We start from the raw sequence: 57671 nt of genomic DNA on the forward strand, positions 1-57671 counted from the left end.
CCCTTTTCGTCAGTCACCCAAATGTTACGCCCCGGCGCGACACGCTGGGATATCGGCGTCGGCGAGCTGAACGATGATTCTTTACATGATAAACCGCAAGTGGGTTACGCGCAGTTTTACTATGGCCTGAACAACACCTTTACCGGCTATATCGGCGCGCAGTATACCGATATGAATTTCTATGCTGGGCTATTAGGTCTGGCAATGAACACCGGTATTGGCGCATTCGCCTTTGATGTGACGCAATCTCACGCCAGTATTGATGATTTAGGCACGCTCAGCGGGCAAAGCTACCGGCTGACCTATAGCAAAATGATCGAGGCGACCAATACCTCATTTAACGTCGCCGCTTATCGTTTTTCTACTGAAGACTACCTCAGCCTGAATGACGCCGCGTCTTTGCAAGACAGCGTTAAACATCAGCAATATGCGCAGCAAAGTTATCGCTCAGGTGATGAGTTATATGACGATTACCAGCGTACCAAAAATCAGGTGCAAATCAGCATCAACCAGCCCTTAAACCAGGGAGAAACAACCTGGGGCTCTGTGTATGTCAGCGGAACATGGCAGGACTACTGGAATGATGCGGGCTCCACGGCCAACTATAGCGTGGGTTACAACAACAGTTTTGCCTATGGCAGCTATAGCGTGTCATTACAACGCGCCTATGACCAGAACGGCAGTAAAGACGACAGCGTCTATTTAAGTTTCAGTATTCCGTTGAGTATGTTCTCCCACAACGGGGAACGCTCTGGCGGTTTCTCCAATATCAACATGGGCCTGCGTTCTGACATGAAGGGCGGTACTAACGTCAACTCCACCGCCAGCGGTAATACCAAAGATAGCGACATCAGCTACTCCGTGAGCGCCACCTCCAGCAGCGGTAATTACGGCAACCTGAATCAGGTAAGTGGCTTTGGCTCCCTTAACAGCAGCTATGGCCCATTAGGGCTTTCCGCCTCGTTTGGCGACGACAATAGCCAGCAATATTCCGCCAGTTACAGCGGTGGCATGGTGCTGCATTCTGGCGGCGTAGCGTTCGCGCCGGGCAGCATTGGCGAAACCGACGCCGTCGCACTGGTGAAAGCCAGCGGCGCACAAGGCGCAGGACTGGGCTACAGCAGCAGCGAAATCGGCAGCTCAGGCTATGGCATTTTACCGTATATGTCAGCCTACCGCGAAAACCGGGTGTCACTGGATATCAGTACACTGGAGAACGATGTTGAAATCAAAAGCACCAGCACGGTTACCGTACCGCGCAGCGGCGCCGTTGTGCTGGTGAATTTTGAAACCGATGAAGGTCGCTCACTGATTCTGGAATTACTGCGTAGCGATAAAGGCTTTATTCCTTTAGGCGCAGATGTCCTTAACGAGAAAAATGAAACTGTCGGTACCGTAGGCCAGGCCGGACAGGCGTACGTGCGCGGCGTAGAACCGCAAGGCGAACTTCGCGTGGTGTGGGGCAGTGGTAAAGAAAGTACCTGTACGGTGCGTTACCAATTAGCTGAAACCACGGCAAAAGCGGGACTCACCCCCGTACTGAGCAATCAACTTTGTCACCTGTAATGACCTGTTTAGGGAAAAACTAATGAGAGTTTATATGAAAAGAAACCGCCTCAGTCTTCCCATCGCGGCACTTGCCGTAATGGCAGCTTCTGGAAGCGCGCTTGCCGCTAACTCCACTAACCTAGATGTTAATTTCACGGCCACAATTTTAGAGACGACGTGTAACATGAAACTGGTCGGTGGTACAGGCTCCGACACGGTACAGGAATTAATCATTGGTAATAGTAGTGGTGAAGTTCGTATTGATGATGTAAGAGCGGGAACAGCAACGGCAGATTTTAAATTAGTGATTGTTGAATGCCCGGCATCGCTTCAATCATTAAAGACATCAATCAACGGAACGCCATCCGGGTATTCAACAAAAATATTAACGAGTGGAACAAAAGGCTCAGCCGACTATATAGGGGTGTCAGTTGCGCGCGCATCCAAACCAGATGAACCTTTTGTTATTAACTCCACCGCCGATTCAGAACGTCTGGTCTGGAGTGAGGTAGAAATTAACAGTAAAGAGGTTCCGCTGATCGCCATCATGAAAGAGACCAAGGCAAATTCGGCTACCACAGGGGCTTTCTCAGCCGTTGCGACTTTCGTATTTAGCTACGAGTAATTAACGCAGATCTACGGAGCATCACTATGAAATTTACATCCGCTTTAATCACATTATCCGTTTCTGCCGTCTTATTCTCTGGAGTGGTCAGAGCCGCTATTACCGGTACCGACAGTGTACAAATGACCTTTAAGACCACAGTGACAACCGGTACCTGTAAAGCTATCGTCGTTAATGGTGACGGAAAAAATGTTAGCACCATTGGCTATGGTGAGACATATAAATCGGATCTTAACAAGAAAGCGATGCCACTGAGCATTGTCTTCAGCAATTGTTCCGGCGTAACCATCGCAGAAGTAGAAGCAAAAGCGGGCACCGGCGGCACCTGCTCCGGTGATAATTTAGACGGCGATTCTTACGCGGCGGGCCTGAATACCGCCTTCGAAATTTGGGGCGGCGATGCAGACACGGGGGTGAAACTGTCTTGTAAAACGCCACCAGCCGCACAGGAGGTGACCATTACCAACGGTGCGGGTACCTACCCAATGACGTCACGCATTGTGGTGGCAAACGGTAAAAGCCTGAGCGACGTCACCGCCGGCGATGTCACGGCTCCGGTCACCTTTGTTGTGACATACCCTTAATTTTCAGGTGTTTTGTTTATGCAACAATTACTGTTTCTTTTACGCCAGCCCGGTCTTGTGTTGCTTATGGGTCTGACGGGCGGGTTTTGGTCTGGCATCAGCCAGGCGGGTTCCAATTTGGATATCAATCTGACCGCCAGTATTGTTAACAGCACCTGCAAACTCAGTCTGGAAAATGGGGGGGAAGTCTACCTTCCCAACGTCACGCGGGCATGGTTTTACAATAACGACGGCAGCAGTAAATATGCGCCTACCGACGAGGCGGGCGGCACGCCTTTTAACGTGCGTCTCGAAGACTGTGCAGATAACAGTAGCATCAAGCAGTTGATGTTCAGCTTTACGCCGCAATCCGGTTTTTGGAGCAACCAAAACCAGGTTTTCAAAAATGATGCCACAACAGGCGCGGCGCAAAACGTGGGGATCGTCATTTTCTCGGCAGACTATAAAACTAACGTCTTAAACAGCGATGGCAGTTCTAACGTAGTTTACGACGTCAGCGGAAAAAGCAGTTCGCTGTATTTAACGGATTATCAGTTTTACGCGCGCTATCAGAATACGGGCGCAGTTGTCAGCGGCGTTGTCACCAGCAACGTGTTGGTTGACGTCAGCTACGAATAAAAGGATTTATGATGAAGCTATTCCCTTATCTGGCCGCACTGTTATTGTTGAGCGCATCCGGCGTAGCCTATGGTGCCCTGGAATGTAAATTTTACAATGGCGATACACGACAGATAATGTCGCCAGGCGTTCAACCAATCATTACCTTTCACCCCTCGGTGCAAACCGCCACGCTGCTGGCTAGCGGTATTACGATGGAATTAACGCCGGAAATGCATAGCCACTGTGCAGTGGGGGATGATGGAGAGAACATTTACCAGATGACGGACAACACCTTACTTGAAGGGTATGTCGACGGTAAGGCGTTGTTTCGCACCAATATACCCGGCATTACGTATGCCATTGGGTTATACCCCGCAGGGAAAGGCATTACCGGATGGTTTCCCGTCAATCCTGGTCAATATTATATGACCGCTTATGCTGACGACAACGAAGGCTATTTCGAACATGAAAAAAAATGGTACGCCGTGATGGAAATCTACCAGATGCCCGGCTTTAATGGCGTGCCTTCGGGAGTCGGTTTTATTAGCTCAATCGGCGGCCCATTGGGGCACATTGTTCTCGGAGACCCCATAGGTTCTGAATCTGACCATCCTCGCCCGCTAATCACCATTTCTGATATGATGTTTAACATTCCATTCTCCGAACCGACCTGTATTCTTACCGCGCCCACCACCGTGAATTTAGGTGATTGGTACCGAAGCGACGTGGAGAAAGATCAGACCACCGAGGTGCCTTTTCAGATTACCGGAACCTGTACCGGGACGATTGCAGTCTCGTTCGTGGCGAAATCCTCATATACCAATGCGGATAAGAACCTGTTTACCAACTCGATTACCAGCAACTCAAGCGTTACCGCGGCTGGCGGCGTCGGCGTAAAAATAAGCTCACCGGCCTATTCGCAAATTCATGCCGACAGTTCGCCAGAAGCCATTGCCGTGGGCGAGATAATCGGGATGCCTGTGACCTCAGTAAACGCCAACTTTAAAGCAAAGCTGGTCAAAACAGGGACGGAGGCCGTGACACCCGGTATTTTCGGATCGTCTGTCACCTTCCAGGTAACCTACGAGTAAACTACCCCTGCGGCTGATTGACTATCAGCCGCGACATCGTTTCCAGCGAATCTGTGCGTAAAATATACAACCTTTTGAGCAGCATCGGATTATCTCCCGGCTTCACCTTCCCTCTCACCGTGGTGACCGCCAGATGGAAACCGGCGTCTTTTGCTGCTTTGATCGCGGTCGCGTTATAGCCGCCAAAGGGATAAGAAAGATAAAATACGTGCGGAGTAAACTGTGTGAGCGCCCGCCGCGAGCGTTCAAAATCAAACAGAATATTATGGTAGCTGCGGCTATATAAAATCGGGCGGCGATGCCCGTCTACCCGGTGTAAAAAATGGGTATGCGACTGAAAATCAAAAACATCGCTTATCTTGCGCAATTCGGACACGCTCATAAATTGCAGCGACCTGGGATTCCATTTTTGCGGATGGCGCTTAATACGCGATGAGATAATAAATGCCGTCGCTTTCATATCGTACTGCTTTAATACCGGATACGCATAGCGACTCACCGATTTAAGGCCATCATCAAAGGTGATAGCCACCGCGCGCGCCGGAAAATTAGCGCGGTTATAGATGTAATCCTCCAGTTGGTACATCGTCAACGTGGCATAGCCGCGATCGCGAAGCCAGGTCATTTGGTTGCTGAATGCCCGAACCGAAGTCGTGGTGGAGGTATGGCGAAAACGGGTATTCTCTTCATCACGTAAAATGTGATGATAGGTCAAAATCGGAATGCCGTTGTCTTCCTGCGCATCCATGGCGTTGACATAAGCCAGCCTGTCGCCAATACGGATCTGATACCAGGTTTGATGTAGCCGGCCTTTCAGCTTGCTAATAATGGGGTAACGCAAATTATCCACCAATACGCCAAACGGGGCGCTACTGATGTCCGGCGCGTTATACACCGGCGTGTCCTTCCAGGTCACCAGATTCTGATTGCTGAGCGGCTTGTTAAGATCGCCCAGCCCATCTTCCACTTTTTGTTTTCCCTGCACGGGTTCCAGATGGCCTTTATCGATAAACCCCACACCGAAGCCAAATTTAAAGGCATAATAATCAACCGCAACAGGCGTTACGGAAAGAATTTGTCCGGCGCGGATATTCCCTACGGTCACCATTTTGTCGCCAATCTGCGACCAGATGGCGGCATCTTTCGTCGTTTGCATATAACGAGCGGGCAAGGCAGCCAACACATTACCGGCGAAAAAGAACAGCAAGATAAGAACAACGCGCATAACCATATATCATAACCGAGGCGAAAAAACGCCGTTATTGTAGCAAAAGCGTCGTCAATGGTATTGATCAAAACTCATACAAATCATGCAGCAATACAAAAGGCGGATTTTTCTGCTGCTGATGCCAGAGACTGGTGACATCCGGCGCGCCAAGCGCGACAATCTGGTCGCGAAATGCTGAACTGCTCATCGACTCTCGCAAAGGAATCATTTCCTCTATCAATGAATAGCTAATGCCTGAAATAACTTCACATTGAGGATGTTTATGGCTCATCAGCGACGCTACACGATAAGGCGCCGCGCCGGAAATGTCGGTTAAAAATATCACGCCTTCACCGGAATCGGTGGCATGGAGGGCATCACACATCATGCGGCTCAGCATGTTTGAGCTCAGACCGCGCCAAAAATTGACCGCCCGGCATTGCGCCAGCGGACCATTTTTTCTCTCCAGGCGATCAAGCATATCCTGTGCACGATCGTCATGGCAGGTAATCACCCAACCTAACATAGCCTACCTCCTTAGCAGGCAAGTAGTTTATCAGGGTTACCAATCAGGAATGATGACAGCCGTCAAAAGTCTCCTCTTCCCTCCAGGAGAAGAGGAGAATCGTATCAGCTACGCAAACCGCGTCCGCGCTGGATCAGCGACCAACACAGCAGATAGAAAGCAGCGATAAAGATCACCAGTACGCCAAACGTCGTCACCAGCGGCACATCATGGATACCCAGAAAACCATAACGGAAACCGCTGATCATGTAGACGATCGGGTTCAGGTGCGACAACCCTTGCCAGAACGGCGGCAGCAGCGTCAGCGAGTAAAATACCCCGCCGAGGTAGGTCAGCGGCGTCAGCACAAAGGTCGGGATCAGACTGATATCGTCAAAGGTTTTCGCAAACACGGCGTTCAGCAGTCCGGCCAGCGAGAACAGAATCGCGGTCAGAATCAGCGTTAGCGCGACAAATACCCAGGAATGCACCTGGAAAGGCACGAAAAAGAGCGAAATCGCCGTCACCAGAATCCCTACGCACAGCCCACGCGCCACGCCGCCGCCGACAAATCCGGCGATGATCACGTGCGTTGGCACCGGCGCGACCAGCAGTTCCTCAATATTGCGCTGAAACTTGGCGCTAAAGAACGAGGAGGCCACATTGGCGTAGGAGTTAGTAATGACCGCCATCATAATCAGGCCCGGCACAATAAATTGCATATAGCTAAAGCCATGCATTTCGCCGATGCGCGAACCAATCAGGTTACCGAAAATAATAAAATAGAGCGTCATGGTGATGACAGGCGGCACCAGCGTTTGCACCCAGATCCGCATAAAGCGGTGGATCTCTTTCGCCCAGATGCTTTTAAGGGCAACCCAGTAAAGCTGCATCATGCGCGATCTCCTTGTTTTTCATGCACCAGCGACACAAACAGTTCTTCCAGACGGTTGGCTTTATTACGCATACTTAATACCTGAACCCCCTGCTCGCTCAGTTGGCTAAAGACACTGTTAACCCCCTGCTCGCGTAACACTTCCACCTCCAGAGTCGAGGTATCCACCAGACGATATTGATAACCCGTAAGCTTAGGTAGCGGGCTTTTTGGCGCTAAATCCAGAATAAACGTCTCCGATTTCAGCTTTGAAAGCAGATTTTTCATGGAGGTATTTTCCACCAGCTCGCCGTGCTGAATAATACCGATATTGCGGCACAGCATTTCTGCCTCTTCCAGATAGTGGGTGGTAAGAATAATCGTGGTGCCTTTGGCGTTTAAATCTTTCAGGAACCCCCACATTGAGCGACGCAATTCGATATCGACGCCCGCCGTCGGCTCATCGAGAATCAATAGCTTAGGCTCATGCATCAGCGCGCGGGCGATCATCAGGCGGCGTTTCATCCCACCGGACAGCATCCGCGCGCGTTCATTACGTTTTTCCCACAGATCGAGCTGTTTTAAATACTTTTCGCTACGTAAAACTGCCTCTTTATGTTCCACGCCGTAATAACCAGCCTGATTCACTACGATCTGTTGCACCGTTTCAAACGGGTTAAAGTTAAACTCCTGTGGCACCAGTCCAAGCTGTCGCTTGGCGTTAACCACGTCTTTTTCCAGGTCGTAACCAAAAACGTTAACGCGCCCGGACGTTTTATTAACCAATGAGCTGATAATACCGATGGTGGTCGATTTCCCTGCTCCATTTGGCCCCAGAAGCGCGTAAAAATCCCCCGCTTCGACCTGCAAATCTATGCCGCGCAACGCCTGAACGCCGCCGGGATAGGTTTTTTTAAGTTGTTGAAGTTCCAGCGCAATGGTCATAAATTCTCACTTACTTTACGTTCTTACACTTTATATATGGTTTAAATAATTACGGAGTTGCCCTATATTAGCCCAACGCACTTATTTGGTTACAGGTCGTTAACTTCCATGAAAGACATAGATACACTCATCAGCAACAATGCACTATGGTCAAAAATGCTGGTGGAAGAGGACCCCGGATTTTTTGAGAAACTGGCGCAAGCGCAAAAACCGCGCTTTCTATGGATTGGATGTTCCGACAGCCGCGTTCCCGCAGAGCGTTTAACCGGGCTTGAACCGGGCGAATTGTTTGTTCACCGTAATGTGGCTAACCTGGTTATTCACACCGATCTGAACTGTCTCTCCGTGGTTCAGTATGCGGTAGATGTTCTGGAAGTTGAGCATATTATCATTTGCGGCCACTCCGGTTGCGGCGGTATCAAGGCTGCGGTAGAAAACCCTGAGCTGGGCTTGATTAATAACTGGCTGCTGCATATCCGCGACATCTGGCTTAAACATAGCTCGCTGTTGGGAAAAATGCCCGAAGAGCAACGTCTGGATGCGCTCTATGAATTGAACGTCATGGAGCAGGTCTATAACCTGGGGCATTCCACCATTATGCAGTCAGCGTGGAAACGCGGTCAGAATGTGACCATTCACGGCTGGGCATACAGTATCAATGATGGCCTGCTGCGCGATCTTGACGTCACCGCCACCAACAGAGAAACGCTGGAGAACGGCTATCATAAGGGTATCTCCGCCCTAAGTCTGAAATACATTCCCCACCAATAAGCCATTAGCTATAGGCCGGATAAGTCGCTTTAGCGACGCCATCCGGCATTTCTGCGCTTACTCGTCCAGCAGCACCACTTTACCAACATACGGTAGATGGCGATAACGCTGGGCGTAGTCGATACCGTAACCGACTACAAATTCGTCCGGAATCGAAAAGCCAACGAACTCAACCGGCACGTCCACTTCGCGGCGAGACGGTTTATCCAGCAGCGTACAAATCGCCAGCGATTTCGGCTCGCGCAGGCCCAGGATTTCACGGACCTTCGACAGCGTATTACCGGAATCAATAATGTCTTCGACAATCAGCACGTCTTTACCACGAATATCCTCATCCAGATCTTTGAGGATTTTCACGTCGCGGGTGGTGGACATACCGCTACCATAACTGGAGGCGGTCATAAAATCGACTTCATGAGGAACCTGAACTTCACGGCACAGGTCCGCCATAAACATAAATGAGCCACGCAACAGACCTACCAGCACCATTTCACTGCCGCTGTCTTTATAACGTTCGGTAATCTGACGACCCAGCTCGGCAATACGTGCTTTGATCTCCGCTTCGGGGATCATGACTTCAACAGTATGTTTCATATTTATAACCATATGATTTAAAAACAAATCACTCAATGCCGGTGACTAATAACGCCGCATTGACGCGCAAGGCACGCAGTATAACAGCAAACGTATTCATTCGCGGCATTTGATAAGAAAGCTCATTTTGTGATGACGATCACACATGTTAATTCCTATACTTAATTGCTACTAAAAAATTAACAATTTGGGATGGTGTCTTTTTATGGCAGAAAATAACGCACGATCGCCACGATTACTCGTGACGCTGACGGCCCTCTTTGCAGCACTTTGTGGGCTGTATCTTCTTATCGGAGGTGTCTGGCTGGTTGCTATTGGCGGTTCCTGGTACTACCCCATCGCGGGCCTCGTGATGCTGGTTGTGGCCGGATTGCTATGGCGCAGTAAACGTGCCGCGCTGTGGCTGTATGCCGCCCTGCTGCTGGCGACAATGATTTGGGGCGTGTGGGAAGTCGGGTTCGACTTCTGGGCGCTCACGCCGCGTAGCGATATCCTGGTGTTTTTCGGCATCTGGCTAATATTGCCGTTTGTCTGGCATCGGCTGGTGGTTCCTTCCAGCGGCGCAGTGGCGGCACTGGTCGTGGCGCTGCTGATTAGCGGCGGCATTCTGACCTGGGCTGGCTTCAACGACCCGCAGGAGATCAACGGTACGCTTCGCGCCGACGCCACGCCCGCCGCAACAAGCTCGTCGATCGCCGACGAAGACTGGCCGGCCTATGGACGTAATCAGGAAGGCCAACGCTATTCGCCGCTGAAACAGATCACTGCGGATAACGTTCACCAACTGAAAGAAGCGTGGGTCTTCCGCACCGGCGATCTGAAACAACCCAACGATCCGGGCGAAATCACCAACGAAGTGACCCCGATTAAAGTCGGCGATACGCTTTATCTGTGTACAGCTCACCAGCGTCTGTTCGCGCTGGACGCCGCCAGCGGTAAAGAGAAGTGGCATTTTGATCCTCAGTTGAAGACCGATTCGTCTTTCCAGCATGTGACCTGCCGCGGCGTCTCTTATCATGAGGCCAAAGCGGATACCGCCTCGCCGGAGGTCATCGCCGACTGTCCGCGCCGCATTATCCTCCCGGTCAACGACGGTCGCCTTTTCGCGGTGAATGCCGAAACCGGCAAGCTGTGTGAAACCTTCGCCAACAAAGGCGTCCTGAATCTGCAAACCAATATGCCGGATACCACGCCGGGACTGTATGAACCGACGTCGCCGCCGATTATCACCGATAAAACGATTGTCATTGCCGGTTCGGTCACGGATAACTTCTCTACTCGCGAAACGTCCGGCGTTATCCGTGGTTTTGATGTTAATAGCGGTAAACTACTGTGGGCCTTCGATCCTGGGGCGAAAGATCCGAACGCGATTCCAGCCGATGAGCACGCTTTTACCTTTAACTCGCCGAACTCCTGGGCGCCTGCCGCCTATGATGCGAAACTGGATCTGGTCTATCTGCCGATGGGCGTGACCACGCCGGATATCTGGGGCGGTAACCGCACGCCGGAGCAGGAACGTTATGCCAGCTCCATCCTGGCGCTGAATGCCACCACCGGGAAACTGGCCTGGAGTTATCAGACCGTCCATCACGATCTGTGGGATATGGACCTGCCGGCACAGCCGACGCTGGCGGATATTACCGTTGACGGTACTACCGTTCCGGTTATCTATGCGCCAGCGAAAACCGGTAATATCTTTGTGCTGGACAGACGTAATGGCGAGCTGGTCGTGCCCGCTCCGGAAAAACCGGTCCCGCAGGGCGCGGCAAAAGGCGATTATGTCGCCAAAACTCAGCCGTTCTCTGATTTAACCTTCCGCCCGAAAAAAGATCTCTCCGGCGCGGATATGTGGGGCGCGACCATGTTCGACCAACTGGTGTGCCGCGTTATGTTCCACCAGTTGCGCTATGAAGGTATCTTCACCCCGCCATCCGAGCAGGGGACATTGGTCTTCCCTGGCAACCTGGGGATGTTTGAATGGGGCGGTATTTCCGTCGATCCAGACCGTCAGGTCGCTATCGCTAACCCGATGGCGCTGCCGTTTGTCTCGAAGCTGATCCCACGCGGCCCGGGTAATCCAATGGAACCGCCGAAAGACGCGAAAGGTACCGGTACAGAAGCGGGTATTCAGCCGCAGTACGGCGTACCGTTCGGCGTCACGCTGAATCCGTTCCTTTCACCGTTTGGCCTGCCGTGTAAACAACCGGCCTGGGGCTATATTTCCGCGTTGGATCTGAAGACCAATGAAATCGTGTGGAAGAAACGTATAGGGACGCCGCGCGACAGTATGCCGTTTCCGATGCCGGTTCCGGTGCCGTTCAACATGGGAATGCCCATGCTGGGCGGGCCAATCTCAACCGCCGGTAACGTGCTGTTTATCGCCGCGACCGCCGACAACTACCTGCGCGCTTATAACATGAGCAACGGGGAAAAACTGTGGCAGGGACGTTTACCCGCCGGAGGCCAGGCAACGCCGATGACCTATGAGGTAAACGGTAAGCAGTACGTGGTCGTTTCTGCCGGAGGCCACGGTTCGTTTGGTACGAAGATGGGCGACTATATCGTGGCCTATGCTTTGCCTGACGACGCGAAATAACCATTAATGCCCGGCGTACGCCGGGCATTGTGCCGGGTAGCGGTTTCGCCTTACCCGGCCTGCGTCGGAGACATCGGTCAGACCGTAAATCCTAACATCATTCCCGTATCTTCATGTTCTAACAGATGACAGTGCGCCATATAGGCATGTTCCTTCGGCGCGTCGTGATCGAACTTGACCAGCACTTCGCTGATACCGCCCTCAACGCGTACTGTATCCTTCCAGCCCGTTCTGTGCGCCGCTGGCGCTTTGCCGTTCTCTGACAAAATACGGAACTGGGTGCCGTGAATATGGAAAGGATGCAGCATCATGTCACCCACGCCGGAAATCACCCAACGTTCATGTCGGCCTTTTTGCGCCGCGAACATCGGTTTATTCATATCGAAGACCTGGCCGTTGATAAAGTTAGCGTTATGGAAGTCGAATTTTCCGCCGTGATTCATATTGCCCATTGCGCCATGATTCATCCCGCTGTGATCCATGTTGCCATGATCCATCTCGCCATGCCCCATATTGCCGCCCTGCATATGCGCGTTCATGCTGTCATGATCCATGCCGCTCATCGCCTGAGCGCCATATTTCTTCATCAGCATTTGCATCCCCATCATATCAAGGCGCGGGTCCATCGACAGTTTCAGGTTGCGCACCGTCAGCCCTTCCAGCGACGGCAGCGCCGGCATCGTCGTCAACGTATCCGGCAGCGTACCGGAGGCGGTAATCCGCAGCGGCTGGATACGCATCACCGGATGCGGTTTATCAAACGGAGCGATCGCCATTCCCATCTGGCTGACCGGCAGGGTCACCAGATCAAAGGCTTTCCCGTCGCTGATATCCACCAGCACTTCAAAACGCTCGCCCATTAATAACGGCAGTTCGGTGACTTTCACCGGCTCCGCCAGCAGGCCGCCGTCGCTGGCGATCACATAAAGCGGACGATTATCGCTGGCGGCGATTTTCAGCGAACGCGCATTACAGCCATTTAGCAAGCGCAGACGTAGCCAGCCTTTCGGTGCGGAATGCTGCGGATAGATAGCGCCATTGGTCAGCAGCGTATCGCCAAACCAGCCGACGGCGGCGGTCATAATATCCAGTTGATAATCAATCTGGCCATCGGCGGAGAAGCGTTTGTCCTGAATGATCACCGGCACATCGTCGATGCCCCACTGTTTCGGCAGGCGCAATTTGCGAATCTCGTCATCTTCAATCAGCACCAGTCCGGCAAGGCCCATCGCCACCTGGCGCCCGGTTTTGCCGTGTTTATGTGGATGAATCCAGCAGGTCGCGGCGCGTTGCTGCGGCGTAAACGTCACCGTGCGGGTTCCGCCTGCGGGAATAATCCCCTGCGGACCGCCGTCGACGATGCCTGGAATCTCCAGACCATGCCAGTGAAGCGTCGTGTCTTCGGCCAGTTGGTTATGGATATCAACGGTCACGCTTTTTCCTTTGTGAAGCTGTACCGCTGGCCCCAGCAAATTACCGTTGTAGCCCCAGGTTGTCGCGTTCTTACCGGCGAATGTCGACTGTCCGGCTTTAACAATTAACTGCATACGGTTGCTCGCATCTGCCGTTAACAGGTCAGGAATAGGCAACGCGGGACGTTCGGCGGCAAAAGCGGCGCGGCTCCACAGCGGCAGCGCTGATGCAACCCCCAGCGCCACTGAATATTTTAAGAAATCACGGCGTAACATAATCATTTCCTTATAATGAACAGGCGGGTGTCTAAGCTTAGACCCTGCCCTAACGGGAAGGTCAAGCCAGCAACACGTCTTTACCGTTCCTGACAGCAATACAACAAGAATGAAAACGCCGCGACCAATCCTGATAATAAAAGTCGTCGCTACGTTCTCAGTATGCTAACGTTGACTTTCCCTGATGCCGTGGTAGAAGCAATGAAGACGTTTTTCAGACCCGTGTTGTTTGGCAGCCTGATGGCCTTATGCGCAAATAGCTATGCGCTTACTGAATCCGAAGCTGAAGATATGGCCGATTTAACGGCGGTTTTCGTTTTTCTGAAAAATGACTGTGGTTACCAAAATTTACCCAACAGTCAGATTCGCCGTGCGCTGGTCTTTTTTGCCCAGCAAAATCAGTGGGACCTGAGTAACTACGACACCTTCGATATGAAATCGTTGGGCGAAGACAGCTACCGCGATCTTAGCGGCATCGGTATTCCGGTCGCTAAAAAATGCAAAGCTCTGGCCCGCGATTCTCTGAGCCTGTTAGCCTACGTTAAATAATCCTCCGCGATCCTATTGCTGAAATAATGACCGTGCATCCACGGTCATTGTTAGCTATGATGTTGCGCCCTTTTTTTACGGGTGTTAACAATGGAGGTATCAGCCAATGGCCGAAAATACGATGTGGCATGAAACGCTACACGACCAGTTTGGTCAGTACTTTGCCGTAGACAACGTTCTGTATCATGAAAAAACCGATCACCAGGATTTAATCATCTTTGAAAACGCCGCTTTTGGCCGCGTGATGGCGCTGGACGGCGTGGTACAGACCACCGAACGCGACGAGTTTATTTATCATGAAATGATGACCCACGTCCCGCTGCTGGCGCACGGTCATGCGAAACACGTTCTGATTATCGGCGGCGGCGACGGCGCAATGCTACGTGAAGTTACCCGGCATAAAAACGTCGAAACCATCACCATGATAGAGATAGACGCTGGCGTAGTCTCGTTTTGCCGCCAGTATTTACCCAACCACAATGCCGGCAGCTACGACGATCCGCGCTTTACGCTAGTGATCGACGACGGCGTGAATTTCGTCAATCAGACCCATCAGACCTTTGATGTGATCATTTCCGACTGTACCGATCCGATAGGCCCCGGCGAAAGCCTGTTTACCTCCGCCTTTTATGAAGGCTGTAAGCGTTGCCTGAATCCGGGCGGCATTTTTGTCGCCCAGAACGGCGTGTGCTTCCTGCAACAGGATGAAGCGCTCGACAGCCACCGCAAGCTGAGTCATTACTTCAGCGATGTCGGCTTCTACCAGGCGGCGATTCCGACCTATTACGGCGGCATCATGACCTTCGCCTGGGCGACGGACAACGACGCTCTTCGTCACCTGTCGAGTGAAATTATTCAGGCGCGTTTTCATGCCGCCGGCCTCAAATGTCGCTATTACAACCCGGCTATTCATGCCGCTGCATTTGCGCTACCGCAATATCTACATGACGCACTGTCCGCACAGTGATGTTAAGGAGGTGATAAAAATTGAAAAAGCTGAAACTGCATGGCTTTAACAATCTGACGAAAAGCCTGAGTTTTTGTATTTACGATATCTGCTACGCCAAAACCGCAGAAGAGCGCGATGGCTATATCGCCTATATCGATGAACTCTATAACGCCAACCGACTGACCGAGATCCTGTCGGAGACCTGCTCCATTATCGGCGCGAACATCCTGAACATCGCCCGTCAGGATTATGAACCCCAGGGCGCCAGCGTCACGATTCTGGTGAGCGAAGAGCCAGTCGACCCGAAACTTATCGATCAAACCGAACATCCCGGCCCGCTGCCGGAAACCGTGGTGGCGCACCTCGATAAGAGCCATATCTGTGTGCATACCTATCCGGAAAGCCATCCGGAAGGCGGGCTATGCACCTTTCGCGCCGACATCGAAGTGTCAACCTGCGGGGTGATTTCACCGCTAAAAGCGCTCAATTACCTGATCCACCAGCTAGAGTCCGATATTGTCACCATCGATTACCGCGTGCGCGGCTTTACGCGCGACGTCAACGGTATGAAGCACTTTATCGATCATGAGATTAATTCTATTCAGAATTTTATGTCGGAAGATATGAAGTCGCTGTATGACATGGTGGATGTAAACGTGTATCAGGAAAATATTTTCCATACCAAGATGCTGCTTAAAGAGTTCGATCTTAAGCACTACATGTTTCACACCAAACCGGAAGATCTCACTGAAACCGAACGCCAGCAGATCACCGCCGCGCTGTGGAAAGAGATGCGCGAGATTTACTACGGCCGCAATATTTCTGCGGTCTGATTCACCACTGGCAGCGCCTGACGGCGCTGTCACTCCGGCTGCACCAGCGTTAGCGCAAAAGCGCGCCCTTTCAGTTCAACCTGCGCAGACGGCGGCAGATTGACGTCGGTAATCACATCATTAAAGCGCTCAAGCGGCACCACATTAAAGAGCGAATGCGCGCCATACTTACTGCTGTCCGCCAGCAACACTTTGCGCTGCGCATTAGCAATAATCTCCTGTTTAAGCCCGGCCTTATCTTCCGTTGGGGTCGTCACGCCCGTTTTTACCCCCCATGAATTACAGCTCATAAACGCGATGTTCGGATAAACGCTGCGCAACAGCTTGCGCCCATGCTCACCGATACAGGACTGACTGCTGTCATCGATACGACCGCCGACAATCGTCACTTCAATTTGCCGGAACTCAGCTAAAAACAGCGCAATATGCAGATCGACGGTGATGACCCGCAGCGGAAGATGGGTTAAACATTTCGCCAGTTCCATCATTGTCGTACCGGCATCCAGCACGACGGCATCGCCAGCATTGACCAGCGATGCGGCAACGCGTGCAATCGCCCGTTTTTCAGCGGGCGATCGCAGTTGTTTTTCATTGGTGGTGGGCTGGGCGGGTTCAAAACGCCGCAGCGCCACGCCGCCATGACTACGGCTGATCACGCCCTGCTCATCCAGCTTGATCAAATCGCGACGGATAGTGGCTGGCGATGCGTCAACCGCCTCAACCAGCTGTTCTACCGTAACCAGCGTATGATTTTTCAGATACGCCACAATGAGATCCAGACGGTGTTGTCCTTTCATAACAGGGAATTATGCCAGTTGCATTGCCAGTTTGATCGATACGGCCATGCTCTCAGATTTTGCTTTTCCCGTCCAGGCGATATCAAATGCGGTGCCATGATCGGCAGAAGTCCGGATAAACGGCAGCCCTGCGGTGATATTCACGCCATCATAAAAGCCAAGCAATTTCAACGGAATATGCCCCTGGTCATGATACATCGCCACCACCATATCATACTGCCCCTCATAAGCCTGGAGAAATACAGTATCCGGCGGGCACGGCCCATAAACGTCCATACCTTTTGCGCGGGCATCGGTAATGGCTGGCGTCAGGATACGCGTCTCTTCATCGCCAAACAGGCCATTCTCGCCCGCATGAGGATTCACGCCTGCCACGGCGATACGCGGTTTAACGTAACCCACACGCTTGAGGAAAGTATCAGCAATACCAATCACCGTTTCGACACGCGCGGTACTTAACGTATCAAGGAATTTACGCAGCGCGATATGCGTTGAAACGTGAATCACTTTTAGTTTATCGGTGTAAAGTACCATCGCGTAATCGCGGCTATGGGTCAGGGTCGCGAGCAGCTCGGTATGGCCCGGATAGTTGTGCCCCGCCAGGTGCAGCGCCTCTTTATTCAGCGGCGCGGTAGCGATAGCCTGTACGTCGCCCCGTAACGCTAACTCGGTGGCGCGCTTCACGCAGCGATACGCTAAATCCCCCGCCTGCGCCTGAACTTTCCCGGCCTCCAGCGCCTCCGGCTGCGCCAGCGGCTCATCAATCACATGAATGATGCCGGGCGCAAAACGCGCTTCGGCGACCCGTTCAATGGCCCGTAACTCGACGTTCGGCGTGATGCCCTTCGCCTGTAAACGTTTCAACGTTGCGAGGCATCCAATAACCACCAGCGGCGCGCCGTTGAGACCGTCTTCACTTAGCGCTTTAACAATAATTTCCGGCCCAATGCCCGCTGGATCGCCCATGGTAATGGCAACGGTTTTAGTCTCCACAATACATCTCCTCAATATAATAAAGCGCGTCACACAACGTACTGTCTGAACCGAATCCGCCCGCTTTGGTAATGACCGGCAGATCGTCAATTTCGCTGTTTACAAACGTTCCACAGGGAATACAGGGCGCCACCTCGCTCTGAATGCGATAACCTTCAGCGCCAAGCGCGCCGGCGACGGCGGTAGCGATATCGCCGCCGGTCAGAAACAGCCCGCCAATCCGCGCCTGCTCGATAATGTTTAACGTGACGACGCCAAGCCGCTGGCTCAGTCGCTCGCCCAATTGCTGACGGCTCATCGCGGATTTTTCGCACAGCGCGTCGATTAGCTGTCGATCTTCTGCGCGACGGCTGGTGCGTAAAATCGTATGTCGATGCTGACTTAACAGCGCGCAGGCCTGCTCTACGACAGACGCGATTTCCTGCTCCGCGCTATCCGACACCATGCGCGCGGCATCAATATCCACGACCTCCGCACGTCCCCGGCACAGCGCATTATCCACCTGACGTCGCGTGGCTTCGCTCATCGAACCGGCCACCACCAGTACCGGCAGCCGCTGCCGGTCTTGCATAAAAAGTTCAACCGGCAACGCATTCGCCAGACCCGCTGCGCCGACGAGCAGCGGCATCGACGGTTGTTCACACGCCGCTTGCGCAATCAACGTCAGGTCCCGCTCTTCCACCGCATCCACGACGATAATCCCTTCGCCCTCAGCCGCATAAGCCGTAAGTAAGGCGCTTAACCCGCCGCGTCGGACATCCTGCAAAAAGACTTCATACACAGGGATCTCACTTTGCAACGCCACTATCTCGGCAATACGGGAAGAGACAATGGGCGTTTTCGGATCGCTGGCAAATTCGGTTTCCAGTAGCGGGACGCCATTAACCAGACATTTTCCTTCAAGCGTCGTGCGTCCGGCCGCAGGGATCGCGGCGGCGATAACGGCCAGTTTTCGCTGACTGGCGCGCATGGCCGCCGTCACTTCGGCGCCGATATTACCGCGAAATGTGGAGTCGATTTTTTTGTACACCAGCGGCGCTGGCGATGTCTCACACCACGGGGAAAGCGCGGCATAAACGGCAGATGCCGCCTGATCTGCGGGCATCGCCCGGCTTTCGGTGTTAATGACTAACACATCGGCGCGGCGGGACGGTTTTTGCGACGCGCTCAACATGACTTCCGTTCTCGCCCCCTTCTTCGCCAGCTGGACGCCGGTATCATTCGATCCGGTAAAATCATCGGCGATAACTATCATTTTCATGCGTTTTTCTCCAAAGAAGCCTGACGCGCCTGTTTTTTCGCAACCCAGGAGGTCAACACTGGCGTCAGGATTGCCGTGGTGATCACCGAGGCGGCAATCAGCGGAGCGGCAGCAGCGGCCACCTCGGCGAGCGAAGGGTCGGCCTGCGCAATAGCCAGCGGCGTCGCAACGGCATTACCCGCGGTGCTGGAGGCCGCCGCCCCGGCAATGCCAGTTCCGCCAACCAGACGATCTGCGCGAATATTAAAGAAACCGCCAACGAACGTTGTCAGCACGCCGAGCAGAATTCCGGCAAGTCCGCCTTGCAGTAACATTTCCAGGTTGATGCCCGCCCCCAGCGCAAAAGCAAAGAAAGGAATGAGCAGCGGGCCGCCTTTGGTCAAAAAATCGCGCATATGAGGATCAAGATTGCCGAGGATCATGCCGACAACCAGCGGAACCAGCACCGCCACCAGCGCCATAATGGGAATGTTCGCCATCCCTGCCGCGCCCAGCGCAATCATCGTAAAGAAAGGGCCATCATTAAGAGACAAAATAGAGATAGCGCCGACGTCGCGCTCATTGCCGAATTCGCCTACCAGCGCAGCATAAAGTCCGCCATTTGAATTGCTCATCGCCGCGATAATCGCCACGCCGCTCAGGCCAAAAATACCCTCCGCGCCGAAAAGATGCTCCACGCCCAGGCCAATCCCGATGGCGACAAGCAACTTAGTGAGCGTAATCGTCCCGCCCTGCAATAACGCCTGGGGCGCGGCTTTCACACTGATACCGGCTCCCATACACAGCAGAAAAGCGCCAATTAGCGGCGCCGCGCCGTTTTTAAATAAGGCGGTGGTAAAACCGCCGATCTCAAGCGCCTGCGGGGCGAAGGTGTTAATGACTGCGCCAATAACGAGCGGTACGACCATCATGCCGCCGGGTACGCGCTCTATTTCTTTTTTGATGTTCATGGTCTTACCGCCTGTTGCTTGTTGTGATTGAATAAAATCATAACGATTATATTCAATCAAATTAAGATCACAAACGCGCCAGATCACAGTTTTAAAATGATTAATAAAAATCAAAAAATCATTCTGCTATAAAAAAGCCGGGATACTCCCGGCTGGAATGTTTGGCGACTTCGTTTCCGCTACCGCCCCCAACTGTCCGTCGACTGGCGTTGTGGGACAATAACGAAGAGAGGGTCAGGCTTTACTGACGAATTCCCGATACGCGGCGACGACCCGCAGAAAATCCTCCATGCCGCACAGGGATAAACTCTCTTCATCGTAATAACTCATCCCCTCTTCCATCTCATCGCCGGAAAAATCCAGCTGATTGGCGCGAATCATCACTTCTTCGCCGTCCATCCAGATCGTGTATTCATGCCCTGCTCGTTGCCAGGAGCGTTCGCTGCCTTTGACCGTACGCGCGGCTTGTTCTACTTCATCCAGTAGCGAGAGGTTGTCTTTAACCTCTTCATTAAACCAGTGACCGACCACCTCGTGGCCCATCGACATTCGTACTTTTACCCCTCCGGTAACGTCGCGCAGAAATTCGTAATCCATAATTGTTTTCCTCTGCAAAGCCCTTACAGTCATTATCGCAGCAGCGGAGAAGAAAAAAAGCGGGAACAGCAGGCGGAATGAAAATAAAAACCCACCGCAGTTGCGATGGGTTTTGTAGGCCCGGTAAGCGTAGCCGCCACCGGGCAATAAGAGGCGTAGGCATGGTAAGCCTGACGCCGTCAGGCAAATTAAACCGCAGTCTGGAAAATCACGCCGTCCGCTTTCTCGGTGTACTGAGAAAGCTGGTCGAAGTTCAGATAACGGTAGGTATCCACCGCCGTCTTATCCACCTGCGCCACAAAGGTCTGGTACTCTTCCGGCGTCGGCAGTTTGCCAATAAGCGCTGCAACCGCCGCCAGCTCCGCAGAAGCCAGGAAGACGTTCGCACCGGTACCTAAACGGTTCGGGAAGTTACGGGTTGAAGTCGAGACGACCGTCGCACCGTCGGCTACACGCGCCTGGTTACCCATACACAGGGAACAGCCTGGGATCTCAATACGCGCACCGCTCTTACCAAACACGCTGTAGTAGCCTTCTTCGGTGAGCTGCGCGGCGTCCATACGGGTTGGCGGCGCCACCCACAGGCGGGTTGGCAACTGGCCTTTGTGGCTATCCAGCAGCTTACCAGCCGCGCGGAAGTGGCCGATGTTGGTCATGCAGGAACCGATGAACACTTCGTCGATCTTCTCGCCCTGCACGTCAGACAGCAGACGCGCGTCGTCCGGATCGTTCGGCGCACACAGGATTGGCTCTTTGATATCCGCCAGATCGATGTCGATCACCGCTGCGTATTCCGCGTCAGCATCGGCTTCCAGCAGCTGCGGGTCCGCCAGCCATTTTTCCATGCCCTGGATACGGCGTTCCAGCGTACGACGGTCGCCGTAGCCTTCGGCGATCATCCACTTCAGCAGGACGATGTTGGAGGTCAGGTATTCAATGATAGGCTCTTTGTTCAGCTTGATGGTACAACCGGCAGCGGAACGCTCGGCAGAAGCATCGGTCAGCTCAAACGCCTGCTCCACTTTCAGATCCGGCAGACCTTCGATTTCCAGGATGCGGCCAGAGAAGATGTTTTTCTTGCCTTTCTTCTCAACGGTCAGCAGGCCCTGTTTGATGGCGTACAGCGGGATGGCGTGTACCAGATCGCGCAGGGTGATGCCCGGCTGCATTTTGCCTTTGAAGCGCACCAGCACCGATTCCGGCATATCCAGCGGCATCACGCCGGTCGCGGCGGCAAACGCCACCAGGCCTGAGCCCGCCGGGAAGGAGATACCGATCGGGAAACGGGTATGGGAGTCACCGCCGGTACCGACGGTATCCGGCAGCAGCATACGGTTCAGCCAGGAGTGGATCACGCCGTCGCCCGGACGCAGAGAGACACCGCCGCGGTTCATAATGAAGTCTGGCAGCGTGTGGTGCGTGGTGACGTCAACCGGCTTCGGATAGGCTGCGGTGTGACAGAACGACTGCATGACCAGATCGGCGGAGAATCCCAGACAGGCCAGGTCTTTCAGCTCGTCGCGGGTCATCGGGCCGGTAGTATCCTGAGAACCGACGGAGGTCATTTTCGGTTCGCAGTACGCGCCCGGACGGATACCTTTCACACCACAGGCGCGACCGACCATTTTCTGTGCCAGCGAGAAGCCACGGCTGCTTTCCGCCACGTCTTTTGCCTGACGGAAAACGTCTGAGTGCGGCAGCCCCAGCGCTTCACGCGCTTTGGTGGTCAGGCCACGGCCGATAATCAGCGGAATACGACCACCGGCACGCACTTCGTCGATCAGCACGTCGGTTTTCAGTTCGAAGGTTGCCAGCAGTTCGCCGGTTTCATGATTGCGCACTTCGCCTTTGTACGGGTAGACGTCAATCACATCGCCCATGTTCAGGTTAGAAACGTCAACTTCAATCGGCAGCGCGCCCGCATCTTCCATGGTGTTAAAGAAGATAGGCGCAATTTTGCCGCCAAGGCACAAACCGCCGCCGCGCTTATTCGGCACGTTCGGGATGTCATCGCCCATAAACCATAGCACGGAGTTGGTCGCGGATTTACGGGAAGAACCGGTGCCCACCACGTCACCCACGTAAGCCAGCGGGTAGCCTTTTTTCTGCAATGCTTCGATTTGTTTGATCGGGCCGACAACGCCTGGCTGATCCGGCTCAATGCCTTCACGGGCGTTTTTCAGCATCGCCTGCGCATGTAACGGGATATCCGGTCTCGACCACGCATCCGGCGCCGGAGAGAGATCGTCGGTATTCGTTTCGCCGGTCACTTTGAAAACGGTGACGGTGATTTTTTCCGCCAGCGGCGGACGGCTCAGGAACCATTCGGCGTCGGCCCAGGATTGCATCACCTGTTTGGCGTATTCATTGCCCGCTTTGGCTTTCTCTTCTACGTCGTAGAAGTTATCGAACATCAGCAGGGTATGGGACAGCGCTTTGGCCGCAATCGGCGCCAGTTTCACATCGTCCAGCGCATCAATCAGCGGATGAATGTTGTAACCACCCTGCATGGTGCCCAGCAGTTCAATGGCTTTTTCTGGGGAGACCAGCGGGGAGGTGGTGTCGCCTTTCGCGACAGCAGCGAGAAAACCGGCTTTAACATAAGCGGCTTCATCTACGCCAGGAGGAACGCGGTTGATCAACAGGTCTAACAGGAATTCTTCTTCGCCCACAGGCGGGGTCTTCAGCAGCTCGACAAGCGCAGCCATTTGGGTTGCGTCTAAAGGTTTCGGCACAATCCCCTGGGCAGCACGCTCAGCTACGTGCTTACGGTATTCTTCTAGCACGACGATATCTCCTCGCTCTCATTGTCATAATGCGGCGCTTTTGTTGATGGGCGATTCTCTTCACGCTCCTGTGAGACAGTAGTTAGTAGGGTAAATGCCCGGTACCGCATAGGGCACAATAACAGGATTTTCTTTAAGTGTTAATCTGTTTACAAAAAAGCAACATAAAAAAGTGGCTGAATCGTTAAGGATGGTCTAATGCTCTACTGAGACGGGAGCTGCAGCCATAAATGCTTACCTCATTTCGTGCTTTGATCGTCACGTAACGTTATCGATCCCAACATTAGCTAAAAATTAAACTATCGTCCCTTTATACTCACGCGAAACTGCACCCCGTCGGCGGCAGGCATAATGACCATAGCGATTCTCTGGAATCGGGAGAGATAAAATGACGTTGCCCTTTAAACCCCATCTCATTGCCCTTGTGTGCAGTGCCGGGTTATTTGCCGCTTCGGGCGTACTGTATGTTAAAAGCCGCGCTCCCGAAGCGCCCGCGCAGGCGGCGGCTCCCGCCCCTGAGACAACGCAGACCGCTGTGCCCGCGCCTGTCGCGAAAACGACCTTTACCACTGCGCAAATCGATCAATGGGTCGCGCCTGTCGCGCTTTATCCCGATGCCCTGCTTTCGCAGGTGCTCATGGCCTCCACCTACCCGGCGAACGTGGTTCAGGCCGTCCAGTGGTCGCGGGATAACCCCACGCTGCAGGGCGATGCCGCTATTCAGGCGGTGGCCAGCCAACCGTGGGACCCCAGCGTCAAATCGCTGGTCGCCTTTCCCCAGTTGATGGCGCTTATGGGCGAGAATCCGCAATGGGTGCAAAACCTGGGCGATGCGTTCTTAGCCCAGCCACAGGATGTGATGGATGCGGTGCAAAGGTTGCGTCTGCTCGCTCAACAAACCGGTTCGCTAAAATCAACGCCGCAGCAAACCGTCACCAGCGTGCCGAAGTCCAGCGCTTCTACCGCCGTCACGACAACAACCACCACCACATCCGCCAGTACGCCAGCAACACCGTCGACCGTCATCAAAATTGAACCCGCGAATCCGCAGGTGGTGTACGTGCCGAACTATAACCCCGCGACGGTGTATGGCGCCTGGCCCAATACCGCTTATCCGCCGGTGTATTTACCGCCCCCTCCGGGGCAGCAGTTTACCGACAGTTTTGTTAAAGGTTTTGGTTATAGTCTGGGCGTCGCCACCACCTATGCGTTGTTCAGCAGCATAGACTGGGATGACGACGATCATCACCACCATGACGACGACCATCATGATGATGATTACCATCATGGTGGTAACGGTTATCAACATAATGGCGATAATATCAACATCAATGTCAATAATTTCAACCGGATATCCGGGCAAAACCTGCCGGGCCAAACGATGGGCTGGCAGCATAATCCCGCCTGGCGCAATGGCGTCCCCTATCCGAATAATACCGTTGCGCAACGGTTCCATCCCACCAATGTTAGCGGCGGGTTAAGCGCAACGCAGCAAGCGCCAGTGTCTCGCGACAGTCAGCGCCAGGCGGCCATGGCGCAATTCCAACAGCGCAGCCATACATCACCCGCTAACCTGTCAGGCGAGACATCCCGCGACAGACAGCGCAAAGCGGCATCGCAGCAGTTAAATCAAATTGCCCAGCGTAATAATTACCGTGGCTATGACGGAACACAAAACAGCAGTCGTCGCGAGGCGGCGCAGCAGACACTGAATAAATCCACCACGCAGCAGCATCGTTCCGAGCTAAAGGCTAAAGCCCAGCAGCACCCTGTTTCACAACAGCAGAGAGACACCGCCCGCCAGCGTATTGAATCCTCTACGCCACAGCAGCGTCAGGCATTTCGCCAGAATATGCACGCCAATGTGTTTAGCGGGAACGACAGTCGATCGCCGTCATGGCAATCGCAACAGCTACGCGGCCTGGAAAGCCGTCGCGGCAGTCACTTGAACACCGAGCAACGCGCCGCCGCGCGGGAACATTTTTCTGAACATCATGAATTTCATCGCCGTTAACCGGAGCAGATAATGAAAAAGGTTATGTTAAGCGCTCTGTTACTGTCGTTACCCTTGCTGGGCTACGCGCAGGAACGGTTCCCCTCCCCGGAAGCGGCCGCCAGCGCCTTCGCCGCGGCGGTAGCCGGAAAAAACGAAACGCAGCTTACCGCGCTACTGGGCGATGACTGGCGGCAATTTCTGCCGCCGGAAGGTGCCGATCCCGAGGCCGTGGCCCGCTTCAATCGTGACTGGCGCGAAGGCCATCGCATTGTACAAAAAGACAATACGGCGCACCTGAATGTCGGACGAGAAGACTGGCAGCTCCCGGTGCCCATGGTGAAAGAGACTGGCGGCTGGCGCTTTGATATGGCGGCAGCCGGGAATGAGATCCTCACCCGTACTATTGGGCGAAATGAACTTTCTACCTTACAGGCCATGCATGCTTACGTTGATGCGCAGCAGGACTATTACTTACAAAACCATCGCTGGGCGCACAGGATAATCAGTAGCGAAGGCCAAAAAGATGGCCTGTACTGGCCAACCAAAGCAGGCGACGTCCCCAGTCCCTTAGGCCCAAACTTTAGCCCCGCAGCGCCAGACGAGGGTTACCACGGCTACCATTTCCGTATTATCAGCGATAACGACGGTCACGGCGCGGCGCTTCTGGCCTGGCCGATGCATTACGGCGAAACCGGGGTGATGAGTTTTATGGTCAACCAGGACGATCGTATTTATCAGGCGGATTTAGGCAAGGAGACGGAGAGTAAAGTTCAGGCTATCACGCGTTTTGCGCCAGACGCGCAGTGGCAGGTCGCCGAATAACCCGTAAGCGCCTGGCGTTATCGCCAGGCCATGATCATTAGCCCTGATGCGGCATTAATTCCGGGTGGCCTTGTACCGGCGGCTTGTTGCTGGTCAGCGCGGCTTCATCAGCCTGAATGCTGCCGGAATTAGCCGCCCATACGCCTTCATGCGTGTGGGTGATCTGCTGATGCTGCGCATTCAAATCCTCGCCCATTGCCGCAATATGCGTGCTTTCCGTACCGCCGCTGTTAGTCGCCCAGGGGATGACGGGATCGCTGGCAAATGCCATGCCGGAAATCAAGGTCGCAGTTAGCGCTGCTGTTGTCAGAAAAAGTTTCATATATCAAACCTCATAATTAGCTCACTATTATTTTATAGCGTTACTAATTTCAGGGGGATGACAAAGTAAGGAGAGGTATTTCTTATGAAACAATTAGTTGGTCGAAAATGACAGACAAAGGCACTACCGACGGCATAAGGTTTGAAAAACGTACTGCTGCGGAAAAGATAAATTTTGCGGTTTCGTTATCCTTCGCCATCATTTGACACATCTGATTTGCCATGCATAAAAAAAGCGGCTGTAAAGCCGCTTTTTTGTATCGGGTGGCGCATTGCCACCTACAGAAGATTATTTCTTCTTCGCTTTCGGGTTCGGCAGGTCGGTAATACTACCTTCGAACACTTCAGCAGCCAGACCGACGGACTCGTGCAGCGTCGGGTGCGCATGAATGGTCAGCGCGATATCTTCCGCATCACAGCCCATTTCGATCGCCAGACCGATTTCACCCAGCAGCTCGCCGCCGTTGGTACCGACAATCGCCCCGCCGATCACGCGGTGAGATTCTTTGTCGAAAATCAGTTTGGTCATACCGTCTGCACAGTCAGAAGCGATAGCACGGCCAGAAGCTGCCCACGGGAAGGTGGCGGTTTCATAGCTGATGCCTTTTTCTTTCGCTTCTTTCTCGGTCAGGCCAACCCATGCCACTTCTGGCTCGGTGTACGCGATAGACGGGATAACTTTCGGATCGAAGTAGTGTTTCTTCCCGGCGATAACTTCAGCGGCAACGTGGCCTTCGTGAACGCCTTTGTGCGCCAGCATCGGCTGACCGACGATATCGCCGATAGCGAAGATGTGCGGCACGTTGGTGCGCAGCTGTTTGTCCACGCGGATAAAGCCACGGTCGTCAACTTCCACGCCTGCTTTGCCCGCGTCGAGGTTTTTACCGTTCGGCACACGACCAATCGCCACCAGAACCGCATCATAACGCTGCGCTTCAGCCGGGGCTTTTTTGCCTTCCATCGAAACGTAGATACCGTCTTCTTTCGCTTCAACGGCAGTCACTTTGGTTTCCAGCATCAGGTTGAATTTCTTGCTGATGCGCTTGGTGAAGACTTTAACGATGTCTTTATCAGCCGCCGGGATAACCTGGTCGAACATTTCAACCACGTCAATCTCTGAACCCAGCGCGTGGTATACGGTACCCATTTCCAGACCGATGATACCGCCGCCCATGACCAGCATACGCTTCGGTACTTCTTTCAGTTCCAGAGCGTCGGTAGAATCCCATACGCGCGGGTCTTCATGCGGAATAAACGGTAATTGGATCGGACGAGAACCTGCCGCGATGATCGCGTTGTCGAAGTTGATCACGGTTTTGCCGTTTTCGCCTTCAACTTCCAGGGTGTTCGCCCCGGTGAATTTACCCAGACCGTTGACCACTTTCACCTTACGGCCTTTGGCCATACCCGCCAGACCGCCGGTCAGTTGAGTGATAACTTTTTCTTTCCAGGTACGAATCTTGTCGATATCGGTTTTCGGCTCGCCGAAGACGATACCGTGTTCAGCCAGCGCTTTGGCTTCTTCGATAACTTTTGCTACGTGCAGCAGCGCTTTAGAAGGGATACAGCCGACGTTCAGACAAACACCGCCAAGGGTGTTGTAGCGTTCTACAATTACGGTTTCCAGACCTAAATCAGCGCAACGGAAAGCGGCAGAATAGCCTGCCGGGCCCGCCCCAAGTACCACGACCTGAGTTTTGATTTCAGTACTCATCATGACCTCTTTATTTGTATCCGGCGGTCCGGGGTACTTGATCGCCCATCATCCACCGGGTCGTTCTATCCGCCCGTATCTTACAAAATTGTTAACAATTTTGAAACAACAAACGGATCACGAATTATCGCTTTCGCTAATAACCTCACAAACTCCATGAGATTATCAAAAAAAAGCCGGCCGTCGGGCCGGCTTTTTCGCTTACATCACCAGACGGCGAATGTCAGACAACATATTGTTGATAATGGTAATGAAACGCGCACCATCAGCACCATCGATCACACGGTGGTCGAAGGAAAGAGAGATAGGCATCATCAGACGCGGCACAAACTCTTTCCCATTCCACACCGGTTCCATCGCCGACTTAGAAACGCCGAGGATAGCCACTTCCGGCGCGTTGACAATCGGCGCGAAGTGGGTAGTTCCCAGGCCGCCGATGCTGGAGATAGTGAAGCAACCACCCTGCATTTCGCCAGCGGTCAACTTACCATCACGCGCTTTTTTGGAGATGGTGGTCAGTTCGCGAGACAGCTCGGTCACGCTCTTCTTATTCACGTCTTTAAAGACCGGAACCACCAGGCCATTCGGGGTATCAACCGCCACGCCGATGTTGATGTATTTTTTCAGGGTCAGACGCTGACCGTCTTCAGACAGAGAGCTGTTGAAGCGCGGCATCTGTTCCAGAGCAGCGGCAACCGCTTTCATGATGAAGACCACTGGCGTGTATTTCACATCCAGTTTGCGCTTCTCAGCTTCGGCGTTCTGCTGTTTACGGAACGCTTCCAGATCGGTGATATCGGTTTTGTCGAAGTGCGTAACGTGCGGGATCATCACCCAGTTACGGCTCAGATTCGCACCAGAGATTTTCTGGATACGACCCAGTTCCACTTCTTCAACTTCACCAAACTTGCTGAAGTCCACTTTCGGCCACGGCAGCATACCCGGGATACCGCCGCCCGCAGCAGCCGGCGCAGCTTCCGCGCGTTTGATAGCGTCTTTCACGTAAGCCTGAACGTCTTCGCGCAGAATACGGCCTTTACGACCGGTGCCTTTCACTTTCGCCAGGTTGACGCCAAACTCGCGCGCCAGACGGCGAATCAGTGGGGTAGCGTGAACGTAAGCGTCGTTTTCAGCGAACTCAGATTTGCCTTCGGCTTTGGCAGCCGGGGCAGCAGGCTTCTCAGCTTTCGCCGCCGGAGCCGGCGCCGCCGCTTCCTGTTTAGCCGGAGCGGCCGCAGGCGCTGCGCCTTCCACTTCGAAGACCATAATCAGCGAGCCGGTTTTCACTTTATCGCCGGTGCTGATTTTGATTTCTTTCACGGTGCCCGCGAACGGCGCAGGCACTTCCATGGAGGCTTTATCGCCTTCCACGGTGATCAGCGACTGTTCAGCGGCAACTTTATCGCCGACTTTGACCATCACTTCGGTGACTTCAACTTCGTCGCCGCCGATGTCCGGTACATTAACGTCTTTCACGCCCGTCGCTGCTGCTGGAGCAGCCGCAGCCGGAGCGGCTTCCGCTTTCGCTGGTGCTGCTGCGCCTGCTTCACCCGCTACTTCGAAGACCATAATCAGAGAGCCGGTAGACACTTTGTCGCCGATGTTCACTTTGATCTCTTTCACGGTGCCCGCGAACGGCGCCGGCACTTCCATAGAGGCCTTGTCGCCTTCGACGGTGATCAGCGACTGTTCAGCTTCTACGGTGTCGCCCACTTTCACCATCACTTCAGTCACTTCAACTTCGTCACTGCCGATATCCGGAACGTGAACGTCTTTCGCCGCTGCCGCAGCAGGTGCTGCTGCCGGAGCCGCTTCTTTCTTCTCTTCTGCCTTAGCAGGTGCAGCGTCAGCTGCACCGTCGGCGGAATCGAAAATCATGATAAGTGCACCGGTCTCAGTTTTGTCGCCGACAGAGACTTTGATCTCTTTCACGACGCCAGCCTGCGGAGACGGGACTTCCATAGAGGCTTTGTCGCCTTCTACGGTGATCAGCGACTGTTCAGCTTCAACTTTGTCGCCCACTTTGACCAGAATCTCGGTGATTTCAACTTCATCTGTCCCGATGTCCGGTACTTTGATTTCGATAGCCATTATTCTTTTACCTCTTACGCTAGACGCGGGTTAACTTTATCTGCATCGATGTTGAATTTGGTAATCGCATCCGCTACCACTTTCTTGTCGATTTCGCCACGTTTAGCCAGTTCGCCCAGCGCTGCGACAACCACATAAGAAGCATCAACTTCGAAGTGGTGACGCAGGTTCTCACGGCTGTCGGAACGACCGAAGCCATCCGTACCCAGTACGCGATAGTCATCAGCCGGTACGTAAGTACGAACCTGCTCGGCGAACAGTTTCATATAGTCAGTAGATGCCACTGCCGGAGCGTCGTTCATCACCTGAGCGATGTACGGTACGCGCGGGGTTTCCAGCGGGTGCAGCATGTTCCAGCGCTCACAATCCTGACCATCACGCGCCAGTTCGGTGAAGGAGGTTACGCTGTACACGTCAGAACCTACGCCGTAGTCTTTCGCCAGGATCTGTGCCGCTTCACGCACGTGACGCAGGATAGAACCGGAGCCCAGCAGCTGAACTTTACCTTTGCTACCTTCAAGGGTTTCGAGTTTGTAGATACCTTTACGGATACCTTCCTCGGCACCTGCTGGCATGGCCGGCATGTGGTAGTTTTCGTTCAGGGTGGTGATGTAGTAGTAAACGTTCTCTTGTTTCTCACCGTACATACGCTCCAGACCATCATGCATGATGACAGCCACTTCATAGGCGTAAGCCGGGTCGTAAGAGATACAGTTCGGGATAGTCAGCGACTGAATGTGGCTGTGACCATCTTCGTGCTGCAGACCTTCGCCGTTCAGCGTAGTACGACCGGAAGTCCCGCCGATCAGGAAGCCGCGAGCCTGCTGGTCGCCAGCCTGCCAGCACAGGTCGCCGATACGCTGGAACCCGAACATGGAGTAGTAGATGTAGAACGGGATCATCGGCAGATCGTTGGTGCTGTAAGAGGTCGCCGCAGCCAGCCAGGATGCGCCTGCGCCCAGCTCGTTGATACCTTCCTGCAGAATCTGGCCTTTCTCGTCTTCTTTGTAGTAAGCAACCTGCTCACGGTCCTGCGGGGTGTACTGCTGGCCGTTCGGGCTGTAGATACCAATCTGACGGAACAGACCTTCCATACCGAAAGTACGCGCTTCGTCGGCGATGATCGGTACCAGGCGATCTTTGATCGACTTGTTCTTCAGCATCACGTTCAGAGCACGCACGAAAGCGATCGTAGTGGAAATCTCTTTGCTTTGCTCTTCCAGCAGCGCGCCGAAATCTGAAAGTTGAGGCAGCTCTAACTTCTCGGTGAAGTTCGGCTGACGGCTTGGCAGGTAGCCATGCAGCGCCTGACGGCGTTCATGCAGGTATTTGTGTTCTTCAGAACCTTCCGGGAAGGTAACGTACGGCAGTTTTTCGAGATCAGCATCAGCAACCGGCACGTTGAAACGATCGCGGACGTAACGCACGCCGTCCATGTTCATTTTCTTAACCTGGTGAGCGATGTTCTTACCTTCCGCGGTGTCACCCATGCCGTAACCTTTAATGGTATGGGCCAGGATTACGGTCGCTTTGCCTTTGGTTTCCTGCGCTTTTTTCAGTGCCGCGTAGACTTTCTTCGGATCGTGACCACCACGGTTCAGCGCCCAAATCTGCTCGTCAGTCCAGTCGGCCACCAGCGCGGCGGTTTCCGGATATTTACCGAAGAAGTGCTCACGCACGTAAGCGCCGTCTTTGGATTTGAAGGTCTGGTAGTCGCCGTCAACGGTTTCGTTCATCAGCTGGATCAGTTTACCGCTGGTGTCTTTACGCAGCAGTTCATCCCAACGACCGCCCCACATGACTTTGATAACGTTCCAGCCAGCACCTGCAAAGATGCCTTCCAGTTCGTTAACAATCTTGCCGTTACCGGTGACCGGGCCATCAAGACGCTGCAGGTTACAGTTGATAACAAAGACCAGGTTGTCCAGTTTTTCACGGGTGGCGATGGTGATCGCGCCTTTGGATTCCGGCTCGTCCATCTCGCCGTCGCCGAGGAAGGCGTAAACAGTCTGTTTAGAGGTATCTTTCAGGCCGCGGTGTTCCAGATATTTCAGGAATTTCGCCTGGTAGATAGCACCGATTGGGCCCAGCCCCATAGAGACGGTCGGGAACTGCCAGAATTCCGGCATCAGTTTCGGGTGCGGATAGGAAGAGAGGCCATTGCCGTGAACTTCCTGACGGAAGTTATCCATCTGTTCCTGGGTCAGACGACCTTCCAGGAACGCGCGAGCGTAGATGCCCGGAGAGATGTGGCCCTGGAAGTACACCAGGTCGCCGCCATCCTGTTCGTTGCGCGCACGGAAGAAATGGTTGAAACAGACATCATAGATCGTGGCGGAAGACTGGAAGGACGCCATGTGGCCGCCCAACTCAAGGTCTTTTTTAGACGCGCGCAGCACGGTCATGATGGCGTTCCAGCGGATCGCAGAACGAATTCGACGTTCCAGCTCCAGATTGCCCGGGTATTCCGGTTCGTCTTCAACGGCAATAGTGTTGATGTAATTACTGGCCCCTGCGCCTGCCGCGACTTTCACGCCGCCTTTACGAGCTTCAGAAAGCAGTTGGTCAATCAGATACTGAGCGCGCTCAACACCTTCTTCACGGATGACCGATTCGATCGCCTGTAGCCAGTCGCGAGTTTCGATCGGATCCACGTCATTTTGGAAACGTTCTGACATGGGGGGTATTCCTTATCTATCTAATACGTTGAGTTATCTGGAACCTGTCCCATTAAACTTTCGTCAGAAAGCTTAATAAGACAGGTTCTGCGTTTAGTTGCCTGGCCCATAAGGTGTAATTGTTGCAGCCAGTTTGGTCACGGACAGCGCGGAACAACCGGAACGTACACGTAGTACGTGAGGATTGTGAGCACTGCCCAGGACCAAAATGGCAAATAAAATAGCCTTATGGGCCTGGCATTTAGTTGCCGCGCACATTTTTGCGCTTTATTCACAACATCTTCTGGTTAACGTTCTGCCAGAAAAAACTAATTCTTGCGCTGTTCCAGGCGGCGTAAAGCGCGTTCACGACGGCTCTCCTCACGGCTTCTGTCCAGCATAATCTCTTCGATAAACGCCAGATGTCGGTGTGACGCTTCACGCGCTTCTTCTGGTTTTCCGGCCATAATGGCTTCAAATATACGGGTGCGATGCGTACTCACCAGCGGCAGCATCTCCCGACGCGCATACAGCAATTCGAAGTTCTGCCGCACGTTTTGCGCCAGCATCGGCTCCATACACCTTAGCAGATGAAGCAATACCACGTTGTGCGCCGCTTCGGTGACGGCGATTTGATACTGGAGCACGGCTTCGGACTCGGCATCCAGATCGCCGGACTCTTGCGCCAGCTCAATAGCGTGGTGCAGCTCGCGAATACGGTCTTTATCTTCATCGGTGCTGCGCAGCGCCGCGTAATAAGCCGCAATGCCTTCCAGAGCATGGCGCGTTTCGAGCAGGTCAAACTGGGATTCAGGGTGATCGGAGAGCAGTTCCACCAGCGGGTCGCTAAAGCTCTGCCACAGGCTGCTCTGCACGAAGGTTCCGCCGCCCTGACGACGAAGCAACAATCCCTTCGCTTCGAGACGTTGAATCGCCTCGCGCAAGGAGGGACGGGAGACGTCGAACTGTTTTGCCAGTTCACGTTCCGGTGGGAGTTTTTCTCCGGGACGCAATGTTCCCTCAAGGATTAAAAACTCCAGCTGCTGCTCGATCACATCGGAGAGTTTTGGTTGGCGGATTTTGCTGTAGGCCATGATTTCCTGTCTTAAGCCATTTGCCCGGAGTCAATTGGTCTTACCAATTTCATGTCTGTGACGCTAAAGTAACAAAGTATTCACCTTCTGTCCATACAGGTTTTGATTGAAATCAGTAAAGGAGGCACATTTTAACAATTTTACAGAAATCATGTTTCAAAATTGTAACTGTGCACAAATGTTAAATTTACCCACCAGGAGGTAGATTTAACGTATTTGAAACGATAAAAAATCTCATCTGAACCGATTCAACAGTAGATTAAATGCATTTTTATGCATAAATAATGAATAAAAACAAATTAACATCTGTAAGGGAAAATAAAAGGAGGTATTTACAAGTGCTTTCTTTTTACGCAACTCGTCATCACCCCTGCACAAAGCAGGTGCATTCGCGGCCACATACCATTATTCTGATCAAGACGAAAGAGTTGAAGTGACATTTTAAAAAACGAGCTTGTAAATAAATCAATACAAAAAGCGGAATTGCAAACTTACACACGCACTACTGCATCGTTCAAAATAAGCGCGTTATGAATAAACCGCGCCCGATACACGAGGTTTTATAATGGACAGTCAGCAGCACGGCGAGCAGCTCAAGCGCGGCCTGAAAAACCGCCATATTCAGCTTATCGCATTGGGCGGCGCGATAGGGACAGGCTTGTTCCTGGGAAGCGCCTCCGTTATTCAGTCGGCGGGGCCAGGAATTATCCTGGGCTATGCGATTGCAGGCTTTATTGCCTTTCTGATTATGCGCCAACTGGGGGAGATGGTGGTTGAAGAACCGGTCGCCGGCTCTTTTAGCCACTTCGCCTATAAATACTGGGGCGGCTTTGCCGGATTCGCTTCCGGCTGGAACTACTGGGTACTGTACGTATTAGTTGCCATGGCGGAACTGACCGCAGTGGGTAAATATATCCAGTTCTGGTATCCGGAGATCCCCACCTGGGCTTCTGCGGCAGCCTTCTTTGTGATTATCAACGCCATCAACCTGACCAACGTTAAAGTGTTCGGTGAGATGGAGTTTTGGTTCGCCATTATTAAAGTGATCGCCGTCATCGCTATGATTCTGTTCGGCGCGTGGTTACTCTTCAGCGATACCGCTGGTCCGCAGGCCACCGTGCGCAACCTGTGGGAACAGGGCGGCTTTCTGCCGCATGGCTGGACCGGGCTGGTGATGATGATGGCCATTATTATGTTTTCGTTCGGCGGACTGGAGCTGGTAGGGATCACCGCCGCTGAAGCCGATAACCCGGAACAGAGCATCCCCAAAGCCACTAATCAGGTTATCTATCGCATCCTGATTTTTTATATCGGCTCGCTGGCGGTTCTGCTTTCGCTGCTGCCATGGACTCGCGTCACCGCCGATACCAGCCCGTTTGTCCTTATCTTCCATGAGCTGGGCGATACGTTTGTCGCCAATGCACTGAATATCGTGGTTCTCACCGCCGCGCTATCGGTTTATAACAGCTGCGTTTACTGCAACAGCCGTATGCTGTTCGGTCTGGCCCAGCAGGGAAATGCGCCGAAAACGCTGCTGAACGTCGACAAACGCGGCGTGCCGGTGAGCTCCATTTTGGTTTCCGCCGTCGTGACTGCGTTGTGCGTGCTGCTCAACTACCTGGCCCCAGAGTCCGCATTCGGACTGCTGATGGCGCTGGTGGTCTCCGCGCTGGTCATTAACTGGGCGATGATTAGCCTTGCCCATATGATGTTCCGTCGCGCGAAACAGCAGCAGGGCGTGAAAACCCGCTTCCCGGCCCTGTTTTATCCGTTCGGCAATGTTCTCTGCCTGCTGTTTATGGCGGCGGTATTGATCATTATGCTGATGACGCCAGGTATGGCGATCTCCGTGTGGCTGATTCCGGTATGGCTGCTCATCCTGGGCGTCGGCTACCTGTGTAAAGAAAAAACGGCAAAAACGGTGAAAGCCCACTGATCGTGGCGTTACTTTTCCGCCCTCCCCGTCCGGGGAGGGTGTTATCTGCCTCACAGTTTCCCACGTATAACCATTTTATCCATATCAGCGGCGTGATCCTGCTACGCAAAAAAAAGCTCTCAGGCGAATAATTACCGCCATCATCTGATGGGGAGAAGTCTCAATGGATAAGGGCAGACTTTCGGTAAGAGAGAAAATCGGGTATGGCATGGGTGACGCCGGATGTAACATTATTTTTGGCGCTATCATGCTGTTTGTTAATTACTTTTATACGGATATTTTTGGTCTTGCCCCGGCGTTAGTCGGTGTTTTACTCCTTTCAGTACGCGTTATCGATGCCGTTACCGATCCGGTGATGGGCGCGCTTGCCGATCGTACCCAAAGTAAATATGGTCGTTTCCGCCCCTGGCTACTGTGGATTGCATTTCCCTACGCGCTGTTCAGCGTGCTGATGTTCACGACGCCGGACTGGGGCTATAACAGCAAAGTTATCTATGCCTTCGTCACCTATTTTCTGCTTTCCGTGACCTATACCGCCATCAATATTCCCTATTGCTCACTGGGCGGCGTGATCACCAACGATCCAAAAGAGCGCGTGGCCTGTCAGGCTTATCGCTTCGTGTTAGTCGGCATCGCGACGCTGTTGCTATCGTTAACGCTATTGCCGATGGTGGACTGGTTTGGCGGCGGCGACAAAGCCAAAGGCTATCAGTTGGCGATGACCGTGCTGGCGATTATCGGCATGGGTATGTTTCTGTTCTGCTTTGCCAGCGTCCGCGAACGCGTTCGCCCTGCCGTTCCGACGCACGATGATATGAAGAATGATTTCAAAGACGTGTGGAAAAACGATCAATGGGTACGCATTCTGCTATTGACCTTATGTAACGTCTGCCCGGGGTTTATCCGTATGGCGGCGACCATGTATTACGTCACCTGGGTGATGGGACAAAGCACCCATTTCGCTACGCTTTTTATTAGCCTTGGCGTGGTCGGTATGATGATCGGCAGTATGCTGGCAAAAGTCTTAACCGATCGCTGGTGTAAATTGAAGGTATTTTTCTGGACCAATATCGCGCTGGCGATTTTCTCCTGCGCGTTCTATTTCTTTGATCCGAAAGCTACCGTGATGATAGTGGCGCTCTACTTCCTGCTCAATATTCTGCATCAGATCCCTTCCCCGTTGCACTGGTCGCTGATGGCGGACGTCGATGATTACGGCGAATGGAAAACCGGCAAACGCATTACCGGTATTAGCTTCTCCGGTAATCTGTTCTTCCTGAAACTGGGCCTGGCGATTGCCGGGGCGATGGTCGGCTTTTTGCTCTCCTGGTACGGTTATGACGCCAGCGCCAAAGCGCAAAGCGCCTCGGCGATGAACGGTATTATGCTGTTGTTTACCGTTATCCCCGGCGTTGGCTATCTGATTACCGCAGGCGTGGTACGTCTGCTGAAAGTTGACCGTGAACTGATGAAAAAAATCCAGGACGATTTGGAAAAACGTCGCACTAATTACCGCGAATTGAGTGAGTTGCAGGACCTCAAGGCCGCTGAAAGCGTAAGGAAAGCCTGATGGCAAACTGGCCAAACCCGTTTATTGAACAACGTGCCGATCCGTTTATTTTACGCGACGGCAGCGATTACTACTTTATTGCCTCCGTACCGGAATATGACAGGCTGGAAATCCGCCGGGCTGATTCGCTGGAAGGGTTGCGCGCCGCCGACCCCGTTGTCGTCTGGCGCAAACCGGAAAGTGGCCCGATGAGCCAGCTCATCTGGGCACCGGAAATGCACCGCATCAACGGCAAGTGGTACATCTATTTTGCCGCTACCCATACTCAAGCGCTTGATAAGCTGGGAATGTTCCAGCATCGCATGTTTGCCCTGGAGTGCGCCGATGCCGACCCACTCACCGGCAAGTGGACGGAGAAAGGTCAAATTAAAACACCGTTTGATACCTTCGCCCTCGATGCCACCACTTTTTATCATCAGGGAAAGCAGTGGTATCTGTGGGCGCAAAAAGCGCCGGATATTGCCGGTAACTCAAATATTTATCTGGCTGAACTGGAAAATCCGTGGACGATTAAAGGCGAGCCGGTAAGACTCAGTAAGCCAGAGTACGACTGGGAGTGTCGGGGTTTTTGGGTTAACGAAGGTCCGGCCGTCGTGGTGCATGGCGACAAGCTGTTTATCAGCTATTCGGCCAGCGCCACCGATGAAAACTACTGTATGGGATTACTGTGGATTAACGTAAACGACGATCCGCGCGATCCGGCCAACTGGCATAAATCACCGCGCCCGGTCTTTACCACCAGCTATGAAAATCGCCAGTATGGGCCGGGACATAACAGCTTTACGCAAACGCCGGAAGGTGAAGATGTACTGGTGTACCACGCGAGAAATTACACCGAAATTGAAGGCGATCCGTTGTACGATCCCAACCGCCATACGCGTCTGAAACGGGTGCGCTGGGACGAAAACGGGATGCCTGATTTTGGCGTGCCGCCAGCCGATACGATCTAAGCCGTTGCACTGCCCGGTGGCGCTAGCGCTTACCGGGCCTACAGATTTTTCCATTGTAGGCAGCATAAGCGTTAGCGCCATCGGCACAACGCTACACTAATGCCCCATAAATGGTGAGCAACGCAATAATCACCACCACCACAAACGAGGCCTTCTTCGCCATTGATACCGCCGCTTTGGGGGTTTCTACTTTGTCAGTATGCGGTTCGCGCACCAGTGAGAACTGCGCCAGACGTGTGAGCACCTGATACTGCGAAGTATGCAGATCCGCCAGCGAGGCAAACCAGGCCGGCAACGCTTTCTCGCCATGCCCCAGTAATGCATACACTACGCCCGCCAGACGTACCGGAATCCAGTCCAGCACATGAAGAATAGCGTCAATGCCGGATTGCAAACGTTGGTGCGGCGTCTGATAGCGCGCCAGCCAGGTCTGCCAGGCCCGTAAAAACGCATAGCCCACCAGCGTTACCGGCCCCCATGGACCGCCAACGATAAACCAAAATAGCGGTGCGAGGTAAAAACGGAAATTTATCCATAACAACGCATTTTGCAGCTCACGCAAAAACTCACGCTCATTACAATCCGGCGGCACGCCGTGAATCAGCGTAAGCTCGCTGGCCATCGCCTCGCAAGGATGCGGATCGTTACGGGACGCCGCTTTCAGCCAGGCGTGATAATGTACTCGCACTTTGCCCGCGCCGATACACAGCACGCCCAGGAGAATCCACACCACCAGCGTCGGCACGTTAAATAGCAGCCCTTTTAACGCCTGGAGCAGTAGAAAAGTCACCACCATCGCGATCGCCGTCATTCCCATCGTGCGCAACATCGAAAAATGCGTAATCCGACGGAATAGCGCCTCCAGCCGATGATCGAGCTGCCAGTGCTCGCCCAGCTTAAACAGGCGCTCGACAATCAGCACCAGTAATGTCGTAAACAGCGTCATGTCATCTCCTTGTGCGACGAGAGGGCTACCAAAGCGCGAAAGCGCAGCCAGTCAAAGGCAGGGCCAGGGTCCGTTTTGCGGTCAGGCGCAATGTTGCAGTGTCCGGTCATATTGTCGGCGATCGCCGGATAGCAAGCGATAAGCGTGCGCGTCACGGCGGCTAGCTGCTGATACTGCGCATCGGTATAAGCCAGCGTATCCGTCCCCTCCAGCTCAATACCAATGGAGAAATCATTACAACGTTCCCGCCCCTGATAGTTTGATACGCCCGCATGCCACGCACGCTTATCAAAAGGCACATACTGGACGATTTCACCGTCGCGACGAATCAGACAATGGGCCGAAACACGAAGATGAGCGATTTCTGCAAAAAAAGGATGGGCGTCTGGATCTATCGTTCCGGTGAATAATGCATCGATCCACGGACCGCCAAACTCGCCGGGGGGCAGGCTAATATTATGCACCACCAGCAAGGACGGTTTTTCGTCATCCGGACGGCAATCGTAATGCGGAGAAGGGACGCGTCGCGCCTCTACCAACCAACCCTTATCTGGCAACATGCGTAGTCTCCTTTTGAGTGGTGCTTATAGCTGCTTCAGAGTAGCATGTTTCTACCTTATGATTCGTTAGCAATTTGGAGTTTTATCATGCCGCCTCGCCGTTATAACCCAGACGACCGACGTGACGCGCTACTGGAACGCATTAATCTCGATATCCCTGCCGCCGTTGCTCAGGCGCTGCGTGAAGATTTAGGTGGAGAAGTCGATGCTGGCAACGATATCACCGCGCAACTTTTGCCGGCAGATACGCAAGCCCATGCCACGGTGATCACTCGTGAAGACGGCGTTTTCTGCGGCAAGCGCTGGGTTGAAGAGGTCTTCATCCAACTGGCGGGCGATGATGTGCGCCTCACCTGGCATGTCGATGACGGCGACGCCATTCACGCCAACCAAACAGTGTTTGAACTGAACGGCCCGGCTCGCGTATTGCTGACCGGCGAGCGCACGGCGCTAAACTTTGTCCAGACCCTTTCCGGCGTCGCCAGTGAAGTACGCCGCTACGTTGGACTGCTGGCTGGCACCCAAACCCAGTTGCTCGACACGCGTAAAACGCTGCCGGGTCTGCGCACCGCGCTCAAATATGCAGTTTTATGCGGCGGCGGCGCCAATCATCGTCTGGGCCTCACTGACGCGTTCCTGATTAAAGAAAACCATATCATCGCCTCCGGTTCTGTTCGTCAGGCGGTGGAAAAAGCGTTCTGGCTACATCCGGACGTGCCGGTAGAAGTCGAGGTCGAAAATCTGGATGAACTGGACGATGCGCTGAAAGCAGGCGCGGATATTATCATGCTGGATAATTTCAACACCGACCAGATGCGCGAGGCGGTGAAACGCGTCAACGGCCAGGCGCGGCTGGAAGTATCCGGCAACGTCACCGCGGAAACCTTACGCGAATTTGCTGAAACCGGGGTGGATTTCATCTCCGTTGGCGCGCTGACCAAGCACGTACGCGCGCTCGATCTCTCCATGCGTTTTCGCTGATCCTCTCCGCCCGATGGCGCTGCGCCGTCGGGTCTATAAATCACCTGTCCGTAGATCCGCGTCGTGATTCGGTAAAATATTCGTAGCGCCTCGCAATAACGTTGCCGTGTCATGTAACGCAGCGAAAATCTTCAGAATCCGCCTTCCCGTTTTACCTTTTGCCGCTCGCCCGCTCTTTCCTCGTTTGCCACAGTAGCGCCAGCTAACTCAAGGAGCGAACAATGGAAAAACAACGCGGTTTCACGCTTATCGAACTGATGGTCGTTATTGGCATCATCGCCATTTTAAGCGCCATTGGCATTCCGGCTTACCAGAACTATCTGCGTAAAGCGGCGCTGACGGATATGTTGCAAACGTTTGTCCCCTACCGTACCGCCGTCGAACTCTGCGCTCTGGAACATGGTGGGACGAGCACATGCGATGCGGGCGTCAACGGTATCCCCTCGCCCGTCATCACCCGTTATGTTTCGGGCATGAGCGTGGAAAAAGGCGTCATCACGCTTACCGGCCAGGAGAGTCTGAGCGGGCTTAACGTCATCATGACGCCCGCCTGGGACAATGCTAACGGCATTACTGGCTGGACGCGTAACTGCAATATTCAAAGCGACAGCGCGTTACAACAGGCTTGTGAAGATGTCTTCCGTTTTGACGCCAACTAAGGAGACAAGATGAAAGACGCTCAGCTCAACACCTTGTGTCAACGTCATCAGGCTGTACTGATCAATAGCGCCAGCAACAGTATCACTGTTGCGGTGGTCGACGCGCCCTCTCATGCGTTACTGGACGCTCTGCATTTCGCCACGCAAAAACAGATTGATATTGTGTGCTGGACTCGCCAGCAAATGGAAAATCATCGGCATAAGCCGGATCAGGCTCCCTCGACAAACGCCGCGAAAGGCGGAGAAACCGCGGCCCAGCTTCTCAATCAGACATTACGCTCGGCGATGGCGAAACGCGCCTCTGATATCCATCTCGAACCCGGCGCCAGCCGCTACCGGATAAGGCTCCGCATCGATGGCGTTCTTCATATTCTGCAGGACATCGCCAAAGAGACGGGGCTTGCGCTGACGGCCAGATTGAAAGTCCTGGGAAATTTGGACATCGCTGAACATCGACTGCCGCAGGACGGGCAATTTACCGTTGACCTGACGGGCGACAGCGTCTCTTTTCGTATCGCCACGCTTCCCTGTAAAGAAGGCGAAAAAGTCGTCTTACGGTTATTGCATCAGGTTGAACAAACGCTGGATCTGGACACGCTGGGCATGTACGGGGCACAACTTACCGCTTTTAGACAAGCCCTACAGCAACCTCAGGGGCTGGTACTGGTGACTGGCCCCACCGGTAGCGGAAAAACGGTCACGCTATACAGCGCGCTACAAACCCGGAATACGCCGGGTATCAACCTCTGTAGCGTTGAGGATCCGATAGAAATTCCACTGGATGGGATTAACCAGACGCAGATCCATCCCCGCGCCGGGCTCACCTTTCAAAATGTGCTGCGTGCGCTTTTACGCCAGGACCCTGACATCATCATGGTAGGTGAAATTCGTGACGGCGACACTGCAGAAATCGCCATTAAGGCGGCACAAACGGGCCATCTGGTACTTTCAACGCTCCATACGAACTCCACCAGTGAAACCCTGATACGTTTGCAGCAAATGGGCGTAGCACGCTGGATGATCTCATCGGCGCTTACGCTGGTGGTAGCGCAACGCCTGGTAAGGAAGCTTTGCCCGCACTGCAAACAGCGCCTGAGCGATCCCGTAGTGCTATCGCCCAATCTTTGGCCCAGCGCGCTACCGCGCTGGCAGGCAAACGGCTGTCAGCATTGCTACCACGGCTTTTATGGCCGAACCGCGTTATTCGAAGTGTTAACCGTTACCCCGGCATTACGTCAGTTAATTGCGAGCGGCGCATCGGCGCAAGCACTGGAAGCCCACCTCCAACAGACCGGTACAGGGACGCTTTTTGAAAATGGCTGTCGCGCCGTTGAGCAAGGCATGACGTCCTTTGAAGAGATACTGCGCGTTCTGGGAATGCCCCATGAGCGTTAAACAGCTCTGGCGCTGGCAAGGCGTTAACGATAAAGGTCAACTGGAACAAGACGTTGTATGGGTGGACAATCGTCTGGCGCTGATCATCACCCTGCAACATCAGCGCATTATGCCGCTTCGCATCAAGCGCATGGGCGTTAACGCCGCACTGTGGAAAGAAGAGCAAAGCGCTGAAATTATTCATCAGTTGGCCACGCTCATTCATGCCGGACTGACGCTTTCTGAAGGGCTGGAACTCCTTGCGAAACAGCATCCCCACCGACAATGGCAAGCGCTGTTGCGCACGCTGGCTCACGAGCTTGAACAGGGCGTCCCTTTTTCCAGCGCATTAGTCTCCTGGCCGCAGGTATTTCCGCCGCTCTACCAGACGATGATCCGCACCGGAGAACTGACCGGCAAACTGGCCGACTGCTGCTTTGAACTGGCCCGTCAGCAAAAAGCGCAACGGCAGATTACGGTTAGCGTGAAAAAGGCTCTGCGCTATCCCGCCATTATTCTGACAATGGCCGCCCTGGTCGTTTTCGCCATGCTGCACTTTGTCCTGCCGGAATTTGCCGCCATTTACCGTAGCTTCAATACCCCGCTCCCTCTTCTGACGCGCGGTATTATCGCGATAGCGCAATGGGGGTCGGCATGGGGTTGGCTCATCTTGTTCCTGACGATGCTCATTGCTATCGCTCACCGCAGGGTAAAACAAAAGCCGTCCTGGCAAGCGCAGCGGCAGCGTCTTCTGCTACGGCTTCCCGTTATGGGTCGCCTGATAAGAGGCCAGAAACTAGCGCAAATATTCACCGTACTGGCATTGACCCAAAGCGCAGGCATTCCTTTTCTTCAGGGACTGGAAAGCGCTATCGATAGTCTCGGCTGCCCTTACTGGTCACAGCGTTTAACGCAGGTACATCAGGAGATCGCCGCGGGCAATCCGGTCTGGTTGGCGCTAAAAAATACCCAGGAATTTAGTCCGCTATGCCTGCAACTGGTCAGAACGGGCGAAGCGTCCGGTTCACTCGATATCATGCTGCATAACCTTGCCCGTCACCACAGTGAAACTACGCTGGCGCTGGCCGATAATCTGGCGTCGCTGTTGGAACCGGCGTTATTGATCATCACCGGCTTAATTATCGGTACGCTGGTAGTGGCGATGTATTTGCCGATTTTTCATCTGGGAGACGCGATGAGCGGGATGGGATAAGGCTGGCGCACATTTACGCCAGCCAGAATATTAGAGGCTATTGAAAATGCGGTTTTCTTGTTCCTGCACCCGAATAAAGGTGGTGCGTTTGGTCAACTCTTTCAGGCGAGACGCGCCGACATAAGTGCAGGCTGAGCGTAGACCGCCCAGGATATCGCGGGCAGTATTGCCCACCGGCCCACGCAGCGGCAATTTAACCGTTTTACCTTCTGCCGCGCGGTATTTCGCAACGCCGCCGACATGACGGTTCATCGCAGATTCCGAACTCATGCCGTAGAACAGCATAAATTTCTCGCCGTTCTCTTCTACCACGCTGCCGCCGCTCTCTTCGTGACCCGCCAGCATGCCGCCCAACATAACGAAATCCGCACCGCCGCCAAAGGCTTTTGCTACGTCGCCTGGCATAGTGCAGCCGCCATCGCTGACGATCATGCCGCCCAGGCCATGCGCCGCGTCAGCACATTCGATAACCGCCGACAGTTGCGGATAACCAACGCCGGTTTTTACACGCGTCGTGCATACGGAGCCGGGACCAATTCCCACTTTCACGATATCGGCGCCGGAGAGGATAAGCTCTTCGCACATCTCGCCCGTTACCACATTGCCTGCGCAGATTGTTTTTGTCGGCCATGCTTCACGTGCTTTCGCGACGAACTGCACAAAATGTTCTGAATAGCCATTGGCCACATCAATACAGACAAAGTTCAGCGCAGGATTCAGCGCCAGAATCTGCACGGTTTTTTCGAAATCAGCATCAGAGGTCCCGGTGGAAACCATCACATGCTTGAGAACATCAGCCGAAGCCGTGTTGATAAAAGCTGCCCATTCTTCAACGGTATAATGTTTATGTACAGCAGTCAGAATATCAAACCCGGCCAATGCTTGCGCCATTTCAAACGTCCCGACGGTATCCATATTGGCCGCGATAATCGGTACGCCAGACCAGGTCTGACCTGAGTGTTTAAAGGTGAATTGACGTTCCAGTTCGACATCGGAACGGCTTTTGAGGGTAGAACGCTTAGGACGGATAAGAACGTCTTTGAAACCTAACTTCAGATCTTCTTCAATACGCATGTACGGATTCCTGGGGTTAATGGCGAAAAATCGAAACTCACAACTCCAGTGACGCTATCATACGCACTAATCATGGCCGTACAAGACTGCGAAATTCTCTTTTTTTACGTTACAATCCCATAAATTTACCTGGCGAATAGTAGGTTAATGCTCAGAGCGTATCGTCTTTGCATGCTTAAAATTTAACCTTTTGATTGTCAAACTAAAATTCCGGAAGCTGGAGATATGAGGTATACCGTAGCCTTAACCGGCGGTATTGGCAGCGGTAAAAGTACCGTCGCTGATGCCTTCGCTGACCTCGGAATAACCGTCATCGACGCGGATATTATCGCGCGCCAGATGGTTGAGCCAGGGCAGCCCGCCCTGAACGCAATAGCGGAACATTTTGGTTCTGAACTTATCGCCGCCGACGGCACGTTACGTCGCCGGGCGCTGCGTGAGCGTATTTTTTCGCATCCGGAAGAAAAAGCCTGGCTTAACGCTCTGCTTCATCCCTTAATTCAGCAGGAAACCCAACGACAGTTTCAACAGGCTACGTCGCCCTATGTGTTATGGGTTGTGCCTCTGCTGGTTGAAAACAGGCTGTATCAAAAAGCCAACCGCGTACTGGTGGTTGACGTGACGCCCGAAACGCAGCTCATACGCACAATGCAGCGTGATGATGTTACGCGCGAGAATGTTGAACACATTCTCGCTGCGCAGGCGACGCGTGAAGCGCGCCTTGCCGTGGCGGACGATGTTATTGATAATAACGGCGCACCGGATGCTATCGCATCAGATGTGGCCCGCCTGCACGCCAGTTATCTTAAGCTCGCGTCGCAGTTTGTCTCACAGGAAAAACCGTAATGCACACCCAGGTCCTATTTGAACACCCTCTCAATGAGAAGATGCGTACGTGGCTGCGCATAGAGTTTTTGATCCAACAGCTCTCCATCAACCTGCCAATTGCAGACCATGCTGGCGCACTGCATTTTTTCCGTAACATCAGCGATCTACTGGATGTGTTCGAACGGGGCGAAGTCCGTACCGAACTGCTGAAAGAACTGGAGCGCCAGCAGCGTAAATTACAGGCCTGGGTTGAGGTTCCCGGCGTCGATCAAGACCGTATTGAAGCCCTGCGCCAGCAGTTAAAATCGGCGGGCAGCGTGCTGATCTCCGCCCCGAGGATTGGCCAGCAGCTACGCGAAGATCGCTTGATTGCCCTTGTGCGTCAACGCTTAAGTATTCCTGGCGGCTGTTGCAGTTTCGATTTACCCACTCTGCATATCTGGTTGCACCTACAACAGGCGCAGCGCGACGCCCAGATTGAAAGCTGGCTTGCCAGCCTGAATCCCCTCACCCAGGCGCTGACGCTGGTGCTTGATCTGATCCGTAATTCAGCGCCTTTCCGTAAGCAAACCAGCCTGAACGGTTTTTATCAGGATAACGGGGACGACGCCGATTTGCTGCGTCTTATGCTGACGCTCGATTCACAACTTTATCCGCAAATTTCCGGCCATAAGAGCCGTTTTGCCATTCGCTTTATGCCGCTGGATAGTGAAAATGGTCTGGTGCCGGAGCGTCTTGATTTTGAACTGGCCTGTTGCTAAGGAGTAAAAATGTCTGACGTGACCGTCGTAAACTGTCCGACCTGCGGTAAACCGGTCGTCTGGGGGGAAATTAGCCCCTTCCGCCCATTTTGTTCTAAACGCTGTCAGTTAATTGATTTGGGCGAATGGGCCGCCGAAGAGAAACGAATCGCCAGCAGCGGCGACCTGTCTGATAGCGACGACTGGAGCGAAGAGCGCTAACGGTGATGGCTCTGTTGAGACGGCAATATCGCCTTATGACAAAAATAATCAATAAATACGCGTAGTTTTGGCGCCATATGCGCGCGGCCGGGATAATACCAATAAACCGGCGAGATTAGGCTATAACAGAAACGTAGCCGCCACTGCGCCAGAAAACCTCGGCGCGTTATCACTGACCCTAAGCCCGCAGGAGCTGGCGGCAATTGAGGCGGTTTTTCCTCACAACGCCGCGGCCGGCCCCCGCTACTGGCCGGAAATTATGTCGACATTAAATCGCTAATAAGATCGATGGGGATCGTGTTGCGATCCCCACTAAGGCGCAAATTGGCGTAATTTACGAATAATCGGTTCATTGGCCGGCGGAAAATCGTCCGTATTCAACGCGTTTTGCGCGATCCACCGTCCCGGCTGTCCTTCTTTCCCCCACGGTTCGCCCTCCCAGCGTTCAACCAGCCAAAACCACAGCGTAATGTGTCTATCCGGGAATTGATATTCCAGAGTGTCGAATAATGTCACCTGTGTTGGCGTAATCCCCACCTCTTCCTGTAGCTCCCGGATCAACGCCTGCTCTGGTGTTTCGCCGGCTTCAATTTTTCCGCCGGGAAATTCCAGCTTGTTCGCCATATGCGCATCAGCGGCGCGTTGGGTAATAAAAATTTCGTCGTTCGGGTTGCGGATAATCCCAACCGCGATTTGCAGTTTTTTCATCTTGTTGCATCCATAAAAAAGGCGCAGTCACCTGCGCCTTTTTATCTGTGTTCAATGTCAGGCCGAATAAGCGTAGCGCCCTTCGGCAATAATGCCAGCACCGACCTGATGGCAACACATTATGTCTTATCAGGCCGGTAAGTTTACCGCATTAGCTCAGGCGACCGTGACACTGTTTGTATTTCTTACCGGAACCGCAAGGGCAAGGATCGTTACGTCCAATCTTACGTTCGCCTGTTTGGGCGGCCAGATCGGCAGCCACGGCGGCATCGTCATCCTGATGGCTTAGCTGCTGCATCTGCGCCAGGCGCTCCGCCTCTTCGCGACGCTGCATTTCCATCGCTTCGACCTCTTCCGGCATACGTACCTGGACTTTGCTCAGGGTACTGATCACTTCATATTTCAGCGATTCCAGCATCGCGGCGAACATAGCGAAGGATTCGCGCTTGTATTCCTGCTTCGGATCTTTTTGCGCATAGCCGCGCAGATGAATACCCTGACGCAGGTAATCCATCGCCGCCAGGTGCTCTTTCCACAGGGAATCGAGCGTTTGCAGCATCACGCCTTTTTCGAAATGACGCATCATTTCAGCGCCAACCACCTCTTCTTTACGCTGATACAATTCGATAGACTGCGCCAGGATGCGCTCACGCAGCGTCTCCTCATGCAGCTCCGGCTCTTTATCCAGCCATTCGGCAATCGGCAGCTCCAGGTCGAAGTCGTTTTTCAGGCGTTCCTGCAAACCCGGGATGTCCCACATCTCTTCCAGCGACTGCGGCGGAATGTAGGCGTCGATAGTCGCCTTAAAGACATCTTCGCGAATGCTGTTAATGGTGTCGCTCACGTCAGACACATCCAGCAGTTCGTTACGCTGGGTATAAATTGCACGGCGCTGATCGTTCGCCACATCATCATATTCCAGCAGTTGCTTACGAATATCGAAGTTACGGCTTTCTACTTTACGCTGCGCGTTAGCGATAGCTTTCGTCACCCACGGGTGCTCAATCGCTTCGCCCGGCTTCATCCCCAGTTTACGCATCATACCGGAGACACGATCGGAGGCGAAAATACGCATCAGCGCATCTTCCATCGACAGGTAGAAACGGGAAGAACCCGGATCGCCCTGGCGACCGGAACGGCCACGCAGCTGGTTGTCGATACGGCGGGATTCATGGCGCTCGGTGCCAATGATATGCAGACCGCCGGCAGCCAGAACCGCGTCATGGCGTACCTGCCAGTCCGCTTTAATCTGCGCAATCTGTTCTTCCGTCGGCGCTTCCAGCGCGGCGACTTCCGCCTGCCAGCTACCGCCCAGCATAATATCGGTACCACGACCCGCCATGTTAGTAGCGATAGTGACCGCCGCTGGATAACCAGCCTGCGCAACGATGCCTGCTTCGTTGGCGTGGAATTTTGCGTTCAGTACGTTATGTTTGATGCCCGCTTTGGTCAGCTCTCTGGAGACCACTTCAGATTTCTCGATAGAAATCGTCCCTACCAGCACTGGCTGACCGTTCGCGGTACGTTCTTTAATATCTTCGATAATGGCCTGGATTTTTTCCGCTTCGGTCATGTAGACCAGATCCGGCAAATCTTTACGGATCATCGGACGGTTGGTCGGAACAACGACGGTGTCCAGCTTATAGATAGAGCTAAATTCGAAGGCTTCAGTATCCGCCGTACCGGTCATACCGGCCAGTTTTTCATACAGACGGAAGTAGTTCTGGAAGGTGATAGACGCCAGCGTCTGGTTTTCATTCTGAATTTCAACGCCTTCTTTCGCTTCTACCGCCTGGTGCAGACCGTCAGACCAGCGACGCCCCTGCATGGTACGACCGGTATGTTCATCAACAATGATGACTTCGCCGTCTTTCACGATGTAGTCTACGTCGCGCGTAAACAGCGCGTGCGCGCGCAGCGCGGCGGTGACGTGATGCATCAGCATAATATTGCCAGGCGAGTAGAGCGACTCGCCTTCATCCATAATGCCTTCTTGCACCAGTAGCTCTTCAATCAGCACCAGACCGCGTTCGGTCAGGTTAACCTGGCGCGCTTTCTCATCAACGGAGAAGTGGCCTTCGCCCTGGAAAGTGTCAGAATCTTCTTTCTCCTGACGAATCAGGTGCGGAATGATTTTGTTCACTTTTTTGTACATTTCCGAGCTATCTTCCGCCGGGCCGGAAATGATCAGCGGCGTACGCGCTTCATCGATCAGGATGGAGTCGACCTCATCCACCAGCGCATAATGCAGTTTACGCTGCACGCGCTCTTCCGGGCTGAACGCCATGTTGTCGCGCAGGTAGTCAAAACCGTATTCGTTGTTAGTGCCGTAAGTGATGTCGGCAGCGTAAGCTTCACGTTTGGCTGGCGCAGGCATACCTGGCAGGTTGATACCAACGGACATACCGAGGAATTCGAATAGCGGACGGTTGTTTTCGGCGTCACGCTGCGCCAGATAGTCGTTCACGGTTACCACATGAACGCCTTTGCCGGACAACGCGTTCAGGTAGGCTGGCAGCGTTGCGGTCAGCGTTTTACCTTCACCAGTACGCATTTCGGCGATACAGCGATCGTTGAGCACCATACCACCCAATAGCTGAACGTCGAAGTGACGCATCCCAAAGACGCGTTTACTGGCTTCACGCACCACCGCGAACGCTTCCGGAATCAGGCTCTCTACGCTTTCGCCTTTTTCAATACGGGAGCGAAATTCGTTGGTTTTCGCTTTCAGTTCGTCATCGGAGAGTTTTTCCATCTCCGGTTCCATCGCATTAATAAGGCTGACGGCCTTACGCATACGACGCAGCGTACGATCGTTACGGCTACCGAATACTTTGGTTAATAATTTGATTAGCATAATAAAGTCTCAAATGCCCCGCGCCGCGGAGCTACAAATAAAGTAAAAGGGTCTTTTTTCGTTAGCTGAGACGTTGCGGACCGGCGCGGATACCCTGCGCCTGACTTATCCAGGCCGGGATGCTAAATGCGGTTTGTGGCGCAAAATACGCCAGGGAGAGGCGACGAACAATCGCCGGCGGCGTGCCCTCCTGCGTGAGCATCGCGCTGAGCGTATTCAGTAAGGCGATATGATGCGCCTGTAATGGCGACGGCGCGTCGGCAACGGGCAGCGTTTGCGGCGCCATTGCAAAAGAAAGGTGGCGAATCACCGTGCGAATAGCGTGCTGATGCCAGTAATCTACGGTGAAATTGGGACGACGGTTAGAGGCTTCTAACAGCGCAAGATGGCTAAAGTTAACTTTAGACGCGGTGCTGGCGGTCGTCCTTGCAGGCGTATTGGTTTCAGCGGCGTTACTGAGCGCGGGCAAACCAAAACTCGCCGCGACCATCCCTAATAAGAGATGCGGCCAGAAGTATCGTCTGCCTAACTGTCGCCAGCGCGTCAGTATTCCACTCACGTCATTGCCACCTGATATGCCCCTCATGGGCTTACGGAATCAAAACAATTTGCGCACAAATCTTATCATTAAAGCGTACGCGCTACAGCAGTAATGACGAGAAGCTAAGGTGAAAATCGGCTAAGAAAACAGCGAACGCGCCGTGTTTCCATTTAACCCTGTCAAAATGGCTGTATTAAGGAAAGCGCAGATAAAGGATAGTAAAAAAAACGACTGGCTCGCCTGGCCGGAGAGAGTGCCAGGTTAACCAGTCGAATTTTATACGACAGCGTATGTCGTTATGCCAGTACCGTCGAAGGCGCTTTGAAAGCCAACGGCAGTTCTGCGTCGTCCTGGAAGGTCACAAATTCCCAGGCTTCCTGTTTTGCCAGGACTGCCTGTAACAATTTGTTATTCAATGCGTGACCGGATTTATACGCGGTAAACGCACCAATAATATTGTGACCACACATGAACAAGTCACCGATCGCGTCGAGCATTTTGTGACGAACGAATTCATCTTCAAAACGCAGGCCGTCTTCGTTCAATACGCGATAATCGTCAACAACGATGGCACAATCGAAGCTGCCGCCCAGGCACAGGCCGCGGGACTGCAGATATTCGATATCACGCATAAAACCGAAGGTACGCGCACGGCTGATCTGGCGCATGAACGCATCCGCAGAGAAGTTCATCGCGTAGCGCTGGCTGCTGGAATCGATCGCCGGATGGTTAAAGTCGATGGTGAAATCCAACGTAAAACCATTGTACGGTCTGAATTCAGCCCATTTATCGCCATCTTCAACCCGAACAGTCTCTTTGATGCGTACGAATTTTTTGGCGCAGTTCAGTTCATCAATACCGGCATCAAGCAGCAGGTAGACAAACGGAGCGGCACTGCCATCCATGATCGGGATTTCCGGGGCATTAACCTCAATAACGATGTTATCGATACCTAAGCCCGCCAGAGCAGCGTTCAGGTGCTCAACGGTTGAAATCCGTACATCATGCTCATTCACCAGACACGTACAGAGCATGGTATCACGCACAGATTTGGCATCGGCCGGGAAATCTACCGGTGGATTCAAGTCGGTGCGACGATAGATGACCCCGGTATTGGCCGGCGCAGGGCGTAATGTCAGGGTGACTTTTTTGCCGGTGTGTAAACCGACGCCAGTCGCCTGAACGATACGTTTAAGTGTCCTTTGTTTGATCATCGTATAATCTCGCCAAATTACCTATCCAACCGAAGTGTACTATACATTCGGCGGGCCAGTTTAGCACAAAGAGCCCAGAATCCCAAATTCCAGCTAATTCTTAATCAGCTTGCTTACGCAGGAATGCGGGGATATCCAGATAATCCGGCTCTTTCGCCGCCTGTGGTGTATTGTCGTTAACCACTTTCGCGACCGTTTTTTGCTCCTGCGTCAGCGGCGCCATACCGTGCTGCTGATAACGATCCAACACCGGCTGCTGCACCTGTTTATTGGTGACCAGAGTGATTTCAGGACGCTTGTCCATACCAATTCCAGTGGCAACAACGGTCACGCGCAGTTCGTCGTTCATATCCGGGTCCAGAGAGGTACCGATAACCACGGTGGCGTTATCCGACGCAAAGGCACGGATGGTGTTACCGACGGTTTCGAACTCATCCAGACGCAGGTCGAAGCCCGCAGTAATGTTGACCAACACGCCGCGCGCGCCGGACAGGTCGATATCTTCCAGCAGCGGAGAAGAAATAGCCATTTCAGCCGCTTCTTCCGCACGGTCTTCACCGCTCGCCACGCCGGAGCCCATCATTGCGTAGCCCATTTCAGACATCACGGTACGCACGTCAGCAAAGTCGACGTTCATCAGGCCCGGGCGGGTGATCAGCTCTGCGATACCCTGAACCGCGCCTTTCAGCACGTCGTTAGCCGCGCCGAACGCGTCGAGCAGGGAGATACCACGACCCAGCACTTTCAGCAGCTTGTCGTTCGGGATGGTGATCAACGAGTCCACATGCTTGGACAGCTCGGTAATACCCTGCTCCGCAAATGCCATGCGCTTTTTGCCTTCAAAATTGAAAGGCTTAGTCACCACGGCAACGGTCAGAATACCTAAATCTTTTGCCACTTCAGCAACCACAGGCGCCGCGCCGGTACCGGTACCGCCGCCCATGCCTGCCGCGATAAATACCATGTCTGCGCCTTCAAGCGCCGCACGCAGCGCTTCACGGTCTTCGTCCGCCGCGTTACGACCGACTTCCGGGTTAGCGCCAGCGCCCAGACCTTTGGTAATGCCGCTACCAATTTGAATGGTCTGGCCAACCGCCGTTTTACGCAACGCCTGAGCGTCGGTATTCACCGCGAAGAATTCAACACCTTCGATGCGCTCGCGCACCATGTGTTCAACAGCGTTACCGCCGCCACCACCGACGCCGATGACTTTAATCACCGCGTCGTTGGTTAGTTCCATAGGTTCAAACATAATCTCTCTCCGTCATGTGCCTGTCGCCTGAGGCCGTAATATCTGGCGGCCTCATAAAAATTAAAACTCTTTTCGCAGCCAGCTATTAAGTCGCTTGATCCACGAGCCAACTGATGCCGTAACACGTTTTTCCACTTCTGCTTCACCGTTTAAGTGGGACTCTTTCCCGTAGTGAAGCAATCCCACCGCCGTTGAGTAATACGGCTCCTGGGCATAATCCGTCAGACCGGTGATATTCAGCGGCGCGCCGATACGCACCTGCGTATGAAACACGCGCTGAGCGCAAGCAGCAAGCCCTTCGATTTGCGCCGCGCCGCCGGTTAACACAATCCCCGCCGCCAGGTGATGTTTTACCCCTTGTTGGCGAAGCTGTTCCTGTAATTGCAATATCTCTTCGTTGACCAGATTGAGCAGCTCGGTGTAACGCGGCTCAATCACTTCCGCCAGCGTCTGACGTTGCAGGCTGCGCGGCGGACGCCCGCCTACGCTCGGTACTTCAACGCTCTCGTCTTTACCGACGATGGAGCCCAGCGCGCAACCGTGGCGGACTTTAATGGCTTCAGCATCGCTCGGCGGCGTACCAAAGGCATAAGCGATATCGCTGGTCACCACGTTCCCCGCGTAAGGGATCACTTTGGTATGACGCAGCGCGCCGCCAGTATAAACGGCGATATCCATTGTACCACCGCCGATATCCACGACACAGACGCCCAGTTCACGTTCATCTTCCGTTAACACGGAATAACTGGCCGCCAGTCCGGCAAATATCAGTTGGTCAACTTTCAGACCACAACGTTCAACAGCTTTGACAATGTTTTTTGCCATATCGTTGTGGCAGGTAATCAAATGTACTTTCGCCTGCATACGCACGCCGGAAAGACCGACCGGATTTTTAATGCCTTCCTGGTAGTCAATGGCGTACTCCTGAGGAATCACATGCAGCACGCGATGCTCATCGCGCACGCGCACTGACTTCGCAGTATGCACGACGTTTTCCACATCTTCCTGCGTCACTTCCTCTTCGGAAATGGGCACCATGCCAATTTCATTCTGACAGCTAATATGTTTGCCGGAAAGCGCCAGATATACCGAGGAGATCTGGCAATCAGCCATCAATTCCGCCTGGTCAATGGCGCGCTGAACGCATTTCACCACTGACTCAAGGTCATTCACCCCGCCTTTATCCATACCCCGCGATGGGCAACTGCCCACGCCAATGATATTGACCATACCGTCGGGCAGAACTTCCCCTACTAAAGCGGCAACCTTCGCGGTGCCAATCTCCAGTCCTACTACCAGTTTTCTGTCCGTCGCCTTGATCATTGTTGTTCTGCCTGTGCCTGATTCTGTTGCTGATTAGATTCCTCAGGGGGGAGCGGCGCCCAGCCAACTGCCGCACCTGAGTCATAACGCAAATCAACGTAGCTAATCCGTTTGCCATCGGTTTGCGCCTGCTGCTGTAAAACCGGATAGAGTTCTACAAAGCGAGCCAACCTTTTCATCGTATCGCCCCTGCCGAGATTGAGCTTAATACCGTTATTAAGCGTCAATTGCCAGGAGCGACGTGCGGTCATCGCCGCTTCCTTCAGAGTGAATTTATCCTTAGCCAGCACCTGCCCCATCTCGCGGTATCCCTGCAACACTTCACTCGCGCTGCCTTCCGGGCCATACAACATGGGTAAAACCTGTTTGCCGATGCGGTCTGACGGCACGCTGAAGGTATTCCCTTCAGAATCGACCATATGTTGATCATTCCAACGCGCAATCGGCACATATTCAACCAGATGAATCTTCAATTCATCAGGCCACTGTTTTCTGACGCTGGCCTGTTTAATCCACGGCAAACGCTCAATCTGGCTCTGGATAATGTTCACATCCTGCGTCATGAAGGTTCCCGGCGCGCCCAGAGCCAGTATCGCCTGACGGATATCATCGTTACGCGTGTAGTGACGCTCGCCGGTTAATACCAGCTTTGATAACGGTAAACGCTGCGCATCTTCCATCCACCCTAACACGACCCACCCGCTAACAAACACGGTGCACAGTACCGTCAGCAGGAATAAAATTCCTGCAAGACGCGTTCCATTATTGCGGCGTGAAGAAGGCGTCTCTTCATCACTGTTTCGCGTGTTCAGCGCAGCCTGCGACATATCAGTCCGCCAACTCCAGAATTCGTACCACTAACTGCGAGAAGCTCATTCCCGTCTGACGCGCCGCCATCGGCACCAGACTATGGCTGGTCATCCCCGGAGAAGTATTGGCTTCCAGCAGATAAAACTGACCATCGCTGTCCAGCATGACGTCAATACGCCCCCATCCCGTGCAGCCTAAAGCTTTCCATGCCTGCAGGACGAGAGACTGTAGCGCGGCTTCCTGGGACGCTTCTAAACCGGCAGGGCAGAAATACTGAGTCTCATCAGAGAGATACTTCGCCTCATAATCATAGAAGGTTCCTGCCGGTTGGATACGAATTGACGGTAAAATTTCTTCGCCAACTATCGCCACCGTAAATTCCGGACCGCACAGCCATTTCTCAATCAGTATTTCGTCATCATGCTGAAAAGCCAATGATAACGCACCCTGTAAAGCATTTTCTTCTACTACTTTCGTCATACCGACGCTGGAGCCTTCACGGCTGGGTTTGACGATCAGCGGTAAACCCAGCGCCGAAATTCGCGCTTTTTGTTCTTCGCTAAGGCCTTTTTCAAACTCAGCGCGCGTCAGCGCGACCCACGGCGCAACCGGTAAGCCTGCGCCCTGCCACAGCAATTTACTGCGCAGTTTATCCATGGAAAGCGCCGAGGCCATCACGCCGCTGCCGGTATAAGGCAGGCCGAGCAGTTCAAGCATTCCCTGTAAGGTGCCATCTTCACCGCCACGGCCATGCAACGCAATAAAGACCTTCTGAAAGCCCATTGCTTTAAGCTGCGCGACATCGACCTCTTGCGGATCGACGGGATGCGCATCAATGCCGCCTTCACGTAACCCGGCCAACACTGCCGCGCCGGAATTTAACGAAACGTCCCGCTCCGCAGAGGTTCCGCCCAACAGGACCGCGATTTTATCAGCCATGTTGCTCTTCCTCCTGGATTTGCGGCTTCAGCTTGATTTCAGATAAGTAACGCGCAATTTTGCCAACATTTCCTGCGCCTTGCACTAATATCAAGTCGTTACCCGTCAGCACCGGCGCTAACATTGTCGCAACCTGAGCCGGATCGGAAACCAGAATCGGGTCAATTTTTCCCCGATTACGAATCGTACGACATAAAGAACGGCTATCCGCGCCCGGAATCGGCGCTTCGCCCGCCGGGTAAACGTCCAGCATCAGCAGCGCATCAACCTGGGTCAGCACATTGGCGAAATCGTCATACAGATCGCGCGTGCGCGTGTAACGGTGCGGCTGAAACAGCATCACCAGTTTTTTATCCGGCCACCCTGCTCGCGCAGCTTTAATGGTGGCGTCTACTTCAGTCGGATGATGGCCATAGTCATCCACCAGCATCGCTGTCCCGGCTTTACCATTCACCGGCTCAAGCGGGAACTCGCCGAGGAAGTCAAAACGACGCCCGGTCCCCTGGAAGCTTTCCAGCGCGCGCAGGATAGCGTCATCGTCAATGCCTTCTTCGGTCGCTACCGCCACTGCCGCGGCGGCATTCAGGGCATTGTGGCGACCCGGCGCATTCAACGTGACATGCAGATTCGGCATTCCCTGGCGCAACAGCGTAAAGTGCCCCTGCGGCCCTATCTGCTGATAATCTTCTACGCGGACGTCAGCATCCTCGCTAAAGCCATACGTCGTGGTCTGACGCCCCACCCGCGGCAGCAGCTCGCGGATGACCGGATCGTCGACGCACATTACCGCGCGACCGTAGAACGGCAGGTTATGCAGGAAGTTAATAAACGTCTGCTTTAAATTTTCAAAGTCGCCATGATAGGTATCCATATGGTCGGCTTCGATGTTGGTGACGATCGCGACCATCGGCTGCAAATGCAGGAAGGATGCGTCGC

51 protein-coding genes and 2 pseudogenes (2 of these 53 running past the window's edge) are annotated in these 57671 nt (G+C 53.5%); 23 read left to right on the top strand and 30 right to left on the bottom strand.

Annotated features, from left to right (window positions below; all coding sequences use genetic code 11):
* The 5 genes in view from HU143_RS18185 to HU143_RS18205 are tightly spaced (at most 26 nt apart) and all read left to right on the top strand, a layout consistent with a single transcriptional unit that may run on beyond the window.
* A protein-coding gene (locus tag HU143_RS18185; RefSeq protein ID WP_017465641.1) for an outer membrane usher protein crosses the window boundary here: on the top strand, window positions 1-1566 show its 3' portion. 1032 nt of this gene lie to the left of the window's left edge; 1566 of the gene's 2598 nt are visible here — the last part of the coding sequence; its start codon lies off the left edge, out of view; its stop codon occupies window positions 1564-1566.
* Window positions 1567-1588: 22 nt separating this feature from the next.
* On the top strand, window positions 1589-2173 hold the full coding sequence (locus HU143_RS18190) for a fimbrial protein (RefSeq protein WP_023234443.1): 585 nt from the start codon (window positions 1589-1591) through the stop codon (window positions 2171-2173).
* Between the two features lie 26 nt (window positions 2174-2199).
* Window positions 2200-2757: a fimbrial protein gene (locus HU143_RS18195; protein WP_000673423.1), complete on the top strand. Its 558-nt coding sequence runs from the start codon at window positions 2200-2202 to the stop codon at window positions 2755-2757.
* An 18-nt stretch (window positions 2758-2775) separates the two neighbouring features.
* On the top strand, window positions 2776-3375 hold the full coding sequence (locus tag HU143_RS18200) for a fimbrial-like protein (RefSeq protein WP_001186615.1): 600 nt from the start codon (window positions 2776-2778) through the stop codon (window positions 3373-3375).
* 11 nt (window positions 3376-3386) lie between these two features.
* Window positions 3387-4448, top strand: coding sequence for a fimbrial protein StkG (locus HU143_RS18205; RefSeq protein WP_000765500.1), 1062 nt, complete (start codon window positions 3387-3389; stop codon window positions 4446-4448).
* Between the two features lies 1 nt (window position 4449).
* On the opposite strand, the gene HU143_RS18210 is transcribed toward HU143_RS18205, so the two are convergent.
* From HU143_RS18210 to HU143_RS18225, 4 genes are all read right to left on the bottom strand, one after another.
* Window positions 4450-5679: a polysaccharide deacetylase family protein gene (locus HU143_RS18210; protein ID WP_000245322.1), complete on the bottom strand. Its 1230-nt coding sequence runs from the start codon at window positions 5677-5679 to the stop codon at window positions 4450-4452.
* Between the two features lie 61 nt (window positions 5680-5740).
* Window positions 5741-6181 carry a PTS sugar transporter subunit IIA gene (locus HU143_RS18215; protein WP_000901966.1) on the bottom strand — a complete coding sequence of 147 codons (441 nt, stop codon included), beginning with the start codon at window positions 6179-6181 and terminating at the stop codon, window positions 5741-5743.
* 104 nt (window positions 6182-6285) lie between these two features.
* Window positions 6286-7056, bottom strand: a complete 771-nt coding sequence (locus HU143_RS18220; RefSeq protein WP_000983418.1) for an ABC transporter permease — start codon at window positions 7054-7056, stop codon at window positions 6286-6288.
* Entirely contained in the window at window positions 7053-7979 is a 927-nt protein-coding gene (locus HU143_RS18225; protein WP_000150625.1) for an ABC transporter ATP-binding protein, read from the bottom strand. Before HU143_RS18225 ends, HU143_RS18220 begins: the two co-directional genes overlap by 4 nt.
* A gap of 108 nt (window positions 7980-8087) precedes the next feature.
* On the opposite strand from HU143_RS18225, the gene can reads away from it, so the two are divergent.
* Entirely contained in the window at window positions 8088-8750 is a 663-nt protein-coding gene (gene can / locus HU143_RS18230; RefSeq protein ID WP_000651591.1) for a carbonate dehydratase, read from the top strand.
* 57 nt (window positions 8751-8807) lie between these two features.
* On the opposite strand, the gene hpt is transcribed toward can, so the two are convergent.
* Complete coding sequence (gene hpt / locus HU143_RS18235; RefSeq protein WP_000683342.1) at window positions 8808-9344, bottom strand: hypoxanthine phosphoribosyltransferase; 537 nt, start codon at window positions 9342-9344, stop codon at window positions 8808-8810.
* A gap of 205 nt (window positions 9345-9549) precedes the next feature.
* On the opposite strand from hpt, the gene HU143_RS18240 reads away from it, so the two are divergent.
* On the top strand, window positions 9550-11940 hold the full coding sequence (locus tag HU143_RS18240) for a glucose/quinate/shikimate family membrane-bound PQQ-dependent dehydrogenase (RefSeq protein WP_000829727.1): 2391 nt from the start codon (window positions 9550-9552) through the stop codon (window positions 11938-11940).
* A gap of 77 nt (window positions 11941-12017) precedes the next feature.
* Here HU143_RS18240 and cueO read toward each other — a convergent pair whose 3' ends face one another.
* Complete coding sequence (cueO, locus tag HU143_RS18245) at window positions 12018-13628, bottom strand: multicopper oxidase CueO (RefSeq protein WP_020839578.1); 1611 nt, start codon at window positions 13626-13628, stop codon at window positions 12018-12020.
* Between the two features lie 201 nt (window positions 13629-13829).
* Here cueO and HU143_RS18250 point away from each other — a divergent pair, with 201 nt between their 5' ends.
* The 3 genes from HU143_RS18250 to speD all read left to right on the top strand — a co-directional run bounded on the left by HU143_RS18250 (window position 13830) and on the right by speD (window position 15959).
* A complete protein-coding gene (locus HU143_RS18250) occupies window positions 13830-14177 on the top strand; it encodes a YacC family pilotin-like protein (RefSeq protein WP_000846613.1) in 348 nt (115 codons plus the stop codon).
* Between the two features lie 106 nt (window positions 14178-14283).
* The gene (gene speE, locus HU143_RS18255) at window positions 14284-15144 is read left to right on the top strand and encodes a polyamine aminopropyltransferase (RefSeq protein ID WP_023227638.1); all 861 of its coding nucleotides are present in this window, start codon (window positions 14284-14286) and stop codon (window positions 15142-15144) included.
* 20 nt (window positions 15145-15164) lie between these two features.
* Window positions 15165-15959 (top strand): adenosylmethionine decarboxylase, encoded by a 795-nt coding sequence (speD, locus tag HU143_RS18260; RefSeq protein ID WP_000734294.1) that lies wholly within the window; start codon window positions 15165-15167, stop codon window positions 15957-15959.
* A gap of 29 nt (window positions 15960-15988) precedes the next feature.
* On the opposite strand, the gene HU143_RS18265 is transcribed toward speD, so the two are convergent.
* The 6 genes from HU143_RS18265 to acnB form a co-directional block, all read right to left on the bottom strand.
* Window positions 15989-16756 (bottom strand): DeoR/GlpR family DNA-binding transcription regulator, encoded by a 768-nt coding sequence (locus tag HU143_RS18265; RefSeq protein ID WP_000678254.1) that lies wholly within the window; start codon window positions 16754-16756, stop codon window positions 15989-15991.
* Between the two features lie 9 nt (window positions 16757-16765).
* Window positions 16766-17749 (bottom strand): D-threonate 4-phosphate dehydrogenase, encoded by a 984-nt coding sequence (locus HU143_RS18270; RefSeq protein WP_000448745.1) that lies wholly within the window; start codon window positions 17747-17749, stop codon window positions 16766-16768.
* Window positions 17739-19010, bottom strand: a complete 1272-nt coding sequence (gene dtnK / locus HU143_RS18275) for a D-threonate kinase (RefSeq protein WP_000782192.1) — start codon at window positions 19008-19010, stop codon at window positions 17739-17741. The genes HU143_RS18270 and dtnK overlap by 11 nt, the downstream gene beginning before the upstream one ends.
* A complete protein-coding gene (locus tag HU143_RS18280; RefSeq protein ID WP_051129186.1) occupies window positions 19007-19960 on the bottom strand; it encodes a 2-keto-3-deoxygluconate permease 1 in 954 nt (317 codons plus the stop codon). Before HU143_RS18280 ends, dtnK begins: the two co-directional genes overlap by 4 nt.
* 234 nt (window positions 19961-20194) lie before the next feature.
* Entirely contained in the window at window positions 20195-20557 is a 363-nt protein-coding gene (yacL, locus tag HU143_RS18285) for a protein YacL (RefSeq protein WP_000384308.1), read from the bottom strand.
* A gap of 188 nt (window positions 20558-20745) precedes the next feature.
* Window positions 20746-23343: a bifunctional aconitate hydratase 2/2-methylisocitrate dehydratase gene (gene acnB, locus HU143_RS18290; protein ID WP_023227639.1), complete on the bottom strand. Its 2598-nt coding sequence runs from the start codon at window positions 23341-23343 to the stop codon at window positions 20746-20748.
* Between the two features lie 388 nt (window positions 23344-23731).
* Between acnB and HU143_RS18295 the strand changes: the two genes are divergently transcribed.
* Window positions 23732-25357 carry a DUF3300 domain-containing protein gene (locus HU143_RS18295; protein ID WP_023227640.1) on the top strand — a complete coding sequence of 542 codons (1626 nt, stop codon included), beginning with the start codon at window positions 23732-23734 and terminating at the stop codon, window positions 25355-25357.
* Window positions 25358-25369: 12 nt separating this feature from the next.
* Complete coding sequence (locus tag HU143_RS18300) at window positions 25370-26161, top strand: DUF2950 family protein (RefSeq protein WP_000757452.1); 792 nt, start codon at window positions 25370-25372, stop codon at window positions 26159-26161.
* 37 nt (window positions 26162-26198) lie between these two features.
* Here the strand turns inward: HU143_RS18300 and HU143_RS18305 are convergent, their stop codons facing one another.
* The 5 genes from HU143_RS18305 to pdhR all read right to left on the bottom strand — a co-directional run bounded on the left by HU143_RS18305 (window position 26199) and on the right by pdhR (window position 34038).
* Complete coding sequence (locus HU143_RS18305) at window positions 26199-26483, bottom strand: outer membrane protein (protein WP_000765363.1); 285 nt, start codon at window positions 26481-26483, stop codon at window positions 26199-26201.
* 288 nt (window positions 26484-26771) lie between these two features.
* Window positions 26772-28196, bottom strand: coding sequence for a dihydrolipoyl dehydrogenase (lpdA, locus tag HU143_RS18310; protein ID WP_001519338.1), 1425 nt, complete (start codon window positions 28194-28196; stop codon window positions 26772-26774).
* A gap of 201 nt (window positions 28197-28397) precedes the next feature.
* Window positions 28398-30287: a pyruvate dehydrogenase complex dihydrolipoyllysine-residue acetyltransferase gene (gene aceF, locus HU143_RS18315; RefSeq protein ID WP_023227641.1), complete on the bottom strand. Its 1890-nt coding sequence runs from the start codon at window positions 30285-30287 to the stop codon at window positions 28398-28400.
* Between the two features lie 14 nt (window positions 30288-30301).
* Window positions 30302-32965 carry a pyruvate dehydrogenase (acetyl-transferring), homodimeric type gene (gene aceE / locus HU143_RS18320; protein WP_023227642.1) on the bottom strand — a complete coding sequence of 888 codons (2664 nt, stop codon included), beginning with the start codon at window positions 32963-32965 and terminating at the stop codon, window positions 30302-30304.
* A 308-nt stretch (window positions 32966-33273) separates the two neighbouring features.
* Window positions 33274-34038, bottom strand: a complete 765-nt coding sequence (pdhR, locus tag HU143_RS18325) for a pyruvate dehydrogenase complex transcriptional repressor PdhR (protein ID WP_000331771.1) — start codon at window positions 34036-34038, stop codon at window positions 33274-33276.
* Window positions 34039-34600: 562 nt separating this feature from the next.
* On the opposite strand from pdhR, the gene aroP reads away from it, so the two are divergent.
* The 3 genes from aroP to HU143_RS18340 all read left to right on the top strand — a co-directional run bounded on the left by aroP (window position 34601) and on the right by HU143_RS18340 (window position 38494).
* Window positions 34601-35974 (top strand): aromatic amino acid transporter AroP, encoded by a 1374-nt coding sequence (gene aroP / locus HU143_RS18330; protein ID WP_165488518.1) that lies wholly within the window; start codon window positions 34601-34603, stop codon window positions 35972-35974.
* Window positions 35975-36137: 163 nt separating this feature from the next.
* Window positions 36138-37544, top strand: a complete 1407-nt coding sequence (locus tag HU143_RS18335) for a glycoside-pentoside-hexuronide (GPH):cation symporter (protein ID WP_000357529.1) — start codon at window positions 36138-36140, stop codon at window positions 37542-37544.
* Window positions 37544-38494, top strand: coding sequence for a family 43 glycosylhydrolase (locus tag HU143_RS18340; RefSeq protein WP_000024767.1), 951 nt, complete (start codon window positions 37544-37546; stop codon window positions 38492-38494). The genes HU143_RS18335 and HU143_RS18340 overlap by 1 nt, the downstream gene beginning before the upstream one ends.
* Before the next feature lie 91 nt (window positions 38495-38585).
* Here the strand turns inward: HU143_RS18340 and ampE are convergent, their stop codons facing one another.
* Both ampE and ampD read right to left on the bottom strand, forming a co-directional pair.
* Window positions 38586-39440, bottom strand: a complete 855-nt coding sequence (ampE, locus tag HU143_RS18345; protein ID WP_000172040.1) for a beta-lactamase regulator AmpE — start codon at window positions 39438-39440, stop codon at window positions 38586-38588.
* A complete protein-coding gene (gene ampD / locus HU143_RS18350; RefSeq protein ID WP_023227644.1) occupies window positions 39437-40000 on the bottom strand; it encodes a 1,6-anhydro-N-acetylmuramyl-L-alanine amidase AmpD in 564 nt (187 codons plus the stop codon). The genes ampE and ampD overlap by 4 nt, the downstream gene beginning before the upstream one ends.
* An 87-nt stretch (window positions 40001-40087) precedes the next feature.
* Here ampD and nadC point away from each other — a divergent pair, with 87 nt between their 5' ends.
* The 4 genes from nadC (at window position 40088) to hofC (ending at window position 44227) form a co-directional block, all read left to right on the top strand.
* Entirely contained in the window at window positions 40088-40981 is an 894-nt protein-coding gene (gene nadC / locus HU143_RS18355; RefSeq protein ID WP_001135136.1) for a carboxylating nicotinate-nucleotide diphosphorylase, read from the top strand.
* A gap of 221 nt (window positions 40982-41202) precedes the next feature.
* Entirely contained in the window at window positions 41203-41640 is a 438-nt protein-coding gene (gene ppdD / locus HU143_RS18360; RefSeq protein WP_000414988.1) for a prepilin peptidase-dependent pilin, read from the top strand.
* 9 nt (window positions 41641-41649) lie between these two features.
* On the top strand, window positions 41650-43035 hold the full coding sequence (gene gspE, locus HU143_RS18365) for a type II secretion system protein GspE (RefSeq protein ID WP_023227645.1): 1386 nt from the start codon (window positions 41650-41652) through the stop codon (window positions 43033-43035).
* Window positions 43025-44227 (top strand): protein transport protein HofC, encoded by a 1203-nt coding sequence (gene hofC, locus HU143_RS18370; RefSeq protein WP_023227646.1) that lies wholly within the window; start codon window positions 43025-43027, stop codon window positions 44225-44227. Before gspE ends, hofC begins: the two co-directional genes overlap by 11 nt.
* A gap of 30 nt (window positions 44228-44257) precedes the next feature.
* Here hofC and HU143_RS18375 read toward each other — a convergent pair whose 3' ends face one another.
* Entirely contained in the window at window positions 44258-45301 is a 1044-nt protein-coding gene (locus HU143_RS18375) for a GMP reductase (protein WP_001217365.1), read from the bottom strand.
* 225 nt (window positions 45302-45526) lie between these two features.
* On the opposite strand from HU143_RS18375, the gene coaE reads away from it, so the two are divergent.
* Genes coaE through yacG form a run of 3 tightly spaced genes read left to right on the top strand, consistent with a single transcriptional unit; the run spans window position 45527 to window position 47091 of the window.
* Window positions 45527-46147: a dephospho-CoA kinase gene (coaE, locus tag HU143_RS18380; RefSeq protein WP_023227647.1), complete on the top strand. Its 621-nt coding sequence runs from the start codon at window positions 45527-45529 to the stop codon at window positions 46145-46147.
* Entirely contained in the window at window positions 46147-46890 is a 744-nt protein-coding gene (zapD, locus tag HU143_RS18385) for a cell division protein ZapD (protein WP_000557441.1), read from the top strand. The genes coaE and zapD overlap by 1 nt, the downstream gene beginning before the upstream one ends.
* 9 nt (window positions 46891-46899) lie before the next feature.
* Window positions 46900-47091: a DNA gyrase inhibitor YacG gene (gene yacG / locus HU143_RS18390; RefSeq protein ID WP_023200603.1), complete on the top strand. Its 192-nt coding sequence runs from the start codon at window positions 46900-46902 to the stop codon at window positions 47089-47091.
* On the opposite strand, the pseudogene HU143_RS18395 reads toward yacG, so the two are convergent.
* Window positions 47088-47195: pseudogene (locus tag HU143_RS18395) on the bottom strand (LysR family transcriptional regulator); the annotation flags it as partial. The gene yacG and the pseudogene HU143_RS18395 sit on opposite strands and share 4 nt — an antisense overlap.
* Window positions 47196-47230: 35 nt before the next feature.
* Between HU143_RS18395 and HU143_RS18400 the strand changes: the two are divergent.
* Window positions 47231-47371: pseudogene (locus tag HU143_RS18400) on the top strand (aldo/keto reductase); the annotation flags it as partial.
* A 32-nt stretch (window positions 47372-47403) separates the two neighbouring features.
* Here the strand turns inward: HU143_RS18400 and mutT are convergent.
* The 9 genes from mutT to murC all read right to left on the bottom strand — a co-directional run.
* Complete coding sequence (gene mutT / locus HU143_RS18405) at window positions 47404-47799, bottom strand: 8-oxo-dGTP diphosphatase MutT (protein ID WP_000736055.1); 396 nt, start codon at window positions 47797-47799, stop codon at window positions 47404-47406.
* Between the two features lie 151 nt (window positions 47800-47950).
* On the bottom strand, window positions 47951-50656 hold the full coding sequence (gene secA, locus HU143_RS18410; protein ID WP_023227649.1) for a preprotein translocase subunit SecA: 2706 nt from the start codon (window positions 50654-50656) through the stop codon (window positions 47951-47953).
* A 61-nt stretch (window positions 50657-50717) separates the two neighbouring features.
* Window positions 50718-51215: a secA translation cis-regulator SecM gene (gene secM / locus HU143_RS18415; RefSeq protein ID WP_000014336.1), complete on the bottom strand. Its 498-nt coding sequence runs from the start codon at window positions 51213-51215 to the stop codon at window positions 50718-50720.
* A gap of 278 nt (window positions 51216-51493) precedes the next feature.
* The gene (gene lpxC, locus HU143_RS18420; protein ID WP_000595487.1) at window positions 51494-52411 is read right to left on the bottom strand and encodes a UDP-3-O-acyl-N-acetylglucosamine deacetylase; all 918 of its coding nucleotides are present in this window, start codon (window positions 52409-52411) and stop codon (window positions 51494-51496) included.
* A gap of 100 nt (window positions 52412-52511) precedes the next feature.
* Window positions 52512-53663: a cell division protein FtsZ gene (gene ftsZ, locus HU143_RS18425; RefSeq protein WP_000462785.1), complete on the bottom strand. Its 1152-nt coding sequence runs from the start codon at window positions 53661-53663 to the stop codon at window positions 52512-52514.
* Between the two features lie 60 nt (window positions 53664-53723).
* Window positions 53724-54986 carry a cell division protein FtsA gene (gene ftsA, locus HU143_RS18430; RefSeq protein ID WP_000588463.1) on the bottom strand — a complete coding sequence of 421 codons (1263 nt, stop codon included), beginning with the start codon at window positions 54984-54986 and terminating at the stop codon, window positions 53724-53726.
* Entirely contained in the window at window positions 54983-55813 is an 831-nt protein-coding gene (gene ftsQ, locus HU143_RS18435; RefSeq protein ID WP_023227650.1) for a cell division protein FtsQ, read from the bottom strand. The genes ftsA and ftsQ overlap by 4 nt, the downstream gene beginning before the upstream one ends.
* 1 nt (window position 55814) lies before the next feature.
* Window positions 55815-56735 carry a D-alanine--D-alanine ligase gene (locus tag HU143_RS18440; protein ID WP_023227651.1) on the bottom strand — a complete coding sequence of 307 codons (921 nt, stop codon included), beginning with the start codon at window positions 56733-56735 and terminating at the stop codon, window positions 55815-55817.
* Window positions 56728-57671: the 3' portion of a UDP-N-acetylmuramate--L-alanine ligase gene (murC, locus tag HU143_RS18445; protein ID WP_023218408.1), read on the bottom strand. The gene runs 532 nt beyond the window's last position; 944 of the gene's 1476 nt are visible here — the last part of the coding sequence; its start codon lies beyond the right edge, outside the window; the stop codon is at window positions 56728-56730. The genes HU143_RS18440 and murC overlap by 8 nt, the downstream gene beginning before the upstream one ends.

Source organism: Salmonella sp. SJTUF14076, assembly GCF_015534835.1.
GTDB lineage: Bacteria > Pseudomonadota > Gammaproteobacteria > Enterobacterales > Enterobacteriaceae > Salmonella > Salmonella enterica.

Coding starts and splice junctions, on each gene's coding strand:
- HU143_RS18190 (WP_023234443.1), top strand. CDS start 1,589: ATGAGAGTTTATATGAAAAGAAACCGCCTCAGTCTTCCCATCGCGGCA.
- HU143_RS18195 (WP_000673423.1), top strand. CDS start 2,200: ATGAAATTTACATCCGCTTTAATCACATTATCCGTTTCTGCCGTCTTA.
- HU143_RS18200 (WP_001186615.1), top strand. CDS start 2,776: ATGCAACAATTACTGTTTCTTTTACGCCAGCCCGGTCTTGTGTTGCTT.
- HU143_RS18205 (WP_000765500.1), top strand. CDS start 3,387: ATGAAGCTATTCCCTTATCTGGCCGCACTGTTATTGTTGAGCGCATCC.
- HU143_RS18210 (WP_000245322.1), bottom strand. CDS start 5,679: ATGGTTATGCGCGTTGTTCTTATCTTGCTGTTCTTTTTCGCCGGTAAT.
- HU143_RS18215 (WP_000901966.1), bottom strand. CDS start 6,181: ATGTTAGGTTGGGTGATTACCTGCCATGACGATCGTGCACAGGATATG.
- HU143_RS18220 (WP_000983418.1), bottom strand. CDS start 7,056: ATGATGCAGCTTTACTGGGTTGCCCTTAAAAGCATCTGGGCGAAAGAG.
- HU143_RS18225 (WP_000150625.1), bottom strand. CDS start 7,979: ATGACCATTGCGCTGGAACTTCAACAACTTAAAAAAACCTATCCCGGC.
- can (WP_000651591.1), top strand. CDS start 8,088: ATGAAAGACATAGATACACTCATCAGCAACAATGCACTATGGTCAAAA.
- hpt (WP_000683342.1), bottom strand. CDS start 9,344: ATGAAACATACTGTTGAAGTCATGATCCCCGAAGCGGAGATCAAAGCA.
- HU143_RS18240 (WP_000829727.1), top strand. CDS start 9,550: ATGGCAGAAAATAACGCACGATCGCCACGATTACTCGTGACGCTGACG.
- cueO (WP_020839578.1), bottom strand. CDS start 13,628: ATGTTACGCCGTGATTTCTTAAAATATTCAGTGGCGCTGGGGGTTGCA.
- HU143_RS18250 (WP_000846613.1), top strand. CDS start 13,830: ATGAAGACGTTTTTCAGACCCGTGTTGTTTGGCAGCCTGATGGCCTTA.
- speE (WP_023227638.1), top strand. CDS start 14,284: ATGGCCGAAAATACGATGTGGCATGAAACGCTACACGACCAGTTTGGT.
- HU143_RS18265 (WP_000678254.1), bottom strand. CDS start 16,756: ATGAAAGGACAACACCGTCTGGATCTCATTGTGGCGTATCTGAAAAAT.
- dtnK (WP_000782192.1), bottom strand. CDS start 19,010: ATGAAAATGATAGTTATCGCCGATGATTTTACCGGATCGAATGATACC.
- HU143_RS18280 (WP_051129186.1), bottom strand. CDS start 19,960: ATGAACATCAAAAAAGAAATAGAGCGCGTACCCGGCGGCATGATGGTC.
- yacL (WP_000384308.1), bottom strand. CDS start 20,557: ATGGATTACGAATTTCTGCGCGACGTTACCGGAGGGGTAAAAGTACGA.
- HU143_RS18295 (WP_023227640.1), top strand. CDS start 23,732: ATGACGTTGCCCTTTAAACCCCATCTCATTGCCCTTGTGTGCAGTGCC.
- HU143_RS18300 (WP_000757452.1), top strand. CDS start 25,370: ATGAAAAAGGTTATGTTAAGCGCTCTGTTACTGTCGTTACCCTTGCTG.
- HU143_RS18305 (WP_000765363.1), bottom strand. CDS start 26,483: ATGAAACTTTTTCTGACAACAGCAGCGCTAACTGCGACCTTGATTTCC.
- lpdA (WP_001519338.1), bottom strand. CDS start 28,196: ATGAGTACTGAAATCAAAACTCAGGTCGTGGTACTTGGGGCGGGCCCG.
- aceF (WP_023227641.1), bottom strand. CDS start 30,287: ATGGCTATCGAAATCAAAGTACCGGACATCGGGACAGATGAAGTTGAA.
- aceE (WP_023227642.1), bottom strand. CDS start 32,965: ATGTCAGAACGTTTCCAAAATGACGTGGATCCGATCGAAACTCGCGAC.
- pdhR (WP_000331771.1), bottom strand. CDS start 34,038: ATGGCCTACAGCAAAATCCGCCAACCAAAACTCTCCGATGTGATCGAG.
- HU143_RS18335 (WP_000357529.1), top strand. CDS start 36,138: ATGGATAAGGGCAGACTTTCGGTAAGAGAGAAAATCGGGTATGGCATG.
- HU143_RS18340 (WP_000024767.1), top strand. CDS start 37,544: ATGGCAAACTGGCCAAACCCGTTTATTGAACAACGTGCCGATCCGTTT.
- ampE (WP_000172040.1), bottom strand. CDS start 39,440: ATGACGCTGTTTACGACATTACTGGTGCTGATTGTCGAGCGCCTGTTT.
- ampD (WP_023227644.1), bottom strand. CDS start 40,000: ATGTTGCCAGATAAGGGTTGGTTGGTAGAGGCGCGACGCGTCCCTTCT.
- nadC (WP_001135136.1), top strand. CDS start 40,088: ATGCCGCCTCGCCGTTATAACCCAGACGACCGACGTGACGCGCTACTG.
- ppdD (WP_000414988.1), top strand. CDS start 41,203: ATGGAAAAACAACGCGGTTTCACGCTTATCGAACTGATGGTCGTTATT.
- gspE (WP_023227645.1), top strand. CDS start 41,650: ATGAAAGACGCTCAGCTCAACACCTTGTGTCAACGTCATCAGGCTGTA.
- hofC (WP_023227646.1), top strand. CDS start 43,025: ATGAGCGTTAAACAGCTCTGGCGCTGGCAAGGCGTTAACGATAAAGGT.
- HU143_RS18375 (WP_001217365.1), bottom strand. CDS start 45,301: ATGCGTATTGAAGAAGATCTGAAGTTAGGTTTCAAAGACGTTCTTATC.
- coaE (WP_023227647.1), top strand. CDS start 45,527: ATGAGGTATACCGTAGCCTTAACCGGCGGTATTGGCAGCGGTAAAAGT.
- zapD (WP_000557441.1), top strand. CDS start 46,147: ATGCACACCCAGGTCCTATTTGAACACCCTCTCAATGAGAAGATGCGT.
- yacG (WP_023200603.1), top strand. CDS start 46,900: ATGTCTGACGTGACCGTCGTAAACTGTCCGACCTGCGGTAAACCGGTC.
- mutT (WP_000736055.1), bottom strand. CDS start 47,799: ATGAAAAAACTGCAAATCGCGGTTGGGATTATCCGCAACCCGAACGAC.
- secA (WP_023227649.1), bottom strand. CDS start 50,656: ATGCTAATCAAATTATTAACCAAAGTATTCGGTAGCCGTAACGATCGT.
- lpxC (WP_000595487.1), bottom strand. CDS start 52,411: ATGATCAAACAAAGGACACTTAAACGTATCGTTCAGGCGACTGGCGTC.
- ftsZ (WP_000462785.1), bottom strand. CDS start 53,663: ATGTTTGAACCTATGGAACTAACCAACGACGCGGTGATTAAAGTCATC.
- ftsA (WP_000588463.1), bottom strand. CDS start 54,986: ATGATCAAGGCGACGGACAGAAAACTGGTAGTAGGACTGGAGATTGGC.
- ftsQ (WP_023227650.1), bottom strand. CDS start 55,813: ATGTCGCAGGCTGCGCTGAACACGCGAAACAGTGATGAAGAGACGCCT.
- HU143_RS18440 (WP_023227651.1), bottom strand. CDS start 56,735: ATGGCTGATAAAATCGCGGTCCTGTTGGGCGGAACCTCTGCGGAGCGG.